39 protein-coding genes and 2 pseudogenes are annotated in these 47,087 nt (G+C 29.0%); 40 read left to right on the top strand and 1 reads right to left on the bottom strand.

Going from position 1 to position 47,087, the window contains the following annotated elements:
• Window positions 1-181: 181 nt before the first annotated feature.
• The 10 genes and pseudogenes from RYK99_RS03870 to RYK99_RS03825 form a co-directional block, all read left to right on the top strand.
• Entirely contained in the window at window positions 182-1,345 is a 1,164-nt protein-coding gene (locus tag RYK99_RS03870; RefSeq protein WP_314990287.1) for a 5-methyltetrahydropteroyltriglutamate--homocysteine S-methyltransferase, read from the top strand.
• A 321-nt stretch (window positions 1,346-1,666) separates the two neighbouring features.
• The gene (locus RYK99_RS03865; RefSeq protein WP_314990285.1) at window positions 1,667-3,226 is read left to right on the top strand and encodes an ABC transporter substrate-binding protein; all 1,560 of its coding nucleotides are present in this window, start codon (window positions 1,667-1,669) and stop codon (window positions 3,224-3,226) included.
• A gap of 188 nt (window positions 3,227-3,414) precedes the next feature.
• Window positions 3,415-4,371, top strand: a complete 957-nt coding sequence (locus RYK99_RS03860; RefSeq protein WP_314990284.1) for an ABC transporter permease — start codon at window positions 3,415-3,417, stop codon at window positions 4,369-4,371.
• Between the two features lies 1 nt (window position 4,372).
• Window positions 4,373-5,197: an ABC transporter permease gene (locus RYK99_RS03855; RefSeq protein WP_314990282.1), complete on the top strand. Its 825-nt coding sequence runs from the start codon at window positions 4,373-4,375 to the stop codon at window positions 5,195-5,197.
• A gap of 1 nt (window position 5,198) precedes the next feature.
• Window positions 5,199-6,065: an ABC transporter ATP-binding protein gene (locus tag RYK99_RS03850; protein WP_314990280.1), complete on the top strand. Its 867-nt coding sequence runs from the start codon at window positions 5,199-5,201 to the stop codon at window positions 6,063-6,065.
• Window positions 6,065-6,958 carry an ATP-binding cassette domain-containing protein gene (locus tag RYK99_RS03845; RefSeq protein ID WP_314990278.1) on the top strand — a complete coding sequence of 298 codons (894 nt, stop codon included), beginning with the start codon at window positions 6,065-6,067 and terminating at the stop codon, window positions 6,956-6,958. Before RYK99_RS03850 ends, RYK99_RS03845 begins: the two co-directional genes overlap by 1 nt.
• A 148-nt stretch (window positions 6,959-7,106) precedes the next feature.
• The gene (gene ybaK, locus RYK99_RS03840; RefSeq protein WP_003148077.1) at window positions 7,107-7,598 is read left to right on the top strand and encodes a Cys-tRNA(Pro) deacylase; all 492 of its coding nucleotides are present in this window, start codon (window positions 7,107-7,109) and stop codon (window positions 7,596-7,598) included.
• Between the two features lie 457 nt (window positions 7,599-8,055).
• Complete coding sequence (locus RYK99_RS03835; protein ID WP_314990274.1) at window positions 8,056-8,844, top strand: TatD family hydrolase; 789 nt, start codon at window positions 8,056-8,058, stop codon at window positions 8,842-8,844.
• Between the two features lie 4 nt (window positions 8,845-8,848).
• Window positions 8,849-9,451: pseudogene (locus RYK99_RS03830) on the top strand (ubiquitin-like domain-containing protein); the annotation flags it as partial.
• Window positions 9,452-9,610: 159 nt separating this feature from the next.
• Window positions 9,611-9,889, top strand: a pseudogene (locus RYK99_RS03825) (transglycosylase SLT domain-containing protein); the annotation flags it as partial.
• A 113-nt stretch (window positions 9,890-10,002) separates the two neighbouring features.
• On the opposite strand, the gene RYK99_RS03820 reads toward RYK99_RS03825, so the two are convergent.
• Window positions 10,003-11,151 (bottom strand): multidrug effflux MFS transporter, encoded by a 1,149-nt coding sequence (locus tag RYK99_RS03820; RefSeq protein ID WP_314990289.1) that lies wholly within the window; start codon window positions 11,149-11,151, stop codon window positions 10,003-10,005.
• 304 nt (window positions 11,152-11,455) lie between these two features.
• Here RYK99_RS03820 and RYK99_RS03815 point away from each other — a divergent pair, with 304 nt between their 5' ends.
• The 30 genes from RYK99_RS03815 to RYK99_RS03670 form a co-directional block, all read left to right on the top strand.
• Window positions 11,456-12,901 carry a primase C-terminal domain-containing protein gene (locus RYK99_RS03815; RefSeq protein ID WP_314990273.1) on the top strand — a complete coding sequence of 482 codons (1,446 nt, stop codon included), beginning with the start codon at window positions 11,456-11,458 and terminating at the stop codon, window positions 12,899-12,901.
• A gap of 370 nt (window positions 12,902-13,271) precedes the next feature.
• Entirely contained in the window at window positions 13,272-13,574 is a 303-nt protein-coding gene (locus tag RYK99_RS03810; protein WP_314990271.1) for a hypothetical protein, read from the top strand.
• Between the two features lie 39 nt (window positions 13,575-13,613).
• Window positions 13,614-14,360, top strand: coding sequence for a ParA family protein (locus RYK99_RS03805; RefSeq protein ID WP_314990270.1), 747 nt, complete (start codon window positions 13,614-13,616; stop codon window positions 14,358-14,360).
• Window positions 14,360-14,608 (top strand): hypothetical protein, encoded by a 249-nt coding sequence (locus tag RYK99_RS03800; protein WP_314990269.1) that lies wholly within the window; start codon window positions 14,360-14,362, stop codon window positions 14,606-14,608. The genes RYK99_RS03805 and RYK99_RS03800 overlap by 1 nt, the downstream gene beginning before the upstream one ends.
• 113 nt (window positions 14,609-14,721) lie before the next feature.
• Window positions 14,722-14,982, top strand: a complete 261-nt coding sequence (locus tag RYK99_RS03795; RefSeq protein WP_314990268.1) for a PC4/YdbC family ssDNA-binding protein — start codon at window positions 14,722-14,724, stop codon at window positions 14,980-14,982.
• Window position 14,983: 1 nt separating this feature from the next.
• Complete coding sequence (locus RYK99_RS03790; protein WP_314990266.1) at window positions 14,984-15,211, top strand: hypothetical protein; 228 nt, start codon at window positions 14,984-14,986, stop codon at window positions 15,209-15,211.
• A gap of 9 nt (window positions 15,212-15,220) precedes the next feature.
• Window positions 15,221-15,970, top strand: a complete 750-nt coding sequence (locus RYK99_RS03785; protein WP_314990264.1) for a type IV secretion system protein — start codon at window positions 15,221-15,223, stop codon at window positions 15,968-15,970.
• Entirely contained in the window at window positions 15,970-16,302 is a 333-nt protein-coding gene (locus tag RYK99_RS03780; protein WP_314990263.1) for a hypothetical protein, read from the top strand. Before RYK99_RS03785 ends, RYK99_RS03780 begins: the two co-directional genes overlap by 1 nt.
• Window positions 16,302-18,677 carry a VirB4-like conjugal transfer ATPase, CD1110 family gene (locus RYK99_RS03775; protein WP_314990261.1) on the top strand — a complete coding sequence of 792 codons (2,376 nt, stop codon included), beginning with the start codon at window positions 16,302-16,304 and terminating at the stop codon, window positions 18,675-18,677. Before RYK99_RS03780 ends, RYK99_RS03775 begins: the two co-directional genes overlap by 1 nt.
• A gap of 1 nt (window position 18,678) precedes the next feature.
• The gene (locus RYK99_RS03770) at window positions 18,679-21,783 is read left to right on the top strand and encodes a phage tail tip lysozyme (protein WP_314990259.1); all 3,105 of its coding nucleotides are present in this window, start codon (window positions 18,679-18,681) and stop codon (window positions 21,781-21,783) included.
• A 4-nt stretch (window positions 21,784-21,787) separates the two neighbouring features.
• Window positions 21,788-22,357, top strand: coding sequence for a hypothetical protein (locus RYK99_RS03765; RefSeq protein ID WP_314990258.1), 570 nt, complete (start codon window positions 21,788-21,790; stop codon window positions 22,355-22,357).
• 11 nt (window positions 22,358-22,368) lie between these two features.
• Window positions 22,369-22,605, top strand: a complete 237-nt coding sequence (locus RYK99_RS03760) for a hypothetical protein (protein ID WP_314990257.1) — start codon at window positions 22,369-22,371, stop codon at window positions 22,603-22,605.
• A 15-nt stretch (window positions 22,606-22,620) separates the two neighbouring features.
• Entirely contained in the window at window positions 22,621-23,319 is a 699-nt protein-coding gene (locus tag RYK99_RS03755; RefSeq protein WP_314990255.1) for a hypothetical protein, read from the top strand.
• 12 nt (window positions 23,320-23,331) lie between these two features.
• Window positions 23,332-23,874, top strand: coding sequence for a DUF3801 domain-containing protein (locus RYK99_RS03750; protein ID WP_314990253.1), 543 nt, complete (start codon window positions 23,332-23,334; stop codon window positions 23,872-23,874).
• Complete coding sequence (locus RYK99_RS03745; RefSeq protein ID WP_314990251.1) at window positions 23,871-25,679, top strand: VirD4-like conjugal transfer protein, CD1115 family; 1,809 nt, start codon at window positions 23,871-23,873, stop codon at window positions 25,677-25,679. Before RYK99_RS03750 ends, RYK99_RS03745 begins: the two co-directional genes overlap by 4 nt.
• Before the next feature lie 125 nt (window positions 25,680-25,804).
• A complete protein-coding gene (locus RYK99_RS03740) occupies window positions 25,805-25,996 on the top strand; it encodes a hypothetical protein (RefSeq protein ID WP_314990249.1) in 192 nt (63 codons plus the stop codon).
• 5 nt (window positions 25,997-26,001) lie between these two features.
• Window positions 26,002-26,541 carry a hypothetical protein gene (locus RYK99_RS03735; protein ID WP_314990247.1) on the top strand — a complete coding sequence of 180 codons (540 nt, stop codon included), beginning with the start codon at window positions 26,002-26,004 and terminating at the stop codon, window positions 26,539-26,541.
• A gap of 75 nt (window positions 26,542-26,616) precedes the next feature.
• Entirely contained in the window at window positions 26,617-29,259 is a 2,643-nt protein-coding gene (locus RYK99_RS03730; protein WP_314990246.1) for an SEC10/PgrA surface exclusion domain-containing protein, read from the top strand.
• Window positions 29,260-29,325: 66 nt separating this feature from the next.
• Entirely contained in the window at window positions 29,326-30,408 is a 1,083-nt protein-coding gene (locus RYK99_RS03725; protein WP_314990244.1) for a toll/interleukin-1 receptor domain-containing protein, read from the top strand.
• Between the two features lie 111 nt (window positions 30,409-30,519).
• Window positions 30,520-30,927, top strand: coding sequence for a hypothetical protein (locus tag RYK99_RS03720; protein WP_314990243.1), 408 nt, complete (start codon window positions 30,520-30,522; stop codon window positions 30,925-30,927).
• Window positions 30,928-30,972: 45 nt separating this feature from the next.
• Entirely contained in the window at window positions 30,973-31,518 is a 546-nt protein-coding gene (locus tag RYK99_RS03715; protein ID WP_314990241.1) for a hypothetical protein, read from the top strand.
• An 84-nt stretch (window positions 31,519-31,602) separates the two neighbouring features.
• Entirely contained in the window at window positions 31,603-38,913 is a 7,311-nt protein-coding gene (locus RYK99_RS03710) for an SspB-related isopeptide-forming adhesin (RefSeq protein ID WP_314990239.1), read from the top strand.
• Window positions 38,914-38,982: 69 nt separating this feature from the next.
• The gene (locus RYK99_RS03705) at window positions 38,983-40,314 is read left to right on the top strand and encodes a hypothetical protein (RefSeq protein WP_314990237.1); all 1,332 of its coding nucleotides are present in this window, start codon (window positions 38,983-38,985) and stop codon (window positions 40,312-40,314) included.
• Window positions 40,315-40,316: 2 nt separating this feature from the next.
• A complete protein-coding gene (locus tag RYK99_RS03700; RefSeq protein ID WP_314990235.1) occupies window positions 40,317-42,650 on the top strand; it encodes a toprim domain-containing protein in 2,334 nt (777 codons plus the stop codon).
• A gap of 61 nt (window positions 42,651-42,711) precedes the next feature.
• On the top strand, window positions 42,712-43,104 hold the full coding sequence (locus RYK99_RS03695; protein WP_314990233.1) for a hypothetical protein: 393 nt from the start codon (window positions 42,712-42,714) through the stop codon (window positions 43,102-43,104).
• Window positions 43,105-43,571: 467 nt separating this feature from the next.
• On the top strand, window positions 43,572-43,910 hold the full coding sequence (locus tag RYK99_RS03690) for a plasmid mobilization protein (RefSeq protein WP_314990231.1): 339 nt from the start codon (window positions 43,572-43,574) through the stop codon (window positions 43,908-43,910).
• Window position 43,911: 1 nt separating this feature from the next.
• A complete protein-coding gene (locus tag RYK99_RS03685) occupies window positions 43,912-44,154 on the top strand; it encodes a hypothetical protein (protein WP_314990228.1) in 243 nt (80 codons plus the stop codon).
• Window positions 44,155-44,156: 2 nt separating this feature from the next.
• On the top strand, window positions 44,157-45,842 hold the full coding sequence (locus RYK99_RS03680) for a relaxase/mobilization nuclease domain-containing protein (protein ID WP_314990227.1): 1,686 nt from the start codon (window positions 44,157-44,159) through the stop codon (window positions 45,840-45,842).
• 403 nt (window positions 45,843-46,245) lie between these two features.
• On the top strand, window positions 46,246-46,731 hold the full coding sequence (locus tag RYK99_RS03675) for a hypothetical protein (RefSeq protein WP_314990225.1): 486 nt from the start codon (window positions 46,246-46,248) through the stop codon (window positions 46,729-46,731).
• Window positions 46,732-46,880: 149 nt separating this feature from the next.
• Window positions 46,881-47,087: hypothetical protein (locus RYK99_RS03670; RefSeq protein WP_314990224.1), on the top strand; the 207-nt coding region annotated here is incomplete at its 3' end.

Below are 47,087 nucleotides of genomic sequence, written 5' to 3'. Positions count from 1 at the left end.
CAAGAAAATATACCAGAAGTCTGTGCTTTGAAATTAGGTACAATAGATGAATGCAATCAGAATTTACAAACTGTTCCTAAACGTCATATTTTTCAGAATCCAGCCTTTTCTTGGTTGCTTGATAAATAAATCTAAGAAAATAGAGAAAATAAATTAGTTAAATAAAAGGAGAAAAAATATTATGTGTCAAGGATGTCAAAATAAAGTAGTAGAAAGAGCAGCATACAGAGTAGATCACGTTGGGTCATTTTTAAGACCTAAGGAGTTAGTAGAAGCTCGTGAAAAATTCTCAAAAGGTGAATTATCACAAGAAGAATTAACTAAAGTAGAAGATAAAGCAATTACTGAATTAGTTGAAAAACAAATAGCAAATGGACTAAAAGGAGTAACAGACGGGGAGTTTCGTCGTGCTTATTGGCACCTTGATTTCTTCTGGGGTCTTAACGGTGTAGAACACGTTCAAGGTGAAAAAGGTTACCCATTCAAAGGTATCGAAACTAAACCAGATACAGCAAAAGTATCAGGAAAAATCAGCGGAGAAAATCACCCATTTGTAGCACATTACAAATTCTTAAGAGACTTAGTAGCTGATAAAGAAGGTGTAACTGTAAAATTAACAATTCCATCACCATCACAATTATACTTTGAGTTAATTCGTACAGAAGATCACATCAAAGGATACGAAAAATTCTACCCAACATTTGAGGAATTAAAAGATGCGATTGTAGCAGCTTATAAACAAGTTATCGCAGACCTTTACAACGAAGGATTACGTGTATTACAATTTGATGATTGTACTTGGGGAGCATTAGCCGATGATGGATTTGCGAATCGTTTCCGTGATGCGCGTCCTTTAGAAGAAGTTCGTAGAGAATATGCAGCACGTTGTTTAGCATTAAATAATGAAGTTATCGAAGGGAAACCAGGAGACTTAGCAATCAATACACACGTTTGTCGTGGTAACTTCGCTTCTAAGTGGATTTCTCAAGGAGGATACCAAAACGTTGAAGACGAGTTACTTGCTGGAGAAAACGTAAATGCATACTACTTAGAATACGATACAGATCGTGCAGGAGATTTCAAGCCACTAGCTAAAGTTGGAAAAGATAAAAAAGTTGTTTTAGGATTAATTACATCTAAATTTGCAGATTTAGAAGATAAAGAAGAAGTAATCGCAAGAATTAAAGAAGCTAGCGAATACATTCCATTAGAAAACATCTACTTAAGTACTCAATGTGGATTTGCTTCTACAGAAGAAGGAAACGTGATTACAGAAGAAGATCAATGGAAAAAAATCGGCTTAATCAAAGAAATCGTAGAAGAAGTTTGGGGTATAGAAAAATAATAATACTTTAGTATTTCTTCAAGTACACTAAATTAAGAGAATTATATAATTAAAGTAAATGATAAAAATAAGCACATAAATTGACTTTTTTATCAATAATACAGTAAACTAAACTAGCATTGATTTCATTCGTTCAATGTATAAGTAATATCTGGTTTTATTTTCCACATTATAAAATATAGTCTATTTAATCAATACATGAGTAGCAACGTAAGTCTCTCACTGTCGAATAGGCAAATGTATTTAACCATTATTAAATAGGGGTAACCAAAATATTTCATAGTTTGAAAAATAGGACTTAAAATCAAGGAGGAAAAAAGAATGAAAAAGAACAAATTGTTTATAGGAGCACTAGCGTTAGTAATGAGTGTCGTAACAGCATGTAGTTCAAAAACGCAAAACACAATTACCACTTCTCAAGATAAAGATACTTTCACGTATGCTATTAGTGATGATCCATCATCAACTAACCCAATTAAGGTTAGTGACCGTTGGGGATTAACAATGACTAATATTATTTACTCACCATTAATTAAAGTTAATGGTGATGGTTCAAAAGAATATGCTTTAGCAGAATCTACTGAACTTGCTAAAGATGGTCGTAGCTTAAAAGTTAACTTAAGAAAAGACGTAAAATGGTCTGATGGTCAAAAATTCACTGCTGATGACGTAGTCTTCACTTATCAAACAAAAGCTAAAAAAGAAAATGGGAACTTCAAAAACCTATGGATTGGTGACAAACCAATAACTATTGAGAAAAAAGATGACTATACTGTAGTATTTAATTTCCCAGAGCCAAGTGCAGCTGCAGCAAATAACATTGCAAATGAAACTTACATTATTCCAAAACACGTTTATGGAAATGTATCTGATTTCTCAGTTAAAGAATTAAAAGAAACACCAGTAGGAACTGGACCATACAAACTAGTAGAAAACAAACGTGGAGAATACATTAAATTTGAAGCGAATGAAAATTATTATAATGGTAAACCAAAAGTTAAAAATGTAGTACTACGTATTATTAAAAGTGCTGATACTACAAAAGTAGCATTACAAAAAGGTGAGGTAGATGCAGCATATGTATTACCTGCAGCTATCAAAGATTTAGATTCTAAAAACATCGATACTTACGCATACAGTGAAAACCGTATCGGATACTTAGGACTAAACACAAATACAGATGAATTAAAAGATGTTAAAGTTAGACAAGCTATTTTATACGCATTAAACAAAGAAGATATGAACAAAGCGGCTTACTTAGATAGCAAATACTACCAAAACCCTTATTCATTCTTACCACCGAACAATCCGTTCAAATCTGATGATGTAGAGAAATATACTCAAAATGTTGAAAAAGCAAAATCACTATTGAAAGAAGCTGGAGTTTCTAACTTGAAACTTAACTTAGGATATGCAAGTAATGACCCTGCAATGACTATCCAAGCAACATTTATCCAACAACAATTACAAGCAGTAGGAATTAATGTTGAGCTTCGTGGTGGAGATGAAACAGCTATCTTTACAGAATTAAGAAAAGTTGGTTCTAAAGCTTACAACCTATTCTTAGGTGGATATATCATGGGTAATGATCCTGATTTATATTCTAAGCTATTCGGATCAAATGGTACTTCAAATTACTTCCAATTCAGAAGTGAAAAAATTGATGGATTATTCAAACAAGGTGCAGCTGAATTAGATGAAGCTAAACGTAAAGAAGTGTACAAAAACCTTCAACAAGAAATTGCTAACCAAGCATACCTTTACCCAATCGTAGATAACCAAAAAGTTTTAGCGGTTAACAAACGTGTTGGAAATGTTAACGATGCTAAGTTAGTACCAATCTACACATTTGATGATTTATCAAAAATTACTCTTAAATAGTAGAAAATAAAATATAGTATGAGGGGGAGTACGATAAAATCCTATTTATAATAAGATTTTATAGTACCTCCCTCACTTTGTTAGTTTTAAGGGAATGATTCTAAAAGGGTTTGTTATAGTAAAATTTGTAATAAATTTTTTAATGAATCACATAAAATAAATAGTAATTAAAATTTAAAGGAGATTGTATGATTCGATATATTTTAAAGCGTATATTACAAGCAATACCATTACTTTTAGTAATATCGTTTATAGTATTTACTTTAATACATTTAGCACCATACGATGCTATCGATTCACAGATAACGTCTAATATGTCACAAGAAGAAATAAATATACTTCGTGAACAAAGTGGGCTTAATAAACCATTCTTAATTCAGTATGTAGATTGGTTAGGACAAATATTAAGTGGAAACTTCGGGCACTCATTAGTAACTCACAATAGTGTAGGAGAGGAAATTCTAGCGAAAATCCCTAATACAATATCATTAGTATTACCAGCCTACGTAACAGCATTAATAATCGCAATAGTACTAGGATTAGTGGCTGCAGCAAACAAAGGTAAATGGCAAGATAAACTAATCGATGCTGTAGCTTCATTAGGAATAGCTACACCATCATTTTGGATAGCGATGATATTCATCTATGTTTTAGGATATCAGTTAAACTTATTTCCAATAATAGGAATGCACACAATTGGAAAAGAAGGCGACTTTGGTGATTTCTTATCACACTTTATAATGCCTTATCTAACTTTAACGATTGTATTTTTCGCGGAACTTACACGTTATGTAAGGTCTTCAGCTTTAAATCAAACAAACGAAGAATATGTAGTAGTTCAACAAGCTTTTCAAGCAACAAAAACTCAAATCTTCACAAGACACATTATAAAAAACGTACTAATACCGGTAATAACTCAAGTAGGTATGTCACTACCGATGTTAGTAACTGGTGCAATTATTACAGAAACAGTATTTAGTTGGCCTGGAATTGGCCCATATATTACACAAGCAACTAGAGCGTTAGATTATCCTATAATAATGGCGGTAATGTTATTATCAGCTACATTAGTAATTGTAGGTAATTTAATTTCAGACATACTGTACTCAATAGTTGACCCTAGAATTAGAAGAGGAGGTAAGTAAGATGAAAAGATTTATTAAAATAGCTAAAAGTTCAAAAATTTATATTTTTTCACTTATTTTTATAGCGATATTAGTGTTTGTTTCATTAATAGCACCTTTACTTCCTATTGATCCAGCGGCTACTGATGTAGCGAATCTATCTCAATCACCAAGTCTACAACACCTATTTGGGACTGATGAGGTAGGTCGTGATTACTTCATTCGTGTAGTTTATGGAGGTCGTGTTTCTCTTATCGTAGGATTATTAGCGATGGTAACTGCCGTAACAATCGGAACGATAGTAGGTCTTATCGCAGGGTACGTTGGTGGAGTTGTTGATAGTATTCTTATGCGATTAGTTGATGTATTATCATCTATACCATGGCTAGTATTAGTAATTGTACTTAGTGTGTTTTTAAAACCAGGAATTGGTTCAATAATTATAGTAATAGGATGTTTTTCATGGATGCGTCTTGCGAGATTAGTTCGTGCAGAGACTCTATCAGCAAAAGAATACGACTATGTAGTTTATAGTAGATTTAGTGGTGTAAAAACTATCAATATCTTAAAGAAACATATTATTCCAGCTATAATACCAACTTTAGTAGTAGCGGCAAGTGCTTCAATAGCTAATGCAATAATGACAGAAGCGGCACTTAGTTTCTTAGGTCTTGGTATTCAACAACCTATGACTTCTTGGGGAACACTTCTGCAAAATGCACAACAAAGTCTACAACGTGCACCTCATATGGCAATTATCCCTGGATTATTTGTAATGTTAACAATATATTCATTTAATAATATTGGTAACCTGCTTACAAAATATATTCAAAAGGAGGGAGAATAATATGACTAATATAGTAGAACTTAAAAATTTAACGGTTAATTATAAGCCTAATAAAGAAGTAGATAAACAGCTTATACACGGTATTGACATTAATTTTAGAAAAGGTCATATCACAGGTGTTGTTGGTGAATCAGGTAGTGGAAAAAGTATCTTGATGCGTAGTATAATGTCTATTCTTCCTAACAATATTTTTGATAAAAATGATAAGTTTATTTTTGATGGAAAAGAAGTTAAGCATGGTGAAAAATTACCGATCTCTATGATTTTCCAAAATCCGATGACTTCACTTGATCCAGTTAGAACGATTGGTTTCCACCTGGTAGAAGTAATAGAAAGATTTCAAAATAAATCTAAAGAAGAAGCGAAAAAATTAGCTATAGAGCAACTTGAAAAAGTAGGAATTCTTAATGCATCACTTAGAATGGAACAATACCCACATGAATTATCTGGTGGTATGCGTCAAAGAATATTAATAGCCATGGCGTTACTTGCTAATCCTAAGTTATTGGTAGCAGATGAACCTACAACGGCTCTAGATGTTACGGTGCAAGCACAGATTTTATCTCTTATTAAAAAGTTACAAAAAGAAACTGAACTTAGTGTAGCACTAGTCAGCCATGACTTCGGTGTAATAGCTGGAATGTGTGACTATGTATATATTATGTATAGAGGTAGAGTTGTCGAAAAAGGAAATGTTGAAGAAATTTTTAGTAATGCGCAACACCCATATACAAAACAACTTCTAGCTGCAGCAAGGTTAGAAAATACTAATAATGAGCTTCTGACTGTTGATTATAAAGAAGATGACAAACACTATACTTGGCAAAAACTTAGCGATACTCATGAGTATCTGAAAGAGGTGGAGTAATGAGTAAAGAGTATTTAAAACTGAAAAATGTACGAAAAGTTTATAAGTCTAAAGGAATAGGAAAAGAAATCAAAGAAACTATTGCGGTTAATGATATTAGTTTAGATATTTATAAAGCTGAGACGCTAGCTGTAGTAGGTGAATCTGGAAGTGGAAAGACTACTCTAGGTAAGGGAATTTTAAATATAGACCCATTCATATCGGGCGATGTTTTTGTAGAAGGTAATGAAAAATCTTTAACTAAAATGTCAAAAAAAGAACTTGCAGAAGTTTATAGTAAGATGCAAATTATTTTCCAAGATCCTTATTCGTCATTAAATCCACGAATGAGCGCCTTAGATATAGTTATGGAAGCTTTACACAAAGAAGACAAAGAAACTGCGAAGAAAAAGGCATTAGAAATTTTAGAGTTTGTTGGAATTTCTAATGAGGACGCGCTAAAATTATCAAATGCTTTTAGTGGAGGACAACGTCAACGTATCGGTATTGCTCGTGCAGTAGTTACAAAACCGGACTTTATCCTGTGTGATGAGCCGACATCTGCCTTAGATGCTTCAACACAAGCACAGGTAATTAATTTATTAAAAGATTTACAAGAAAAATTCTCTCTAACATATTTATTCATTTCACATAACTTAGGTGTAGTAGAGTATATCGCAGATAGAATAGCGGTAATGTATAGAGGTAATCTAGTAGAACTAGGAACAACAGAACAGATTATGAAAAATCCACAGCATGTTTATACAAAACGTCTTCTAAACTCTATGCCGATTATTGATCCTGTTAGAGCAAGAAAGATGTTCGAAGAATTTGAAGTCAGTGCAGAGGAAATAGTAATAACAGGTACTGAAAAATTCGAAGAAGTTGAAGAAGGACACTTTGTGTTAAAATAATAATTTGAATGCCGATCTTAAGGATTAGAAAGAAAGTCTAGTTTTTGAGGTTGGTATTTTTGCAAAATATTTAAAACAGATTTTGACAGTAGGCAAACTTTGGAGTAAAATAATAGTATTATTACATAATATGGAAAAGAGGGCTATTATGGCTAAGAAAAAAGAATTAAAAACAAATGCTATGCGATTTTTAGATGAAAATGGTGTAGAGTACAATCATTTTGAATTTGATGCAGAAAGCGATGCTGCGAAAACTGGTGTAGGAGTAGCTGATATTATCGGACGCGACCATAACCAAGTATTTAAAACAATAATGACTACAGACGGTAAAGGTAACTATGTTGTAGGAGTGTTGATGAGTGAAGACAGCATAAACTTCAAGAAACTTGCTAAAGCAGCAGGGGTTAAAAGTTTATCGATGTTACCACTTAAAGACCTAACAAAAATTACAGGATATGTAAAAGGTGGATGTTCACCATTTGCGATGAAAAAACTATTCCCGACTTTTGTAGATGAAAAATGTCGTGAAGTAGAAACGATTATTGTTTCTGCAGGTAAAGTAGGTCATCAAGTAGAGGTGAAACCAGAAGTTTTAGAACAACTTATTGGTGCTCAAGTAGTAGACTTTAAAGCTGAATAAAACTTTATAGTGGCTGATCCAAAAGTACTAGATTTTAAAAATAGTTTATATGAAAACTTATAGATGCAGTGGTTTATTGATATCTAAATTCACTTTATAAAAGCTTTTCAGATATTTAATAAACTGTGCGGGAGTGACTCGACAAAATCGATTTTTATGAAATCACGATTTTTGAGTCACTCCCTTTTTTGTTGAAAAATTTCAGTAAATAAATAAAAGTTTATACTTTATTAATTTTAATATTTTATATAGAGGTTAAAATAAAAATATTAAAAAAATATAGATAATTTGTTTAAATAGACATTGATAGTATTTAATTATTATAAAAATCTTTTGAAATGGAGTTTATTTACGTTAACATATCTTAATTGAAAAAGTATTGTAACATAATTGAAATAGTTTAGATATTCTACTGAAACTTTGTTTTGTTATACTAATAAGAGTAAGGAGGCGTAGTATGTTATTTGATACGCATGCGCATCTAAATGATGATGCTTATTTAGAAGACTTAGAAGAAACTATTGCTCGCGCGAAAGAAGCGGGAGTTAAATTAATAAACATAGTTGGTTTCGATGATAAAAGTATAGAAAAAGCACTGGAAATCACAGATAAATATGACTTTTTATATTTAACAGTTGGTTGGCACCCAGTAGAAGCAATAGATTTCACAGAAGAAAAATATGAAATGATAAAAAATATTGCTTTAACAAATGATAAAGTAGTAGCAATCGGTGAGATTGGTCTAGATTATCATTGGGATAAAAGTCCAAGAGATGTTCAAAAAGAAGTATTTAGAAGACAAATTCAACTAGCTAAAGAAGTAAATAAACCAATAGTAATTCACACACGTGACGCTATGGCAGATACAATACAAATACTTCAAGAAGAAAACGCTAGTGAAATTGGTGGAATAATGCACAGCTTTTCTGGTTCTGTAGAAAGCATGAATATTATGATAAAAGAGAACTTCTATATTTCATTAGGAGGTCCGGTAACATTTAAAAATGCGAAGACACCTAAAGAAGTAGCAAAAGCATGTCCATTAGATAAGTTGTTAATTGAAACGGATTGTCCGTACTTAACACCAACACCATATAGAGGAAAAAGAAATGAACCTGCATATGTGCATTATGTAGCACAAGAAATTGCAGATCTTAAAGAAATGTCGTATGAACAACTAACAAAACAAACATTCAATAATGCATGTACGTTGTTCGGATTAGAAGATAAAAAGGAGATTGATTAACAGAATGAAATTAGGTAGAATTATTGCAGCAGCAGCAACATCAGGATTATTATTATCAGGAGCTTTCGTAGTAGCGGAAGAATATACAGGACACAATGTTTTCGCCGTAAGTTTAGATAATGGAAGCAAAGTTGAGTTAAAAGCTAAAAAAGGAACAGTAAGAGAAGTTCTTATTGCTAATGATATTCCTTTTGGAGCTGATGATAGAGTAGAACCAGGACTAGATACAAAAGTAAACGGTGGGGAAACTATTAACATCTATAAAGCTCACGAAGTAACAATCGTTGATGGTGATACAACTACAGTAAGAAAAACTACTTACAAAAAAGTTGGAGATATCTTAAAAGAATTAAACATTACTCTTGGAGAAAATGATAGAGTAACACCAGATTTAAACAAAGAAGTAGCAACAGTTGATACTATTAAAATCGTAAGAGACGGAAAAGCTACAGAAGTTAAAAAAGAAGAAATCAAATTTGAAACAAAAGAAGAAAAAGACGATTCTAAATATGTAGATGAAAAAGTTACTAAAGTTGAAGGTAAAAACGGAGAAAAAGAAGTAACTTATAATGTTGTAAGAGAAAACGGAAAAGAAATTTCTAGAGAAGTTGTTTCAGAAAAAGTACTTACAGAAGCAACAACTAAAGTAGTTGTAGTAGGAACTAAACAACGTCCAGCAGATCAACAAAAATCAGCTAGTCAATCATCTGCTTCAAGCCAATCATACGCAGCTCAATCAACTCCAGCTCAATCATATTCATCAGCTGGTGGTTCAGTAAGATTATCAAATGGTAATACTGCAGGAGCAGAAGGCGCGGCAGCAGCTCAAGAAATGGCTCGTCGTACAGGAGTTTCAGCTTCAACTTGGGAGCACATTATTGCGCGTGAATCAAACGGACAAGTAAATGCTAGAAACGCTTCAGGAGCTAGTGGATTATTTCAAACTATGCCAGGATGGGGATCTACAGCAACAGTTCAAGATCAAATCAATGCAGCTACTCGTGCATACAAAGCGCAAGGTTTAGCAGCTTGGGGAATGAGATAATATAAACAAAAAAGGCGATCTCTTGATCGTCTTTTTTTGTAAAATTATATAAAGAAAATCTAAGTTATAATATTATGTAATTACACATGATTTTATAACTTAGATTTTTAATTTTATATTCTCTTTTCAATCAATTTGAATGTTACAAAAGATATCGCAGAACAAATCACTATTGCAATTGCACTAGAATGGAAGATATTACCAATTCCGACTAGTGGTGAAACAACCCCACCTAAGAAGAATGGTACAAATCCAAAGAAAGCTGAGGCACTTCCAGCACGCTCTCGCTCTAAACTCATAGCGATAGCAGAACCAGCAGGTAGTATAAAACCTAGCCCTAGTAAAAGAAGGAAGAATCCTACTTCAATGAATAGGAAAGGTAATGTTAATGTTAATACGATTGCTAGATATATACTAACTGCTAGCATAAGTGATAATCCTAGCTTAATACTATTTTTTTCTTTAAAGCTACCAGCACTTTTACTTCCTAAAACTATAGCAAAACCATTAAGACCAAAACATAAACTGTACATTAATGGAGTTAAATTATAGTGTGTTTGTAAGATAAATGGAGACGCAGCTATATATGCGAACATTGCAGCTAAAGCGAATCCTTGGATGATAACTAGCGCAAAGAACAGTTTATTTTTTGCGACTAGGATGATTGAGTAATAAGTTTTAGTTATTGGAAGATTCAATCTTTTATCTGAATCTAATGATTCATGGAACTTGAAACTTACAGCTAATAAGACAATACCTATTACAGCAAGAGTTACGAATATTCCGCGCCAGTCTGTAAGTTGAAGTAATAAACTCCCTAATATAGGAGAAAGTATAGGTGCTAATCCATTAACAGCCATTAGTAATGCAAAGAATGTTGCTAATTCGCGTCCTTGGTATAAATCAGTAGAAATAGCACGAGAAATAACTACAGCACCTGCAGATGAAACACCTTGGATAAATCTCAATGCTATCATTGCGTAAACATTCGGGAAGATAATAATAGCCAATGTACTAATTAGATATATAACTAAGCTTATTATTAATGGATTTTTACGTCCATATTTATCACTGATAGGTCCAATAAGCAATTGCCCTAGTGCAAGACCAACCATACTACCTGTTAGAGTAAGTTGAATTGTTGAGGTGCTAGCATTGAAGAATGATGTCATAGTAGGCAATGCTGGTAAATATAAGTCTGTAACAAATGGCCCAAAAGCCGATAAAGTTCCTAGAAATAGAACTAAAAATAATGGGTGTATAATATATTCGTTGATAAAATCAAAGCAAGAAAAATATTTTAATATTTCTTGAAATACTCGATGTGTAGAATCAATGTATATAGAAAATACAAAAAAATAAAATAGAATAGAAAATAAGTATCATCGGTATTAATATCAACAAATAACTAAATAATTAAATTGATAGTTATAGGTTGTTATACAATGGTGAGTTTATTATATGATAAAGTTAAGAGGACAACCTTAAAGGGTTGTCTTTTTTTTATTTAAGTAAGGGGTGATTTTCATAAACGAGTTATATGATTTGATTATAAAGGACGGACTTATGAGATATAAGTTCAAGAATAGTAAGAATAAAAATATCTTGGATTTAGAAGAAGTAAAAGGTTCAATATTTGTATTTAGAAGTAAAGAAGATATGAGACATGCTAAGGGGATTGTTTTAACATCGAAAGAAGCAATAAAAGAAAATGAAAATAATATAACTCATTGGACACCTAATATATTTAGATATGGAACATATGCTGATAAGCATAGAAAAATAACTAAGGGTCATTCAGAAGATAATTTGAGACAAATAAATACATTTTATTTAGATTTTGACACTAATGATATAAATGAATGTGATATTTTGTCAGTTTCTTATGAATTAGGATTTATGCCAACGACAATAATTAAAACAAAAAGAGGATATCAAGCGTATTATGTTTTAGAATCTCCTGTTTATATTACGAAAAATACAGATTACAAAGCTGTAGAAGTGGCAAAAAAGATTTCAACTAATATAAGAAATTATTTTCATAAACAGAATCTTCCAGTCGATATGATGTGTAATCATTTTGGAATTGCACGATTTCCAACAAAAGAAAATGTTGTATATTTTGATAAGAATAATGTATATAGTTTCTCTGACTGGCTAGATTGGTCTGTTAAAGAAGATGATAGATTAGATAGTAATGTAAGAAAAGAATTATACATAATTTCTGGAAGTAAGGGAATTAAGCAAATAAATGAGAAATGGTTCTCTTTGCTTTTAAATTTGGACAGCAAATTAAAGGGTCGAAAGAATCTACTAGGTAGAAATAATGTATTATTCACATTGGCACTAGCTTGCTATTCATCTGGACTGACAGAAGCTGAATGTACAGAAAAATTAGCGATATTTAATAATAATTTAGATGAATCATTGAAAGCGAATGAATACCGATCGATAATAACTTCGGCATATTCAAGTAGGTACTCAACAGCGAGTAGAGACTATGTATTAATGCTTTGTCGAACTTGGGTTGATGAAAATTTAACAAGTAAAGATTTATTTACTTATCAAATATGGACTAAATTTAAAAAGAAACGTACAGAACGGAAAAGAAGTCACTACGAAGAGTGGGAAAAAGACGTATTGAATTATCTTCAAAAAAAAGAAGATGTTTATATAGAAATCAAGAAAAAGGATATAGTGGAAAATTTAAATATTCCCAAACGAAGTTTAGATATAGTATTAAATAATTTAAAAATTAAAAATATAATATTCTACAAAGCAACCGCAGGACGTTTAGGCGGTGTAAAAATAGCTCTTATGAGGAATTTATACAGTTACGTTATAACGTTGAAAAATAAAGAAAAAGAACAGTATATAGAAATGCTGTCAAGATATTTTAAAATAGAAAAGAATACATTATATTATTTAATAATGAATTATCAAGCTAATAATTATAAAATACAAGCAACTATATTTGAAGAGGATGTTGGTAAGGAATTAATTATTAGTTAAATTAACACTGGGATAAAAGGTGCAGTGTGCCATTACATATATATCTTTGATTCTCTTCAATTTCAGATAAGTTAGTATTTGACCTAAACAAGTCGTTAAACTGTTTTTATTGTACTATGAAAATTGAATAATTGCCCCCCTGATTAGAGTAGCCTATCACATAAAAAAAAGAATAAGGGTGGTACAGAGAACTAGAAATACATATCTAGTGTGAGGCACATAACGTAAAGGCAGTAATTATTATTACTAAGCCGAAGAGGTTTGCAGTTCTTAGACCATAAACTGTTCGTAAGAAGATACCGAAATAATCTACGTGATTATTCAGCATAAACGTAAATTCGTATAAACATTCGACTAGGAGGAAATTAAAATGAATGTAAAAACAAATGAAGTAAATTTAAAAGACCTTAGAGAACTTGGCAAACTTGGAGGAGCAACAGCTCGTCTTATAGATGGTCAAGAAATGATTTTAGAAGAAAATTATGGTTTGATCAGACGTACTGGAATAGTATTAGGTAAGGTTAAACCAGTTGAAACTATTGAACGGTATGTAAGTGTATATCCAAATATTAGAACGATAAAATGGAATAATCTTATTGTTGCAAGAAGAGTAGTAAGAGATGGAAAATCTATTTTAGAGTTAACAGGAAAAGGATATAAGAGAAAAAACTAATTATAAACTAAAATTTAAAACTAAGGAGAAAAGATAACTATGAAAATTTTAACAATAAATATTAATAAAGGTGGAACAGGAAAAACAACATTATCACATAATTTAGCAGAATATTTAGCTAAAGATAATAGAGTTTTATTAATGGATTTTGATGACAGTTGTAATTTAACAGGTAGATATAATGTCACACCAAAAGAAGAAAATACAATTATATCATTATTCGATAAAGAGTATGTAGAGCCGATTAAAGTTAGAGAAAATTTAGATCTAATCTGTTCATACTATGGAGTAGACTTATTAAAAGAAAGACAAAATGGAAGACGTAGACGAGAATATACTCTTGGAAAATGGATTGCTAAAAATCACGAGAAATTAAGTGAAAATTATGATTATATAATCATTGATACAGAGAATGATGAAGCTATATTAACAATAAACGCATTAATTGTATCAGATGTAGTTTTAGGAATCGCAGAGCCGAGTAAAGACGCAGTTGAAGCCTTAATTAAGTTGAAATATTTTGTTAATGATTTGAATAGTGATTTTGACTCTGAAGCTAAATTATTTTATTTAGGTAACAGAATAAATTTTAGTGAAAATATGTCAAAAGATTTTATAGAAGCGTTGGAGAGGAAAGAAGAATATTTAGGATATATACCTAGAAGAACATTGATAGGTGATGATATTGCTGTATTTAATAACTCCAAAGTAGATAAAAAATTAAAAAAAGAACTTGAAAGTTTGTTTATTAAAATTAAAAATGAACTGGATAAGGAGAATGAATAATGTCAAAATTCAATAAATTTTTAGAAGAAGAGAAAGAGACAAGGTCAAGGAGTAATAAAATTACTGAAAAAATAACTACTGTAGACTATTCATCTCTTAAAATAAAATTAGATACTTTGGATAAATTAAGAAAATTAAAACTTGTAACAAAGGAACAAAGTTATTCAACACTTATTAATGAAATGATAGAAGTGTATATAACTCACCTTTCACCAGAAGAACAACGCAATATAAAAATGTTGCTGTAACAGTAAAAAAAGACTTTAGAGAGATACTCTACAGTCTTTTTTTATTTTTTAAAATTTTATTAAAATATAATACTTAATAAATTAAATTTAGTGTAATTATTAGGAGCAAAATAATGAATAAAGAACTAAAAAAACAAAATGACTCAAATGAGTTTAAATGTAAAATTGTAAAAAAAATTGGAATTATTTCCGTGAATACTCAAGGGTGGACTAAGGAAGTAAATTTAGTGTCATACAACGGTAAGAAAGCAGTTGTTGATATTAGAACATGGTCACCTAGTAAAAAAATGAGTAAAGGAATAACGATAGATAAGAAAGACCTTAATAGGTTAATAGAATTATTAAAAGAAGTAGAAAAAAAGGAGATAAAGTAACATGGATGCAGTAATAAAAGTAATAAACATAATTGGAAGTGCAGGAGCAGTAGTAGGAATTGTATGGTCATTAATAGGAGCGTATCAATTTTTCCAAGGAAGAAAGAACAGTGATAAAAACCGTATGGATGATGGATTAGAAGGTATTATTAACGGAGCTTTAATTGGAATAGTTGTAAAAGGACTTGCAACAGCAGGAGTTGCAGCACTTCAAGGAATCACATTCTAGGTGTAGTATATGGATATTAATATTGAAACTTTAACAAGAAATTTATCCGAATATTCTATGGAGGCTAACAATGCTTCAATAGCTATATCTAAAGGGCTTCAACCTGTAGGTATAGCTATATTAATAATATTTTTTTGTGTAGAGCTTTTAAGTTGGAAAAACCTTTTAAATAAAAATGATAAAAAACTTGTAGTAGGATTATGGGGAGAATTTTCTTTGAAATATTTAATAGGATTTATCTTATTAATGTCAGCACCATATATTCTAGATGCTATTATGGATATTTCAATATTAATTACTAAAAAAATAAATTCTATATATCCACCTAGTACATATTCTGTTAAATATGACGAGGCAGACTACGGAGGTTGGTTTTTAAATGCAGTATTAAATGGAGTTGGTTATATTTTAGAAAAAATTGCCAAAGCCATTGTATTTATTTTGATTTTCATGAGATATATAGATTTATATTTTTTAAAGGCATTAGCTCCTATTTTAATAGGATTTTACTTTTCTGATGAATTTAGAGGAGTAGTGATGAATTATTTTAAAACATTCATAGCATATAGTTTATTAGGAGTTGTTTTATTGCTTATAACAGTAATATTTGGAATGGTGATAACTCAAGATTTTATAAAGGTTGCGACTAATAACGACAGTGCATGGACTGGATTTTTAATATTGATTAAAGAAGTAGTTTATATCTTGTTAATAGCTGGTTCAGTATCTAAAACTAAGAGATTGGTAGGTGTGCAGTAATGAGTAAATTAGGTTCAGAATTTATAGATGATTTTGAAAAAGACGATACTGGTTTAAGTGGAATAAACAAAAGAAGAATATCTCTAATTTTTGGTATTGTAACACAAGTAGCGTTAACAGTTGGAATATCTTATCTTGAACTACCAGATATTATTTATGAAATATACTTCATAATAGTAACTTTTCCTGCGGTATTTTATGGTATAAATGCGAGTGAAATGTTGCAATTAAAAGGGAGAATACATTTTTTCTTTTTAGAAAGGAAAAGAGTATATCGAACGGAGTTAGAAGAATTAGAAGAGAATGAGAAGAAAGGAGATGAGGAAAGTTAATGTTTTTTAAGATAAAACGAGATTATGGTAACGATGTAACTCAAGAAAAAAAAGCAAGAAAAGCAAAGAAAAGAAAAACTAAAAAGACATTATTGCCAACCACACAGGATACTATAAGATTTAAAAATATTTATGAAGATGGAATAATGAATATTAATAAAGATTGGTATTCTAATACTTTTAAACTTGGTGATGTTGAATATATCACAGCACGACAAGAAGATAAAATTAGTATTATAGATAGTTACGCTGATGCATTAAATCTATTGGAAGGTGGATCAAATTTTCAGCTTTTAGTTATGAACAAAAGGGTTACCAAGGAGAAGTTGGATAGTGTAAAATATCAAATTCAAGATGATAACTATGATGTTTATAGGGAAGAATATAATAAGCTTATAGAAAATAGATTTAGAAGTAATTCAAAAGCGTTTGAAGTTAATAAGTATATAACTATAGCTATTGAAGGAGTAGAAACTGAACAGGCAAGAAGACAACTTAGTGATATTTCAAAAGATTTAACTTCACATTTTAGTGAAATGGATATTACATTTCAGAAGTTAAATGGTGTTGAGCGATTAGCCCTATTTAACGAACTTTTGAATGATGAACAATTCAATTATAATTTTTCTGATATTGAAGAAAGTAATCTTTCTGAAAAATCATTTATTGCACCTCAAACAATAGATATAAATGAAAATTATCTACAAATAAATGATAAATTTACAAAAATAATGTATATTAAAACTTTTCCAAAATCACTAGGAGACAAACTTATAAAAAATCTAACTAATCTTAGTTTTGAAATAATAATAAGTTTGAACTTAAATCTTTATGAAGATGAAGAAATCTCAAAGGAAATAGATGATGTAGAAACTAAAGCATTGATTAATTTGGTTAAATCACAGAAAAAAGCTAGTAAAGATGGAATATTTTTATCAGAGGAATTTATAGGAGCTGGTAGAGATAAGGTTAATACTAAACTTACACGAAAGTGGAAAGAAGAAATAGAAGATTATGACCAGAAAATATTTAAAGGATTTTTTGCGGTATATTTAAAAGCTGATAGTTTAGAACAACTTAAAGATTACGAGAGCCAAGTTAGACGTGCTGGTAATAAATTAGGTGTTAAATTTGATGATATTTATTATTATCAAGAAGAAGCATTGAATACTATTTTACCCATTGGTGACAATTTTATAGATTCACAGCGAAAAGTATCAAGAAGAATGACTACAAGCAATGTTGCAACTCAAGTTCCGTTTACACAAGTTGATGTAATTTCTCATTCTCCTAAAGCCATGTATTATGGTCAAAATCAGCTTTCAAATAATATGATAACCATTGATAGAAAGCGTGATTTACTTACAGGAAGTGGAGTTATAACTGGAGTAAGTGGTAGTGGTAAATCAATGGCTGTTAAAATTAATGAGATTATTCCTAATTTATTGCGTTATCCAGATGATGAAATTATTATCGTTGACCCGGAGAATGAATATGGGGATATTGGTCATAAGTTTAATGCACAAGTAATTGATTTATCTATAGGTTCAAATACTTACATTAATGTTCTTGACTTACCAGATGAACGAAAACTTGATGAAATAGATAGAAGAAAAGTCATAGAAAATAAGTCAAATTTAATAACAACTTTCTTCGAAGACATACTAGAAGATTTGACCGATAAGCAAATAACGATTATTGATAGGGTAACACGACAAGTTTATAAGTTTTTTAAAAATCCTACATTAAAAGAGTGGCATAAAGTATTAGTCAATCAGCCAGAGATGGAAGCACAAGAATTAGCGTTACAGGTAGAAATTTATACGATAGGTTCACAATCACTATTTTCAAATAGAACAAATGTGAACTTAGAAAATAAATTTATAGTATTTAATTTAAATAACCTATCTGGGAAACTAAAACCATTAGCTTTATCAGTTATTCAAGATTTTATATGGAATAAAGTAGTAAAAAATAGAGGGAAGAGGGACTCATGGTTATATTTTGACGAACTTCAACTTTATTTTAGAACACAAAAACAAGCAACATTCTTTACAGAACTATATTCAAGGGTGCGTAAATATGGAGCTATTCCAACAGGAATAACACAAAATGTTGAAACTATAAATAATATTGAAGAAGGACGTAAGTTACTATCAAATAGCGAATTTATGGTAATTCTTAAACAAAAGAAAAATGATATCGCAGTTTGGAAAGAAATTATCTCATTAACAGAAGAGCAAATAAAGTATATAGCTAGTCCAAAAGCTAAAGGAACAGGTATTATTTATGCTGGAGGTGTAGTAGTTCCCTTTGAAAATCCAATACCAAAAGAATCAAAATTATTCAAACTGGTAGAAACGGACGCATACTAAAATGAGTAAGTATAGAATAAAAAGACGAGATAAAGATGAACTTAAATCTTTAAAGTCTGATATAAAAGCAGAAAAAACAAGATATTCTATGTTAAAAGAAGAGTATAAAGAAGTACAAAGAGAACAAAAATTACAGCCGAGCAATAACACAAGAACAAATAAAACTAGTTACAGAGCTAATATAAAGTCAGAAAAAACAAATAATTATACTTCTAATACTATTTCTAGAAGTAGTGAAGGTAGTAATAGTGAGAAACTAACTTCTAGAAATAGTTACTCTATGGATAATAATTCAAAAACGAAAAAATCAAGTAGAGAAGAGTACCTTAAAAATAATAAGAGAAAAGAATATTTAAAAAATAGTACTAGAAGTAGAGTACTAAAGCAGAAAAATGAAGATAGTATTGTAAAAAAAGTGAAAGAACAAGAGAATTTTTATTTAGATGATAGTAGTTTTAGAAAAGAAAACTCTAAAATATTAGATATTGATAATAATTCGAACAGTACTTCTTCAAGAGAATATTATAAAACTAAAGCATTAAAGCAAAGAAATGAACGATATTCAAAAGAAAAATTTAAAAACGACAGATTAAGAAAAGACAATTCAAGGAAAATTTTCTATGCAAATAGAAAAACTAATCATCTTGATAAAACTAGAGTAAGTGACCCAGAATCTAATTCAGGAATTAAAAATCAACAAGTTAATGAACTTAAAGAAGATTTAAAAGAACAAAAATCAGCTTTAAAATTAAAGAAAAAAGAATATCGCAAAAAGAAAAAAATATACAAACGAAAATATCAGAGTAAGATAAAAAGAAAAGTCAAAGAAGGGTTAAAAGGAGCAGTTTCACAGACATATGCTATTGAAACCGTACTGAGTAAAGATGAAGATCTTGCTAGATATGTAAAAGCAAAAAATAAATACGGTGCAGTAAGGTACGAAGTCGAAAAATATGGAAGACTTGGAAAAGAAGTTGTAAAAAAAACTTCTAAATTTACCTATGGAGTAGGAAATAGAACTTATAATCTAAAAAATGGACGTGGGTTCACACGAACTCCTAAGCGGTTTACTTGGCAATACAGACTAAAACAAAAGATTTTAGCTAATAAGAAATACCAACGAGCAAAACAAGTAAAAAATACAGCTTCTAAAGTAACCAGACCTTTTACAAAACCTGTAGGGAAATTAGTGAAAAATGTCTATAAAAATCCACTTGGTAGAAAAGGCTTATTAAGTCTATTAGCATTAATAGTACTTATAAGTATGTTTATGAGTTCAGTTTCTCCCTCAAGAATGAATGAGTGGGAAATGAATGATACTTGGTTATATTTTACAAAACTTGATAGAGAAAAATCGACTGATAAAGTTATTTATTATTCAGATGTTGAGGATTATGTTTATTATTTGAACTATCGCTATGATAAAACTGTAAAACAAATATATGGTGACCCTTCTGCGTATAAAGATAAACACTTGCCACATACAAGGCAAGGTAGAACGTTTTTAGAAGGTATGTGGGAGTTTTTAAATGGTGATAAAGATAGTTTGAAAACCGTTGATAATCTTGTAAATGATGATGGGGAATATGGTTTAGATGAAAAAGAGAGAAAAGAGTGGAAGCAACTTGTTGAAATATCAAAAGATACTGGACGATTTCCATTTTCTAGAGAATTAGATAATTTTCTCTTTGATAAAAAAGATTCTAAATACAAATTGCCTATGAAGGTTTTAGAACGATATGGTTATAAAGATAAAGACAATATATCTGATACGACAACTTTTCAAGCAGACCCAAATCAATATATTTATGCTTCAATGACCGGGAAAGTTTCGATAGACGGTAACGATGTATCGATAGAACAAGGTCGTAAAAGAATTACATATTATGATCTTCAAAATATAAGAGTTACTGCAGGAGAACAAGCTCTAAGAAATGAAATAATAGGGCAGGTTAAACAAGAAGGTAAGCAGGCTGTAAAATATGAAAAACTAAAAGATAATAATGGTAAGCAGGAATGGACGTCAGTTAATATAGGTTTTTATCTACCGAGTATTCAATACATGCAAAAAACAGAAGTGATAAGAGACTTAGGATTAAATGGTGATAAATTAGAACGAATAAGAGAGTTTGTAGATCTTGTTAAAAAATATGAACCTAATGCAACGAATGAGGGGTTAGCGGCTATACTAGGAGTTTTTGATATAGAAAGTGGAGTGCAACCTAAACGAGCAGAAGGAGATTATTTACCACAGCCGATAGGAGCGAGTGATAATTCATGGGACGATGAAAACTGGTTATCTATTAGTGGACCTCAAATATATAATGGACGATTCTCAAATATAGTACATCGAGGTTTAGGATTAGGACAATTTACTGATACTGCAGATGGTAGTAGAAGACATACAATGTTATTAGATTTTGCAAAAGAAAAAAATTCTAAATGGTATTATATGGACTTACAAGTAGATTTTATTTTCAATGGTGATTCACCATATTATAGAGAAGTATTTAGAAATATTGTAACTTCACAAGATAGTGTAGAAAGCCTAGTAGCAAGATTTTTAAAAGACTGGGAAGGAGGATATACCGATAAATTAGACTCAAGAATAGAAAGGGCAAAAGATATCTTTAGATACCTAAAATCTGGAGGAGGAACCGCAGGACATTTTAAAGATAAATCAGACCAAGAACTTTGGAACAAAGTAGCTTCCACACATCATACAAGACCAGGTTCTTGGGGATTGCAACCTCATGTATCACAAATGAGAGCTTTCTTAATGGAGAAATTCGAATTAGGAGATGTTGGTGGATATAGACATAAGGATACGGACGGAACAAATCATGGGCATGGAGATGGCTTAGCACTTGATTTAATGCTTCCAATAGGATCACCAAGAGGAAAAGCAATAACAAGCTATTTAATTGAAAATTATAATGATTTGAGAATATATTATATAATTTATGAACAAAGGTTTTATACTAAGGATGTTCCAAACATATATGGACCAGCAAATAATTGGAATTTAATGCCAAACAGGGGTTCTATAACTGAAAATCATTATGATCATATACATATATCATTTAAACGACAAGGAGAAGCATAGATTAATGTTAAATACAAAATTAATAAAGACAATAAAAATTACTGTTTCGATAGTAGTTATAATTTCAGTTTTTGTTATGGGATATTTTTTAGGTGATGGGCTAAGAAAAAATTCAGCTAATAAAACTATAAAAGATACTCTTCAGCAAACTAAAAATTCTAATAAAGATATAGAAAATCAACTTAAAGAAAAAACACAAGGTTTTTTAATAGCCTTTTATACTAAAAAAGACCTTGGAGAAAATAGAGATAGATACAGACCGTTTGTAACCGAAGGAATGTATAACTCTATAGTTGCGGACGAAGAAAAAGCTGTAAATAAAGCATATCAAGGGTATATAGTTGATTGGGAATATCAAGATGCAGACATGTATATCAATTCCGATAAATTAGAAGTGTTAGTGAATGTAAGATATAAAAATACAACACTTGCGATAAAAGATGATAAGAGTAAACAAACAACTCAAAATAGACAATCATCTTATAAAATTACCTTTACGAAAGTAGACAATAAATTACTTGTCAATAAAACAGATCAGATGTTAATAGAACCTGTAGCAGATAGAAAACTGTAGGAGGAAATAATTTGATAACTAAAGAAGAGCTAGAAAAGATAGAGAAACAGATTAATAAAAAAAAAGCAGATTTAGTAAAAAATCAAGAGCAACAAAAAATAAAAAAAAAGCAATTAAGTGATTTAAAAAATAGAGAAAAGATAATAAATAATGAACTTACAACTCTTCAAAATGATTATTTAAGAAGAACGCTAGATTATAATAATATGACTTTTGAAGAGTTTAAAGAACTAATGAATAAAAATTAAGAAAGGACGAATTAAATGTTTGTAGCTAGAAGTTTAAGAACTAATGAAACGCATGAATTAAATAGTATAGAAGAATTAATTCAAGACTTGGAAGTACTAAATATAAAAAATAAAAAATTAGAAAAATCAGAAACAATCTCTATTTATGAAACAAATTCTGATGGAGAAATTATCGATGAATTTGAAGTAGATTTACCGACTAATAAAAGTATAGAAGATGTACTAATCTCTGATGAAGATTATTCAGAAGAAACGCAGATAAGAGACATTAACTATAATGATATGACAGATGAAGAAAAAGAGGTTTTTAATAGAATTAATAAAACAGAGATTAAAAAAGAAGTATTTAAAGAAAATACTCGAGAAGAGAGCGTTAAAGATTCTGAAAAAAGACAAAGAGAGATTATTGAAAAAATTCAAAGAAAAAAAGTAGAGGAAGACAATAATTATGTAAGTAATTACAAAGAAAAACCAAGAAATAATTATGAATATCAAACTCCAGTAAGACCTCAAAAAATAAGAGAAACTCAAAGTAACCAAGTAGCAACAGTATATGAAGGAATGACTTTAGTTCCAGCAGATGAATTAAAAAATGATTTCAAATATAATGTAAGTATTGAATTAGAAAAAATAGAAAGACATATTTTTTTACTGGAGAGGCAAGCTAAAGAATATCGAAGGCTTATGAATGCTATTGATTCTCTAGATTATTAGAGGTAATTCTTTATGGAAGAAGAAAGAGTAGTAAGTTTACTTTTTAAAGAAACAAAATTAACTGCTGAAATATTATTTAAATCTTTATATTTTGTGGCAGAAAAAGCTGTTAATAGTACAGGAAAGCTAATTGATATTAGATTTAAAACTCCTTTTAAAGGAGAAAGTGAATGGAATAAATTTATGAACTCCGTTGACCCCATAACAATAAAAGATTTAAAAACAGTAGAATTAAATTTAGATGAATTTAAAGAACAATTAAAAAAATATGGTATAGGATTTTCTTTTTACAAACATTCTGATGGAGAGACAGTATCGTTAGCTTACGCATTTAAACACAAAGATATAGTAGAAAAAGCACTGTCAGATACATTAGAAAAAATAGTAAATAAGAAAAATGTAAGAGAAACAATAGAAAATTCAAAGAAAAAGCCAAAAGTAAAAGACTTAGAAGAAAAACTAAAATATTATAAAAATGTAGAAGAAGCTATTAAAAAAGAAAAAGGATTAGGAGTTAAGGAAAAAGTACCTACAAAAGGAGAGAAAGTACTGTGAGGAAGAACATAAAATCAAAACTTGTACTTTTACCTTTAGGAGGGGCTTTTTCTTTTTACTTTGGGCATACATTATACAAAACATATGAGAATGCTCAAGGTAAATTACTCTTCGACAAGTTAAGTTGGCTTATTGATAATCTTAGCACATATAGACCCATAGATTTTATTTACACACAAGGTTCATTTGGAGCAGGAAGTATGTTCTTAATATTTTATATCTTGTTGTATATGCGATTTACACTAAATAAATATCGTTATAGAGTAGGAGAAGAACATGGTTCAGCAAGATATTCAACTATAGAAGAGATAAAAGCATTTGAAGACAAGTATGAAGAGAATAATATAATCTTTACTAAAAATGCGAAGATGGGACTTTATAACAAAAGATTACCGTATGATAAACAACTTAATAAGAATGTAGTAGTAATAGGTGGACCAGGTTCAGGGAAAACATTTACCTTTGTAAAACCTAACGCAATGCAACTTAATTCTTCTAAAATATTTACTGATACAAAAGGATTATTGGTAAGAGAGTTGGGGAATTTATATGAACAAAATGGATACATAGTGAAAGTATTCGATTTAATTCACTTTATAAATTCCCATCGATTTAATGTATTTAATTACATAAAAAAAGAAACTGATATTGATGAAGTGGCAGAAGCTATAGTTGAAGCAACTAAAAAATCCGATAATAAAGGTGAAGACTTTTGGTTAAAGGCTAAACTAATGATTATGAGATCATTGATAGGGTATTTGTACTTCGATAGTAAAATAAGTAATTATGAACCTAGTTTACCACAAGTAACAGACCTTATCAGACATTTAGAACGTACAGATCCAGATGTAGAATCAGTTTTAGAAATGATGTTTGAAGAATTAAATGAAAAAATTCCAAATAATTATGCTTACAGGCAATTTCAACTGTTTAATAGAAATTTTACAGGTGAAACCAGAAATTCTGTAAAAGCAATAATTGCCTCAACATTTTCAGTATTTGAACATGACGAAGTTAGAGAATTACTACAAAGAGATACAATGGAAATTGAAACATGGAATACACAAAAGACAGCGGTATTCATAAATGTTCCAGAAGTAAATGACGCATATCAATTTATTTCATCTTTGTTATTTTCAACAATATTTAAAACGACAATAAAAACAGCAGATGAAGTTATTCAAGGGGTATTAAATAAAGAACTTATTCATATGGAAATATATGGTGATGAATTTGCTCAACTTGGAAAAATAAATAACATATCAAAATATTTAGCAGTAATACGAAGCCGAGAAATATCATTAAAAATAATACTACAAGGACTTCCACAGCTAGACATGATATATGGTAAGGAAGAAGCAAAAAGTATATTAAGTAACTGTGAAACACTTCTTTATCTAGGAACTAATGATAAAGATACTATAGAATATCTATCATTTAGAGCTGGTAATGAGACTATTGATGATAGAAATTATTCAGAAAATAGAAATAGTACCAGCGGAGGTTCAACGTTACAACATTCAAAATTAAAACGTGAAATCCTTACTCCACATGAAATAGCCACTATTAATATTAACGAAGCACTACTATATATAGGAAAGCAAAATGTATTTAGAGATAATAAATACAACGTAAATATGCATAAAAATAAAAAGTATTTAGCAGATAGTCCAAAAGATGATACGTGGTATCGATATAAGATATATCGAAGTGAATACGAAGAGTGGTTAGATAATGTAAAACCAGAGAATCACATAAAAGCAAGTACAGAAGAATTTAATGAATTTGTAAAAAACACACTGTAATAATGAGTAAAAAATAATATCATTAAAGCTATTACATTCTCTTTGTGAAAAGTTGTAAAAAGTTAACTCGAACTATTGCAATACAATACTTAAATTGTTATAATAATAGTAGTTAGGAGGAAATAATGGAAACAAGAGAATTAAAAATCGGAATAGCTAAAGCTGGTGGAAATGCTGGTTCAGGTTCAAAACGATATCTTATAATGCTTCCTACTAAATGGGCGAGCGATATGGGAGTAGAACAAGATAGAAGAACTGCCAAAATTAGTTATGATGAAGAAAAAAAAGAAATTACAATTAAATTAAAAGAAGAGTAATATATATGAGATTTTATTGGTATGTGTCTATAGTAAAAATTATTTTGTATGCAGTGTTGGGGCTTATTTCTTTTATGATCATTGTTCCAGAATTGTTTATATTTACATCTCTTGCACTAAATTCAGAAAAGAGTAGCGTAGTTAGAACATTTCCCAAATCTAATATAGGTTGGATAGATGATATTCCAATCAGTATAAATAAACTTTTTGTGAATTTACCAATACAAGAAAAGTTATTGTGGATATTATTGGTGGTTGTTGTATATTTAATATTATTAGTATTAATAAAATATAGAGATGTATATATACTTTTTATATTAAGCAATATATTCGTTATATATTTCTCATACCAGTTCTTAGTATCGATGTTTAAACTTAATACTATCTGGAATATAATATTAACTATTATTATTTCATTGGTAGCAGTAGGAATAAGATTAGCTATATTTGAAAAAGTGAGAGATATAATAGAATCAATAAAAGAAGTAATATCTAATTTTATTTTTGAAAAAATCAAAAATAAAAATGTAGAAAATAAAAAATAAGCCCTTGACTATTGATATACAATATCATATAATATAATTATAGAAAATAACAAAGGAAAAAGGAGAAATAGTATTATGAATAAAAAGAAGGATAAACTTCAAAAGAATTTATTAACAGCAGGTATAGGATTAGCGACAGTTGTTGCGGTAGGAGTAGCGACTGATACGCAAGCTAAAGCAAGTGAGAAAGATACTACAACCCCATCAACTACTGTAAAAGCTGAAAAGCCCACTGTTGATCTAAAAAAACAAGTAGAAAATCAAGAAAAAGTAGTGGAAACTACAGAAGCTGAAGTAAAAGATTTAAAAAACAATGTAATAAGTTCTACTAAAAAAGTAGCAAACTTAGAAGAAAAAGCAAAAGAAGCAACTCCAGAAAATATTGCTAAAGTTGAGAAAGCTGTAGAAGATAAGAAAGCAGATTTAAAAGAGAATGAAGAAAAAGCGACAGTCTTGGCAAGTTCTGAAAGTAACAAACAAAAAGAAGTAGCTTTAGCTGAAACAGAAGTTAAAGTTGCAGAAATTAACCTTAATAAAGCTAAAGAAGAAACTACAAAAGCTAAAACAGACTTACAAAAAGCAAAAGAAGTATTAGCTGGAACTAACCAAGAAAAAGTAGTTAAAGCATTAGAAGAAGCTAAAAAACAAGTAGAGCTAGATAAAGCTGACCTTGAAGCAAAAGAAAAAGCATTAGAAGAGGCTAAAAAGCAAGATAAAGTAAGACAAGATAGAATTAATGCACTAACAACTACTAAAGAACAAGCTACAAAAGATTATAACAAAACAAGTAGTGATCTTGAAGCTAAAACGAAAGAATTAGAAGTTGCAAAAACAAAACTAGCACTAGCTACAAAGGAATTAGAAGTTGCGAAGAATAATGCAGAAGGTATTAATAGAATAGTTTTAAGTGAAGAGTATGTGAAAGCATTGAAGGATAGTCAAAACTATGACACTTTAACAAGAGAAGATAGACGTAAAGCACGAGAAATATTAAAACGAATTAATGATGAAGTAGATAATCTTAATAAATATCATAAAAATAAAAATGATGATATACAGACAAAATATGATATTGAGAATCTTCCAGAAAATATTAGAACAGAATTATCACTTTTTGCAGCTGATTTAATTAATCAAATAAGAGAACAGTTCAAATTACCAAAGGTAAAGGTAACATCATCAGCTGTTGAATTTGCGAAAATAGTAGGAGATGGTTATACAGCAGATAATTGGGATGCCCAAGAAGGGCATGATGCTCGTGTAGTTAATGAAGGTGCTAGAAAATTTGGATTACTTACTTCAAGTGATGAAGAAGTAGCTAAACACCAACAATATTATGAAAACTATTATGGATATGGTCTTGCAACTAAAAATGTTACTTTAGCTCAATTAAAAAGAGAAGTTTATAATGGTATTATAGGTTTTATGTTTAATGGCCGAGAATGGCTTCATGCTCAAAGTATTGCAGGAATTAACTACGGTACTCCAGATGAAGAATATTTTGGATTAGATTTCTCAATAAGTAATGGTTGGACAAATATACATTATATTAAAGTTCCGAAACATTATTTAGAAAATGCAACTAAGAGTAATTTTAATACTACAAAAATAGATAATCCTAATGACTCAACAACATTATTAGCGAAACTAACAACTGCTGAAAAGAGCGTTAGCAACATAAATGTAGAAGTTGATACTAAAGCAAAAGAGCAAGTAGCTTTACAAACAGCATATAATAATACTAAAAAATCTCTTACTGATGTAACTAGTGAACTTGAGTTTTTAGAGAATACAAAAACATTCACAGAAGAAGCTACAGCTTCTTATACAAAAGCAAGTAATAAATTAGCTAATGATACTAATGCATTAAATAAAGCTCAAAAAGATTTTGATTCATTAAATGCTGACGTTAAAGCAAAACAACAAGCAGTAGACATAGCAACAACAACGCTAGCTGAAAAAGAAAGAGCTCAAGTTACTAAACAAAAAGAATTTAATGAAAAACAAGTTGTATTAGATACTCTTGTTAAGCAACTTGGAGATATTCAAAAACAGATTTCAGAGAGTAAAAAAGCTATTAGTGAATTAAAACAAGGTATTAAAACTAAAGAAAATGAATTAGTAGTATTACAAAATGCTCCAAAACTTCTAAAAGAAGAACAAGAAAAATTAGCTAAACTAAAATCATCTTTAGAAAATAAAGAAAAACAATTAGCTGAAGCTATAGACTTGTACTCAAAACTATTGAAACAACAAATCGGAAATCTTGAATTTGATCAAAAAGCTCCAGAAAATGTATTGCCAGAAGCAATTATTAAAGAGACAATTAGAGAAGATGTTGTAAAATATAATGTAAAAGAAGAATTAGATTCTACACTTGAAGCAGGGAAACGAGTAGTTAAAGTAAAAGGTGTAAATGGTAAGAAAAAAGTAAAAGTAACTACATTAACAGTAAATGGTGAAGTAGTAAATAGCCTTGAAGAAGTGTTAAGCGAAGAAAAAGCTGTTGACGAAGTAGTTCTTGTAGGAACAAAAGAGAAAACTAAACCAACAGAACCTACAACACCTGCTAAACCAATTAATTCAGAAGACAAGAAATCTAAAAAAGAAAATGTACAAAAACTTCCTAATACTGGAGAAACAACATCAGATGTAGCAGGATTTGGACTGTTATTATCAGTATTAACATTAGGTTTATACAGAAGAAAACAAAGATAGAATAACCAAATAAATAGGTAAAGAAGACAACTGAAAGGTTGTCTTTTTTGTATTGGAGGCAAGGTTATGAAAAGTAATACATTAGAGTTACTAAAAGAACACTTTAGCAAAAGTAATTGGGAAACAATGAATAATATTTTAGGAGAATGTTATCAAGAAAACAGATATAAGATAACATTAAATTTATTAGATATTTTCGGATACGATTTAAGAACGGTATATATGACGTGTTATACTATTAGAGATATATTAGAAAGTGAATTGTTTAATCTTGATGTAGACTTACAAATAAAATATAATAAGAATGATATAATATTTTATTTAAAGGAGAGTAACAAGATGAATAATTTATTAAAAATAAATTTTGTGATACCTTATGGAAAGAGAGAAGACTATATAGAGTTTATAGAAGAAATAAATAATAATGTAAAACCTGATGAAGTAGTTTTTATATTTGTAAATAATATTCCATATGTATTAGAATGTATTTTATATGTAGAGGTTGAAAATCCAGATATAGTAAGAAATATAGCAAAAAAATATAAAGTAAGTGAACTTATGAATGGGAAATCTCAAGAATACTATATTAAAGAACAGAGTAACCGTGGATGGAATTCAATAGGCTTAATCCCTAATATGAATAAAGAAAAAATATTAATGTTAATGAGTTCAATTTGTCAAATTCCTACTATACGAGAATTAGAGGAAGCAGGCTATTCATTAAAAAAGAATTATAAAACGGTGTTTATATCATATTCACATAAAGATGAAAAAGAGGTTGAAAGATTAGAACAAATAATCAAAGATAATGGAGTAAGAGTATGGCGAGATACTTATGACATTGATTTTGGAGATAGTATAACACAAAAAATATCAGAAGCAATGAAAAAAAGTCATATATTTCTTCTTTGTATAAGTAAAAATACATTATCTTCAATATATGCACAACAAGAAGTTGAAACACTATATAATACGATATTAATACAAAAATCTAATGGAAAGAGAGTAATTCCAGTAAGATTAGATGATGTAGATCCAAATGATATAATACATGGATTAAATAATTTTAAGTATTGTAATTATAAAGATGAAAAAGACCTAAAAAAACTAATAGATTTGTTAATAAGAGAAACAGCAGTAGAATGGTAAAGTTATACGGAAGTAATTATAAATTAAATGAACTATATTCAAGTAAATAAAATCGAAATAAAAGATTAGCAATGCTAGTCTTTTTTATTTTGAATAAAGGAAGTGAAAAATATGCAATTAGCAATAATAACAGTGATAATAATAAGTATAGTAACAAATTTATTAGGTGTAAAACTAAGAGATACAAAACAAAGGCGAGTACTGTCATTGTCTTTAATAATATCAGGAACTATATATAGTATTATTTTAAATAATATGGAATTAAGTATTCTTAAATTATATGACATTATAATTATAAATGTCATTATTTTGGTAATAATAAGTATAGTATTAAAAATAGCAATAAAGTCTAGAATTAAAGCAATAAATATGTTTATAATTATTTCTAATATAGTGATATATACAATAATAGTGGCATTCGTATTGACCCCAGAAGTAAAATTAATTAATCCAGCAGTAATAACTACGGGAATTTTTTATTTTATATCAAGTTTAGTTATTCCAGAGGAATGGTATTAAGATTTATAGATTCTATGTTATAATTTTTTTAAAGGAGGAATTATAGTGTTAGAAATTAAATCATTAAAAATAAAAAATAAAATAGGTGAGTATGTTGAAAATAATCGAACCAAACTCGCTAAGCTACTATTTATCTTAGGTTTGACAGGTGCAATATCAAGTAGTGGTATTCTAGTATTATTAAAAGAATACAAAATTATGTTTATTAATAAATACGATATAGATATAACTACTATTTTAGTTTATATTTTTAGTTTTAGCTTTTATATGTTATTAGCACCACTTATACTAATGGACAAAAAAACGATGCTTGTGAAGATAGTAGGATTAGGTTTTTCTTTTATTGGAACAGTATTATTTGGTCTAGTTATTTTAGAGGAAAAGCAGATAGTGTTAAGTGGAATTATGTTCTTTATAGTATTTTTAATATTTTTCTTTTGGACTATTATAGATTTTGTAATAATAATTTATAAATGGTTATGGGTTAGAAAAGATGATGAAAATGCAAAGCAAATGGATATAGCGAAATTAAATTTATTATGGCTTATATTAGCTTTTATATTAGGAATACTATTTAATATTAGAAAATAAAGATTAGCAAAGCTAGTCTTTTTTATTTTGTCCTAAACATGACGTTAAAAGGTTTAAAAATTAAGTAAAAGAGAGGAAAAAAGTATGACAATTAATAAAACGGAGAAATTCAAATTAAGAAAAAGTAAGAAATATAAAAATTTAGTATCAGTAGGTCTTGGAGTTATGACGGCGGTTGCGATTGGTGTTGCAAGTGATAATGAAGCATATGCAAGTGATCAAACGGTTGGGAATGCAACTAATTCTACTACAACTCAACCACCAGCAAACAAAGTGCAAAGTGATAATTTAGCAAATACTAACACATCAACTGGAGCTGTAAATATTAATATTGATAATTCAAATGTGAAAAATGCAGTAAATACAGCCAAAAGTGAAGGTGTCAATGTAACAGAAAAAACTCAAGATTTAGGAGTAACCACAAGCACAGAAGAAACGACACGAAAAAGAAATGAAGCAATAGAACAAAATAAAGCAGAAGAAAACAAAATAAATGAAGTAGTAAATAATTATAAAAAAGAAAAAGAAGCCAACCAAAATGCAATAAATACAGCTACACAAGAAAATAAAGAAAAACAAGATCAGTATGAAAAAGACTTAGCGAATTACAATAAAGAAAAAGCAGAAAAAGAAAGACAAAACGTTGCTATTAGAAAAGAAAATGAAGAAATTAATGCTCGAAATAATGATAAAAAAGCAGAATATGAAGAAAATCAAAAAAGAGCAGAAAAAGCTCAAAAACAAAATGAACAAGATTTAGAAAATGAAAAAGAATTAATAGTTCAAAAAGGTGGAGAGCGTGAAAATGATTCTAATGGATTAAAAGTAAAAGAAGGAGAACGAATAGATGTTCAAGCTAGCGGAAATATTACTATAAAAAGTGTTAACTCTTATGAAACTGTAACTAATACTAGGTTAACATTGACATTACCAAATACTGATATAAGAAATGGTTCATACATAGATTTAAAATATGAAAGATTAAGAGAAGAACAATTAAAAGATTATGATGTAGAAGTTAATGGAGAGAAAATAGGTACATTAAAATTAGTTTCGATAGATAATACAAGAAATGCAGATTATGATCCTAACAGAAAAGATGAAACTTATGATGCTTATACATCAATGGCTAATTACAATTTCCGTTTAATTTTCAATGAAAATGCAAATAAATATAAAAACAAAGTAGTTACAATATCATCTAATAATACGGCAAATTGGAATGGATATTATGGACGAGAAAAACAAGGAGTAAATCATAATATTTATGTGAATGGAACTAAGGTTGTGAGTAGTGAAGAACACAATATACCAGCAACTGAGTTAGCAAGGTATAAAGATTGGAGTAATGTAAGAGTAGATGATACTGTACTAGGTGTGTTTATTAATGAAAATGGAGAAATTAGACCTAACGGAATGTTCGGTAAAGTATCAAACAGTCATGAACAAGCAAATACACGAACAAATAAATTAACGGATGGAGATATAATAACATACCGACTTGATAATAACTCGCCTGTAAAATTTGATCCTACTCAAAAATATGATGCTCAAAATATGTTTTTTAATCAAGGCGATAATTTTGGAAACAATATTAATAAATATGGTTCATTAATAGGTAATGGAAGTCATTTACCAAATGTAGAAGTATTGAATTTTACAGATACAGAATTGAAAGTAAAAATAACAAATGTAGATAATAAATACTTTTCATTACGTGCAGACAGCTATAAGAGAATACCAATGAAAATAACATCTTATAATAAAGCTGATTATACTTCAGATAGAAAATATTCTATTTCTGCGACTGTACAAGATGCTAATGGTACTCTAAAAGCACAAAGTAACTCAAGTAATTCTATTGGAATTTCTGGTGCTGATATTAATTCTGTTGGAGAACTTAAGCCTTATGTAGAAAAAGAAAAATTTAAAATTAAAGTTAACTATGTAGATACTTCTGGAAAAGTAATAAAAGCCCCTTATGGAGAAAACAATTTAGCATATGGAGATAAATATACAGTAAATGTACCTAGTATTTCAAATTATGTATTTGTAAGAGAAAAAGACGATAAAATACTTAATGGAGTATTCAGAGAAGATTTAGAATATACACTAGTTTATAAAAAATTAAATAATGTAATTAATCAAACTCCTCCGAGTTATGAGACACCTAAACCAGAACTACCATTGCCAAAAGAACCAGAACAACCTACTCCAACACCGATTCCTGCAAAAGTAACTGCCCCAACAGTAGATTATACAACATTTAGACTATCGGAAAGACCAAGGGTATTTAAAGAAGCTAGAAATTTAGATAATACCAATCTTGATAATAGTTTAGTAAGTAAAAACTCTACAGTTAAATTTACTCTTAAAGTTGATAAACTTCCTGCAGGACGAGAAGCATTAAATGTATTAGAATTTACAGATCATTTACCTCAAGGGTATGTTATAGATGAAGCAACTGTAACTAGAGAGAATAATGCACTAGGTTATAATACTGCTTATGATAAAGCTAATCATACTGTGGTATTTAGTGCTAATACTACATTGCTAAATAAATTAAATGAAAATCTTAATGAGGTTATCGATGTGGTAGCACCTACTGTTACCGGGACTGTAACTAATGATGGTGGTATTTATAAAAATAACTTTAAAATCAATTTAAATAATAAATATACTACTCACAGTAACGTTGTTACAGTAAATACACCGAATGGGATTACACCTAATAAAATAAATACAAATGCAGATAATTCTAACATCGATGGAAAGATTGTTGTAGCTGAAACTACAAACTATTATAAATTACTATGGGATTTAGACCAATATAGAGGTATGAAACTTAGTAGAAATGATATTGCAAAAGGATTTTATTATTTAGAAGATTATCCAGAAGAAGCAGTAACAATTAATAATAGATTAGTTAGCTTAGTTGATAGTAATGGGCAAGCAGTAACTGGAGTAGAAGTAAATAGTTATGATAATTTAGAAAGTGCTCCAGAAAATGTAAAAACAATGCTTTCAAAAGCTAATATTACACCAAAAGGAGCATTCCAATTATTTACAGCAACTAATCCAACTGATTTTTATAACAAATATGTTGTTACAGGAAATTCTATTAAAATAACTAATCCAATGGTAGTTAAAGATAGTTTAACTCAAACTGGTGGAGTATATGAGAACAAGGCATATCAAATTGATTTAGGAAATGGCTATGCAACGGAAACTGTTAGAAATATTGTGCCTAAAGTTGATACTAATAAACATAATTATAATGAAGACGGAGTATTAATTGATGGAAAACAAGTAGTAGCTGGTACTACAAATCACTATAAACTAACTTGGGATTTAGACCAATATAGAGGTATGAGTGCTACAAATAGCGAAATAGCTAAAGGTTTCTTCTTTGTAGAAGACTACCCAGAAGAAGCATTGACTATTGATAACTCTAAAGTAACGATGTTAGATGGTAAAGGACAAGCAGTAACTGGAGTAGAAGTAAGGAGCTATAATAGTTTAGAAAATGCACCAGAGGATATTAAACAGGCTCTAGTAAATGCGAAAATCAGACCAAAAGGAGCGTTCCAATTATTCAGAGCGACAAATGCGAAAGATTTCTTTAACAAATATGTAGTTACAGGAAACTCAATTACAATAACAACACCAATGAAAGTAAAAGAAGAACTTACAACAACAGGTGGAACATACAATAATAAAGCATATCAAGTTGATTTTGGTAAAACTTTTGAGACAAATATCGTAACTAATATCGTACCAAAAGTAACACCAGAAAAACACAACACAAATGAAGATGGTACTGTAGTTGATGGAAAACAAATAGTCGCAGGAACAACAAATTACTACAAACTAACTTGGGATTTAACACCATATAGAGGAGTAGTACCAACAAGAAATGAACTTAACAAAGGTTTCTTCTTTGTAGAAGATTATCCAGAAAAAGAGGTAACTATTGATAACTCTAAAGTAACAATGGTAGATAGTAAAGGACAAGCAGTAACTGGAGTAGAAGTAAGTAGTTATAATAGCTTAGAAGAAGCACCAGAAAATGTAAGAACAATGCTTTCGAAAGCTAATATTAGTCCAAAAGGAGCATTCCAATTATTTAATGCTAGTTCTCCAGAGGACTTCTTCAATAAATACGCATCTGTAGGAAATTCAATTACAATAACAACACCAATGACAGTAAAAGAAGAACTTACAACAACAGGTGGTACAATAAGAAATAAGGGGTATCAAATTGATTTTGGTAAGGGACGTGAAACTGAAATAATTACAAACGAAATTCCAAAAGTAACACCAGAAAAACATAACACAAATGAAGATGGGGTAGTAGTTGACGGAAAACAAGTAGTCGTAGGAACTACAAATCACTACAAACTAACTTGGGATTTAGATCAATACAGAGATATGACTGCAACAAGTCGTGAAGTGGCTAGAGGCTTTTTTGTTGTAGAAGATTATCCAGAAGAAGCATTAACTATTGATAATTCAAAAGTAACAATGGTAGATAGCAAGGGACAAGCAGTAACTGGAGTAGAAGTATTGAGTTATGATAGTGTAGAAAATGCACCAGATGATATTAAGAAGGCTTTAGTGAATGCGAAAATCACACCAAAAGGAGCGTTCCAATTATTTAGAGCTACAAATTCAAGAGATTTCTTTAACAAGTATGTACTTACAGGAAACTCAATTACAATAACAACACCAATGAAAGTAAAAGAAGAGCTTACAACAACAGGTGGAGTATTTAACAATAAAATGTATCAAGTTGATTTTGGTAAAGGTCGAGAAGTTGAACATGAAGTAACTAATAATATTCCAAAAGTAGAACCAACTAAGCATAATACAAATGAAGATGGAGTTGTAGTTGATGGTAAAGTTATTGCACCAGAAACTGTAAATAATTATAAGCTTCTGTGGGATTTAGATCAGTATAAAGGAGTTGTCGCAACAAGTCGTGAACTTGCTAAAGGATTCTACTTTGTAGAAGATTACCCAGAAGAAGCACTTGCGATTAATAATTCAAAAGTAACTATGGTAGACAGCAAAGGACAAGCAGTAACTGGAGTAGAAGTATTAAGCTATGATAGTGTAGAAAATGCACCAGATGATATTAAGAAGGCTTTAATGAATGCGAAAATCACACCAAAAGGAGCATTCCAAGTTTATAAAGCGACAAATTCAAGAGAATTTTATGATAAATACGTATTTACTGGAAATTCAATCACAATAACAAGTCCTATGACAATGTTAGATAGTGTAAATAAAAATGGAGCTGTTTATAATAATAAAGCATATCAAATTGATTTTGGTAAAGGACGTGAGACTGATGTAGTAACAAATACTGTACCAAAATCAAACCCAGAAAAACACAACTATAACGAGGATGGAGTTCTTATTGATGGCGGTTTAGTCCCAGTAGGTTCAACAACTGAATATAAGCTGACATGGAAATTAAGCAATCTTCGTGATGTAGTAGGAACTAATGAGGCTATAAATAGAGGATTCTATTATATCGACGATTATCCAGAAGTACTAAAAACACTAGATGACAGAATTAAAGTATTAGATTCTAACGGAAATGTAGTTAATGGTATAAGAATTACTAAATACGATAATTTAGAACAAGCAAGTAATGAAATTAAAGCTATTTTATCAAAAAACAATATCACACCAAAAGGAGCGTTCCAGGTATTTTCAGCAGAAAATCCAATAGAGTTTTATAATAACTATGTTAAAAAAGGCATTGATTTAACGATTGTTAACCCAATGCAGGTAACACAAGCACTTAAAGAAAATGGTGGAAGTTATCAAAACGTAGCGTATGAAATTGATTTTGGAGTTGCTCAAGTGACAGATACTATTACAAACACAGTTCCAAAAGTAAAACCTGTAAAACATAATTATAATGAAGATAACGTTAAAATTGATGGAAAAGTGGTACTTGCAGCTTCAAGAACTAATTATAAGTTAAATTGGAACTTATCAGCATACAAAAATATAGAAGCATCAGACAAGTACATTAAAAAAGGTTTTTACTTTGTAGACGATTATCCAGAAGAAGCATTAAGTCTAGATGAGAAAAATATTACTATTACTGACGACAAAGGAAAAGCAGTAGCTGGAGTAGAAGTAGTAAATTACGAAAGTTTAGAAAAAGCACCAGAGGAAGTCAAAGCCGTTCTAAAAGAAGCTAAAGTAACTCCAAAAGGAGCATTTCAGTTATTTAAAGCAACTGATTCTAAACAATTTTATAATGATTATGTTAAAACTGGAACTAATCTTACTATAACTAATCCAATGATAGTAAAACCAGAAATAGCAAGAAAAGATAGTAAAAAAGTTGTAGATGATAAAACTGAAAATAAAACAATAAAAGATGTAACAAAAGTGAATAACAGCGTTACAACTACAAACATTAAACCAGAAGTAGATAAAGCTATTAATGAGGCTGTAGAAAGAGAGAACAATACTCTTAATACTATTTCAAAAGTATCAACTGAAAACACTGAAAAAGAAAAAGGGAAAGTCACTAAAGGTAGTGAAAAAACTATAGAATATAAAAATAGAGGATACCAAATTGACTTTGGTAATGGATATGAAACTGATGTAGTAGCTAATAATGTACCAAAAATTGATCCTATTAAAGATGTAGTAATTGATGTAAAAGGTAAAGAAAGCCTACAAGGAAAAGAAATAGAGCTAAATAAATTATTTAATTATAAATTAATTGGAACTGAAATTTCATCTAATAGAGGTACTAAACTTACTCAATATGGATTTAGTGATGATTATGATGAAAAAGCTGATAAATATCAGGCTAATTATAGAGTATTTTCTATGAAAGATATTAAACTTACTGATGGAAGTATAATTAAACAAGATAGTGAGCTTACTAAATATACTACTCAAATTATGAAAGATGGTAAAGTTGATATTGAGTTCGATAAAGAGTTCTTAGATAAAGTTGATTTAGATAGCGAGTTCCAAGCTGAAGTTTACTTACAAATGGAGCGTATAGCAAGTGGTGAAGTTAAAAATACATTTATTCATACGGTAAATGGAGTAGAAGAAACTTCTAATACAGTTACAACTTTTACTAAAGAACCAGGAAAACCAGTTGAACCAGGAAAACCAGTTGAACCAGAAAAACCAGTTGAACCAGAAAAACCAGTTGAACCAGAAAAACCAGAAGAGCCAAAACAGTCAGTACCTCCGAAAGTGGAAGAAAAAACACCGAATAAGAGTACAGGAAAAGTATTACCAAATACAGGAGTAGCTGATAATGATGGAACTTCAACAGCGATAGCATTAACCGCATTAGCGACTGCAGGATTTATCGCAAGAAGAAAAAAAGTTAGAAATTCATAATATATAAATCTTGAGGTCTTTAGTGAAAAGCTAAAGACCTCTTTTTTATTTTGTAAAGGAGTGAAGATAATGGACGAAAGAGGAGTAAATCAAAAAACGTATAAAGATTTGAAAGCAGATATATCACAAAATACAGCAATTAATATTGGTTATTATTGGGAAGTTTTAAATGAAATTCCAGGAGAAGTATTGATAGATACTATAAAAGAAATAGCTCTAAATGGCTGGATTAACAATAATACCAGTGAACAAGAGTTGAGAAATATGTTAATAACAGAGTCTGTTAAAAATATGAGTTATCAAGAATTTAAAGATATAGCTCATTATTTTTTCGGTTTTGTACCAGACGATGAAGCGATGTTTCAAAGAGTGCAACCAATAGAAATAACAAGAGAAAATTATAATTATTTAGTTGAACAAAATAAAAAAGCCTTTGGATTAGAAAAGGAACTTAACGAGTTAAAAGATAAACAGAACAGTCTTGAAAACAAAATAAATAATGTGGAGACAATGATTGTTCCTTCTGAAAGTGAAGTAGTTGGAATAGATATGAAAAATGAAGAACTGTTAGTTTTAAATTCACCATTATATTCAATAATTGAAGAAGATTTAATCATTGATGACTATTTAATAAACGATTATCGATCAAGGGATAATGGAGATAAGCAAATAATAGATTACTTGAGAGATGAGTACAAAGAGATAGATTTATTAAGTAAAGAGTATATTTTAAATAATGATACTTTATACGGAGAAAAACTAATATTTAGCTATGATATTTATGAAATAGACTACGATTTGATAGATGAAGATCAATTTAAAACGCTTAGAGATTTTTACGATTTTGCTAAACAATTTGAATCTTTTAAAGAAGAGTATCCAATGTATCCAGATTATGTTGAAAGTAAATACAATGATATATATATGTATCAAGATAATCCATTTAATAATTATCCTGGTAAAATTTTAAAAAATAAAATTAGAGATATTCAAAATATATTGTCTAAATACAATAAAAAATTAATCACAAAAGATGTTACTGGTTATTCTCAAGGTGAAGAATGGAAGTTAGGTTATTTAGCAGATGAAAGCCAAGATAATAAATTGATAGAAGCATATTTAGAAAATTTTGTAGGAGCATGGTATAAAGGCACACTTGCAAGGCTTGAAACTATCCCTTTTGAATCATTTGATAAAGGACAATTAGTTGGTGAATCAACGGAAATAAACTATATTAATACCGATATTTTACCGATTAATAACAGAGAAAAATTAGAAAAAATAAAAGAAGTGTATTCTCATTTAAAACAATTTAAATCTAAAGAAGAAGTATTAAATAAAGAAAAAGAGAATAATAAAAAAATAGTGGAAAATAGAAGTAAAACTATAGGGGAAAGATAGTTATGACTTTAACAAAAGAAGAAGCTAAAAATATGAATATACTTGATGTAGCAAATTCTTTAGGTATGAATATGTTAAAGTCAAGTAGAAATGAATATTATTGGGACGAACATGACTCTTTTAAGATAAATACTTCAAAGAATATGTTTAGATGGTATTCAAAGGATATTGGTGGAGATGTTATCCAGATGGTACAAACTCTTAGAGGTGTATCCTTTAGAGAAGCTATAAATTATCTCGATACCGGGCAATTTGGAGAAGCAAAAGTACAAGAAGTAACTAGAGAACCGTTTAAATATTTATTAGAAAAATATGAAACTGATTTTGACAATGGTAGAAGATACTTAAAAGAGATTCGTGGACTTTCAGATAATACTATAGATTTCTTTCTAAAAGAAAAAGCATTAGCTTTAGTCAATAGGAAATATCAAGATGGATATTCTGAACAAGTGTTAGTTTTTAAATACTTTGATGACAACCAAAATATAATAGGTGGGACATTACAAGGTATCGTACCCAATAAAGATAGGTACGAGGGGAAAGGATATTTAAAACAGATAATTTATAATTCTGATGGAACTGCAGGAGTTAATGTTACTGTAGGAGAGAAAGCCGATAGATTAATTTTCTTTGAAGCACCTATTGATATGATGAGTTATTATGAACTAAATAAACATAATTTAAATAATGTAAAATTGATTTCAATGGACGGTTTAAAAGAAAGTACAGTAGCAAGATACTTAACAGAACACATTATTACTGATGAAGCTAGGAGAAAGACCTTAGATTTTAGTAATGCAGTAGGCTATATGAATTTTATAATCAAAGACACAGATTATTTTGACCACAATAAGAATATCGATGTAATAACACTAGCTGTTGATAACGATAGTGCAGGAAGAAATTTTATTGAAAAATTAGAAAAAATAGGTTTGAAATTCCAAACAGAATTACCTCCTCAATTAAAAAATAAAGAAAAAACTGACTGGAATGAGGTATTAATAGTCCAAAAAAAGTTGGAGAGAAGAAAAGGAGAAATTAACATGGAACAGAACACAGGAAATAAAACGAGGGAGGAGTTTTTAGAAAAATTAGTAGATAGTAAAAAACTTACTCAATGGACGAAGAACCAACAATATTATTTTGTAAAAGGTTTAAAGAAAGTAGCAGTAAAATTAGAAAATGGAGAACTAAGATTATCTAAAAAATATCCTCCTAAGAATGATAATGAAAAGCAGTATATAAAAGATTTACTTGAAGGAAAAGATGTATCGATAAGTGAAATAAGATTACAACAACTACCAGACAACACTCCAAAAGAAGAAAAAGAAAAAATAATAATAGAAAACTTAGCTTATGGGAATGATGTAAAAGGACTTAATGAGCATTTAAAAATGGGATTAAAAGAATATGTAAATTCTGATCAATATAAGAAATATTTAGATACAATCAGTAAATTTCATAACTACTCAAGAAGAAATATAGACTTAATTCATCAACAAAAACCAGATGCAACTTTAATTGCAGGAGCTAAAAAATGGAATGAGAGTTTTGAACGATATATAAATAAAGGCGAAAAGGGATTCACAATATATGCTCCAAGTGAGTATAAAGTTAAAGATTTAAATGGAGATTTTGTATTAGATAAAGATGGAAAAGTAAAAACTAATATACGTTTTATTCCAGTAAAAGTTTTTGATGTAAGCCAAACAAACGGTAAAGAATTGTCATTAAATTCTGTTGAGTTAGAAAATAATGTTGAGAATTATGTTGATATTTATAAAGCGTTAAAAGAAATCGCAGATAAAGATAATATAAAAATTGTTTTTGTAGATAAAGAACTTATGCCAAGAGCTTATGGAAGTTACACCCCAGCAAAAAATACAATCGAATTAAGAAAAGGTATGGGGCAGGGAGATACACTTAGTACGTTGATTCATGAACTGGCTCATGCAAAATATCAAAGTAAGATTATCACAACAGAAGAATATGCTTTAAATGAGTTACATGCAGAAAGTATAGCTTATGTAACTTCAAAACATTTAGGATTAGACACAAGTAAGCAAAGTTTCGGTTATTTAAATTCATATATGAAAGATAGAAAAGACTTTACAGATTTAGATAGGGTTATTGACAAAATTCATAGTGATGCAAAAGATTTAATTAATAAAATAGATACAACATTAGAAAAAGTAAAATCAAAGGAAATAACAAGAGACAAATTTCAAAGTAAAATTGAAAGAGCAATAGATAAACAAAGAGAAAAAATATCACAAAAGGCACAAGAGGTTACATCAGAAAAAAAGTTTCCAACACAGCGAGCGATGAAGAATTGATAATGAGTTTATTGAAAAGAAATAAAAAGAATAAAGAAGAAAACGAAGGAGAAAAATAAAAATGGAAATAAAAATAAATGATGAAGAAATTTATGAGTGGACAAATAACTTAATATTAGAAACGTATGAAAATTCAGAACTTGTTGAAGAACAAATATTGAGTTTAACAAGCAGTCTAATGTTAGAACATATCGCACCAGAATACTATAATGTAAATAATATTCCAAAAGATATTTTTGAATTAATAGAACATTTAGATTTAGAAAAAGAAAAAATAAGAGTAGAAGAAATACAAAATTTTTCTTTTGAAAATAAAAATGAAGACATCTTTGAAATTTATAGTATCGCTTTGTACGGATTAAATAATTTTGGTGTAGAACAAATAAAAGAAAATATGAACGAGATAATAAAGACATATTTAGATAATCCAGAAATATTGGAAAGTAGTTTATAAAAAATTAAAATATATAAAAAGATAGTGAAGAAATAATTTTGTGATATTTTTTTCTTTGGGAAATCAGAACGATTATATTTCGAAAAAATTATATGAACAGATAATTTTTTTAAGAGAATAAAATGAATTTTTATTAAATCTAAATTTCAAAAATTTTAAATTAAAAAGAAAAAATAAAAATAGAATTTTATAAAAAATAATTTTTCGAAGAAAAATTAAATTAGGGGATTGGGGAATTTCCCCAAAAATAAAAATGATTAGTTACTTTCGTTTGCTAAAAACGAAGGTAATTTTTCATTTTTAAAGAGCATAGTGAGTACTCACATGCTACGCTTGCCAGTAGGGAAAATGTTAAACAGTGGTGTTTGTAACACGACTGTAACATTTTTCCGAGTATCAAAAAAATCGATTGTAACAATTTTGTAACATTCGATTTTTTCCAATTTTAATTAAAAAGGAATGATGAAATGAATCGAAAAAGAAAAATTCAAAAGAAAATTTATGTTGATGAGAATGAAAATGAACTTATAAGAAGAAAAATGGAAAAAGCAAATAAAGAAAATTTTGGAGCATTTGCTCGTGAAATTTTATTAACTGGAGAAATAAATTTAATTAATTTTGACGAAATAAAAAAACTTCGTTATGAATTAAATAGAATAGGGAATAATATAAATCAAATTGTAAAGCGAGCTAATGAAGATGGAAAAGTAGAAAAAAGTCAACTTGTAGAAATTTTAAGATTTCAAAATCAATTAGAAGAAGAAATTAATAAATTATTAAATGAAAAAATAAAGAGGGTGAAGTAAAATGGAAGATGTAGAGAAAATAAATTTAAGCGGAATTGAAAAAAAGATATTTTTATTCTTATTAGAAAACATTGATTTAACTGTTTATTATACAGACTTACTTTTGAAATTTTCAAAAACTATAGATTTAAAATCCTATACTAATATTAAAATTTTAGTTCATGGAATTAAAGAAAAATTAATAAATACAAAATATAAAATTTTACTTAATAATAATTATAGCTGTATTTTAAAAATGAGGTAAGTATGGTAGTAACAAAAGTTTTTCAAATTAAAAATAGTAATAAACTAAAACAAGGGGTAAATTATATAGACGACAAGGAAAAAATATCTAGATATGACAAAGAAGAAAATGGACTAGATGATAAAATTGATTATATAGTTGATGAAAATAAAACTAATCGAAATAAAAGTAATGATGAGAAAGATTGGGGTGATGTAATATTCTTTTCAAACAAAGAATATGTATCGGCTTACGGTTTAACTTCGCCGAAATATGCTTTTGAAGAAATGATGATGACAAAAATGCAAGCAAAACAGATTTTAGGTTCTGATAGGCAAGGAGGAAAAGTTGATGTATTAGCTCATCATATAATTCAGAGTTTTTCTCCAGAAGATAATCTGACACCAGAAGAAGTTCACGAAATTGGTAGAAAAACAGTTCTTGAACTTACAGGAGGTGAACATGAATTTATAATAGCAACACACCTCGATAAAAACCACATGCATAATCATATTATTTTTAACACTACAAACAATGTGACTTTGAAAAAATTCAGATGGCAAAAAGGAACTAAGAAAAGTTTAGAAAATATTTCTGATAAATATGCAGATCTTTATGGAGCAAAAATTCTTGATAGAGATAAAATTATATCTCACAAAAAATATGAAGCGTACAAAAAGCAAAATACTTTTAGATATGAAATAAAACAAAAGTTAAATTTTCTATTAAAAAATTCTAATTCAGTAGACGATTTTATAGAGAAAGCAAAATTACTTGGTATAGAAGTAAATACTGAAGGAAAAGAAGTTAAATATAAATTGCTTAATGGGAAACAGCAAAGAAATGTAAGAGATAGGACATTATCGAAAAAAGGATATTATTCATTTGAAAATATAGAAAAAATGACCGCTGGCAACAAAAAATATATTTCAAAAGAAAAAATAAAAGAAATGTATGAAAATCATAAACAAGAAAAAGAAGAGAATTTTGAAATGAGATTTGTAGTCGAGCCATGGCAAGTTTTAGAAGAGACCAAACGAGGAATATATGTAGAAGTTGAGTTCGGAATTGCGAATAAGGGTATAGTCTTAGTTCCATACACTAAAATTGATAAAATAGATAAGGGATATGAAGCGTTCATTAAATCTAATGATTACTTCTATTTTCTTAATGAAGGTAATTCTAAAGAAAATCGATATATAAAAGGAACAACATTAGCAAAACAACTTTCAAAAGAAAATGGTGAAGAGGTAGTCTACAAAAATTACTATATAAGTAAAATGGAAAAACTTATAGAGGAATTTAACTATCTTTCAACAAATAGGATAACAAATTCTGATGAATTTAAAGATTTTCAAGAGAGATTTATAGATAATTTAGAAAAAACAAATATTGAATTAATTAGATTAGATACAAAAATAGCGGAATTAAATAAGCTGCATTCAGCCTTGTTATGTGTAGAAGAGGGTAGTGAAGATCAAAAAAGAGTGGCAGAAGAAATATTAGGGAAATTAAAAATATCAAGAGATGTAAAAATAGAAGATGTAGAAAAATTATTAAATGAAGTTAAGGTTGAAAGAGATATATTGAATATAAAATATAAAGAGACAATAAACGAATATAACTACTCTAAAGATATAGAGAAAAACATAAAAATTAGGGGAACTAATAGAAGGTTAGACAATAATAAGAGGGGGAAAATAAAGTAAGAATAGTATATTAGTATATAAAAAATAAAGATGATAAAGATGCAACAAATATAAATAATTGTATGGAATGAAAGTCATTAAAAGTAATAATGGTATTTATTTTTTTATGAAAAATATTGTTTTCATAACAGTTATATGTTATTCTTTTTATAAGGAGTTATAAGGAGAAGATAATGGAAAAGTTTAAGATATTCTCGGATTTTTTTTATTATGAGATTCCTATAGGTGTCTTGTTATTAGTTGTGGTTTGTATAGTGTGGATATTTGAAAGAATTTATAAAACTATGTATTCTCACTTCAAATCAATATTTAATGAATATAGACAAAGTTTGGAATTAAAAGATAAAAGAATAAATAAGTTGGAAAAAATTCTAGATAAACAAAATAAAGGAGGAACGAAGAAATGATTTTTACAATTATTTTGTTTTCTTTATTGGCAGTGTACGTGTATCTGATTTTTATAAAACATGAAAAAAATTTAGCTGAAGAACAATTTTTATACACTTTAGCTAGTAAAACATTTTCAGATAAAGATATGGATGATTTTACAGAAAAATATCCAGCTATATCAAAATATATTAAACCAATATACGAAGCAGGAGAAATTAATATAAAGAATGTTTCATTGGAGAAAAGTTCTAAACATGATAATTCTGGCTTAGAAGCAAATAAAATTATTTATTCAGGTAATAATAAAGATTTATTAATTCTATTATGGTATATAAAATTAACATTATATATAGAAGCCTATAATAAACCTATGATAATGTTAAGTATAAGAATTGTAAGTAATTTTAAAAAGTATGATAGTGATAACAGGTTCGATGAAAATAAAGTAGCTAAGGAAAAAGCAGAAAAAAATCAGTTTGGAGATATTTGCTTAGCATAAAATGTGTGAAATTATTATTTTAAGTAGATTTTGAAGAAGTTTAAGAAGAATTAGATAGAAATAAATTCATATTAACTTTATTTTAAAACATAAGATAGAAAAATGAAGCCTCCTAAAATAAGGGGGCTATTTTATATGAAGAAAATAGGTTGAAAGCTATTGACAAGCCACAAATAGCAGTTATAATATTGGAGTATCCAATGTATCCAATGTATCCAATGTATCCAATGTATCCAATGTATCCAATGTATCCAATGTATCCAATGTATCCAATGTATCCAATGTATCCAATGTATCCAATGTATCCAATGTATCCAATGTATCCAATGTATCCAATGTATCCAATGTATCCAATG

The sequence above is a fragment of the uncultured Gemella sp. genome (genome assembly GCF_963537375.1).
In the GTDB taxonomy this organism is placed as follows: domain Bacteria; phylum Bacillota; class Bacilli; order Staphylococcales; family Gemellaceae; genus Gemella.
This window is presented reverse-complemented; position numbering and strand designations above follow the sequence as displayed.

Coding starts and splice junctions, on each gene's coding strand:
- RYK99_RS03870 (WP_314990287.1), top strand. CDS start 182: ATGTGTCAAGGATGTCAAAATAAAGTAGTAGAAAGAGCAGCATACAGA.
- RYK99_RS03865 (WP_314990285.1), top strand. CDS start 1,667: ATGAAAAAGAACAAATTGTTTATAGGAGCACTAGCGTTAGTAATGAGT.
- RYK99_RS03860 (WP_314990284.1), top strand. CDS start 3,415: ATGATTCGATATATTTTAAAGCGTATATTACAAGCAATACCATTACTT.
- RYK99_RS03855 (WP_314990282.1), top strand. CDS start 4,373: ATGAAAAGATTTATTAAAATAGCTAAAAGTTCAAAAATTTATATTTTT.
- RYK99_RS03850 (WP_314990280.1), top strand. CDS start 5,199: ATGACTAATATAGTAGAACTTAAAAATTTAACGGTTAATTATAAGCCT.
- RYK99_RS03845 (WP_314990278.1), top strand. CDS start 6,065: ATGAGTAAAGAGTATTTAAAACTGAAAAATGTACGAAAAGTTTATAAG.
- ybaK (WP_003148077.1), top strand. CDS start 7,107: ATGGCTAAGAAAAAAGAATTAAAAACAAATGCTATGCGATTTTTAGAT.
- RYK99_RS03835 (WP_314990274.1), top strand. CDS start 8,056: ATGTTATTTGATACGCATGCGCATCTAAATGATGATGCTTATTTAGAA.
- RYK99_RS03815 (WP_314990273.1), top strand. CDS start 11,456: ATGAGATATAAGTTCAAGAATAGTAAGAATAAAAATATCTTGGATTTA.
- RYK99_RS03810 (WP_314990271.1), top strand. CDS start 13,272: ATGAATGTAAAAACAAATGAAGTAAATTTAAAAGACCTTAGAGAACTT.
- RYK99_RS03805 (WP_314990270.1), top strand. CDS start 13,614: ATGAAAATTTTAACAATAAATATTAATAAAGGTGGAACAGGAAAAACA.
- RYK99_RS03800 (WP_314990269.1), top strand. CDS start 14,360: ATGTCAAAATTCAATAAATTTTTAGAAGAAGAGAAAGAGACAAGGTCA.
- RYK99_RS03795 (WP_314990268.1), top strand. CDS start 14,722: ATGAATAAAGAACTAAAAAAACAAAATGACTCAAATGAGTTTAAATGT.
- RYK99_RS03790 (WP_314990266.1), top strand. CDS start 14,984: ATGGATGCAGTAATAAAAGTAATAAACATAATTGGAAGTGCAGGAGCA.
- RYK99_RS03785 (WP_314990264.1), top strand. CDS start 15,221: ATGGATATTAATATTGAAACTTTAACAAGAAATTTATCCGAATATTCT.
- RYK99_RS03780 (WP_314990263.1), top strand. CDS start 15,970: ATGAGTAAATTAGGTTCAGAATTTATAGATGATTTTGAAAAAGACGAT.
- RYK99_RS03775 (WP_314990261.1), top strand. CDS start 16,302: ATGTTTTTTAAGATAAAACGAGATTATGGTAACGATGTAACTCAAGAA.
- RYK99_RS03770 (WP_314990259.1), top strand. CDS start 18,679: ATGAGTAAGTATAGAATAAAAAGACGAGATAAAGATGAACTTAAATCT.
- RYK99_RS03765 (WP_314990258.1), top strand. CDS start 21,788: ATGTTAAATACAAAATTAATAAAGACAATAAAAATTACTGTTTCGATA.
- RYK99_RS03755 (WP_314990255.1), top strand. CDS start 22,621: ATGTTTGTAGCTAGAAGTTTAAGAACTAATGAAACGCATGAATTAAAT.
- RYK99_RS03750 (WP_314990253.1), top strand. CDS start 23,332: ATGGAAGAAGAAAGAGTAGTAAGTTTACTTTTTAAAGAAACAAAATTA.
- RYK99_RS03740 (WP_314990249.1), top strand. CDS start 25,805: ATGGAAACAAGAGAATTAAAAATCGGAATAGCTAAAGCTGGTGGAAAT.
- RYK99_RS03735 (WP_314990247.1), top strand. CDS start 26,002: ATGAGATTTTATTGGTATGTGTCTATAGTAAAAATTATTTTGTATGCA.
- RYK99_RS03730 (WP_314990246.1), top strand. CDS start 26,617: ATGAATAAAAAGAAGGATAAACTTCAAAAGAATTTATTAACAGCAGGT.
- RYK99_RS03725 (WP_314990244.1), top strand. CDS start 29,326: ATGAAAAGTAATACATTAGAGTTACTAAAAGAACACTTTAGCAAAAGT.
- RYK99_RS03720 (WP_314990243.1), top strand. CDS start 30,520: ATGCAATTAGCAATAATAACAGTGATAATAATAAGTATAGTAACAAAT.
- RYK99_RS03710 (WP_314990239.1), top strand. CDS start 31,603: ATGACAATTAATAAAACGGAGAAATTCAAATTAAGAAAAAGTAAGAAA.
- RYK99_RS03705 (WP_314990237.1), top strand. CDS start 38,983: ATGGACGAAAGAGGAGTAAATCAAAAAACGTATAAAGATTTGAAAGCA.
- RYK99_RS03700 (WP_314990235.1), top strand. CDS start 40,317: ATGACTTTAACAAAAGAAGAAGCTAAAAATATGAATATACTTGATGTA.
- RYK99_RS03695 (WP_314990233.1), top strand. CDS start 42,712: ATGGAAATAAAAATAAATGATGAAGAAATTTATGAGTGGACAAATAAC.
- RYK99_RS03690 (WP_314990231.1), top strand. CDS start 43,572: ATGAATCGAAAAAGAAAAATTCAAAAGAAAATTTATGTTGATGAGAAT.
- RYK99_RS03685 (WP_314990228.1), top strand. CDS start 43,912: ATGGAAGATGTAGAGAAAATAAATTTAAGCGGAATTGAAAAAAAGATA.
- RYK99_RS03680 (WP_314990227.1), top strand. CDS start 44,157: ATGGTAGTAACAAAAGTTTTTCAAATTAAAAATAGTAATAAACTAAAA.
- RYK99_RS03675 (WP_314990225.1), top strand. CDS start 46,246: ATGATTTTTACAATTATTTTGTTTTCTTTATTGGCAGTGTACGTGTAT.